Annotated in this window: 57 protein-coding genes (1 of these 57 running past the window's edge); 26 read left to right on the top strand and 31 right to left on the bottom strand. The window is 43.1% G+C overall.

Annotation, left to right across the window (positions count from 1 at the left end; all coding sequences use genetic code 11):
* A protein-coding gene (locus tag KAU88_00835; GenBank protein MCK4477062.1) for a carbohydrate ABC transporter permease crosses the window boundary here: on the top strand, positions 1-329 show its final stretch. Its footprint begins 529 nt before the window's first position; 329 of the gene's 858 nt are visible here — the last part of the coding sequence; its start codon lies off the left edge, out of view; the stop codon is at positions 327-329.
* A 112-nt stretch (positions 330-441) separates the two neighbouring features.
* Here the strand turns inward: KAU88_00835 and KAU88_00830 are convergent, their stop codons facing one another.
* The 5 genes from KAU88_00830 to KAU88_00810 form a co-directional block, all read right to left on the bottom strand.
* Positions 442-720 carry a membrane dipeptidase gene (locus KAU88_00830; protein MCK4477061.1) on the bottom strand — a complete coding sequence of 93 codons (279 nt, stop codon included), beginning with the start codon at positions 718-720 and terminating at the stop codon, positions 442-444.
* The gene (locus KAU88_00825) at positions 647-1417 is read right to left on the bottom strand and encodes a membrane dipeptidase (protein MCK4477060.1); all 771 of its coding nucleotides are present in this window, start codon (positions 1415-1417) and stop codon (positions 647-649) included. Before KAU88_00825 ends, KAU88_00830 begins: the two co-directional genes overlap by 74 nt.
* 39 nt (positions 1418-1456) lie before the next feature.
* Positions 1457-2596: a (Fe-S)-binding protein gene (locus tag KAU88_00820; GenBank protein ID MCK4477059.1), complete on the bottom strand. Its 1140-nt coding sequence runs from the start codon at positions 2594-2596 to the stop codon at positions 1457-1459.
* A gap of 10 nt (positions 2597-2606) precedes the next feature.
* Positions 2607-4010 carry an FAD-binding oxidoreductase gene (locus tag KAU88_00815; GenBank protein MCK4477058.1) on the bottom strand — a complete coding sequence of 468 codons (1404 nt, stop codon included), beginning with the start codon at positions 4008-4010 and terminating at the stop codon, positions 2607-2609.
* 214 nt (positions 4011-4224) lie between these two features.
* On the bottom strand, positions 4225-5616 hold the full coding sequence (locus KAU88_00810) for an amidohydrolase (GenBank protein ID MCK4477057.1): 1392 nt from the start codon (positions 5614-5616) through the stop codon (positions 4225-4227).
* A gap of 118 nt (positions 5617-5734) precedes the next feature.
* Here KAU88_00810 and mch point away from each other — a divergent pair, with 118 nt between their 5' ends.
* Positions 5735-6754 (top strand): methenyltetrahydromethanopterin cyclohydrolase, encoded by a 1020-nt coding sequence (gene mch / locus KAU88_00805; protein MCK4477056.1) that lies wholly within the window; start codon positions 5735-5737, stop codon positions 6752-6754.
* A 42-nt stretch (positions 6755-6796) separates the two neighbouring features.
* On the opposite strand, the gene KAU88_00800 is transcribed toward mch, so the two are convergent.
* The 11 genes from KAU88_00800 to KAU88_00750 all read right to left on the bottom strand — a co-directional run bounded on the left by KAU88_00800 (position 6797) and on the right by KAU88_00750 (position 19353).
* A complete protein-coding gene (locus KAU88_00800; protein ID MCK4477055.1) occupies positions 6797-7708 on the bottom strand; it encodes a formylmethanofuran--tetrahydromethanopterin N-formyltransferase in 912 nt (303 codons plus the stop codon).
* Positions 7709-7815: 107 nt separating this feature from the next.
* The gene (locus KAU88_00795; protein MCK4477054.1) at positions 7816-8400 is read right to left on the bottom strand and encodes a hypothetical protein; all 585 of its coding nucleotides are present in this window, start codon (positions 8398-8400) and stop codon (positions 7816-7818) included.
* A gap of 11 nt (positions 8401-8411) precedes the next feature.
* Entirely contained in the window at positions 8412-8984 is a 573-nt protein-coding gene (locus KAU88_00790) for a MazG-like family protein (GenBank protein MCK4477053.1), read from the bottom strand.
* Positions 8985-9021: 37 nt separating this feature from the next.
* Positions 9022-10338: an extracellular solute-binding protein gene (locus KAU88_00785; GenBank protein ID MCK4477052.1), complete on the bottom strand. Its 1317-nt coding sequence runs from the start codon at positions 10336-10338 to the stop codon at positions 9022-9024.
* A gap of 160 nt (positions 10339-10498) precedes the next feature.
* Positions 10499-11722, bottom strand: a complete 1224-nt coding sequence (locus tag KAU88_00780) for a 2-oxo acid dehydrogenase subunit E2 (protein MCK4477051.1) — start codon at positions 11720-11722, stop codon at positions 10499-10501.
* Between the two features lie 40 nt (positions 11723-11762).
* Entirely contained in the window at positions 11763-12740 is a 978-nt protein-coding gene (locus tag KAU88_00775; protein MCK4477050.1) for an alpha-ketoacid dehydrogenase subunit beta, read from the bottom strand.
* A gap of 20 nt (positions 12741-12760) precedes the next feature.
* Positions 12761-13723, bottom strand: coding sequence for a pyruvate dehydrogenase (acetyl-transferring) E1 component subunit alpha (gene pdhA / locus KAU88_00770; protein MCK4477049.1), 963 nt, complete (start codon positions 13721-13723; stop codon positions 12761-12763).
* A 254-nt stretch (positions 13724-13977) separates the two neighbouring features.
* Positions 13978-14916, bottom strand: a complete 939-nt coding sequence (gene arcC, locus KAU88_00765) for a carbamate kinase (protein ID MCK4477048.1) — start codon at positions 14914-14916, stop codon at positions 13978-13980.
* Between the two features lie 131 nt (positions 14917-15047).
* The gene (locus tag KAU88_00760; GenBank protein MCK4477047.1) at positions 15048-16073 is read right to left on the bottom strand and encodes an ornithine carbamoyltransferase; all 1026 of its coding nucleotides are present in this window, start codon (positions 16071-16073) and stop codon (positions 15048-15050) included.
* 143 nt (positions 16074-16216) lie between these two features.
* Positions 16217-17470 (bottom strand): threonine synthase, encoded by a 1254-nt coding sequence (locus KAU88_00755; GenBank protein MCK4477046.1) that lies wholly within the window; start codon positions 17468-17470, stop codon positions 16217-16219.
* A 416-nt stretch (positions 17471-17886) separates the two neighbouring features.
* A complete protein-coding gene (locus tag KAU88_00750; GenBank protein ID MCK4477045.1) occupies positions 17887-19353 on the bottom strand; it encodes a pyridoxal-phosphate dependent enzyme in 1467 nt (488 codons plus the stop codon).
* A 214-nt stretch (positions 19354-19567) separates the two neighbouring features.
* Here KAU88_00750 and KAU88_00745 point away from each other — a divergent pair, with 214 nt between their 5' ends.
* The 4 genes from KAU88_00745 (at position 19568) to KAU88_00730 (ending at position 22355) form a co-directional block, all read left to right on the top strand.
* On the top strand, positions 19568-20620 hold the full coding sequence (locus tag KAU88_00745; protein ID MCK4477044.1) for an N-acetylornithine carbamoyltransferase: 1053 nt from the start codon (positions 19568-19570) through the stop codon (positions 20618-20620).
* A gap of 660 nt (positions 20621-21280) precedes the next feature.
* Positions 21281-21574, top strand: a complete 294-nt coding sequence (locus KAU88_00740; GenBank protein ID MCK4477043.1) for a hypothetical protein — start codon at positions 21281-21283, stop codon at positions 21572-21574.
* Positions 21571-21825: a hypothetical protein gene (locus tag KAU88_00735; GenBank protein ID MCK4477042.1), complete on the top strand. Its 255-nt coding sequence runs from the start codon at positions 21571-21573 to the stop codon at positions 21823-21825. The genes KAU88_00740 and KAU88_00735 overlap by 4 nt, the downstream gene beginning before the upstream one ends.
* The gene (locus KAU88_00730) at positions 21813-22355 is read left to right on the top strand and encodes a hypothetical protein (protein MCK4477041.1); all 543 of its coding nucleotides are present in this window, start codon (positions 21813-21815) and stop codon (positions 22353-22355) included. Before KAU88_00735 ends, KAU88_00730 begins: the two co-directional genes overlap by 13 nt.
* Positions 22356-22385: 30 nt before the next feature.
* On the opposite strand, the gene KAU88_00725 is transcribed toward KAU88_00730, so the two are convergent.
* Positions 22386-23225: a hypothetical protein gene (locus tag KAU88_00725; GenBank protein MCK4477040.1), complete on the bottom strand. Its 840-nt coding sequence runs from the start codon at positions 23223-23225 to the stop codon at positions 22386-22388.
* Positions 23226-23395: 170 nt separating this feature from the next.
* On the opposite strand from KAU88_00725, the gene KAU88_00720 reads away from it, so the two are divergent.
* Together KAU88_00720 and KAU88_00715 are read left to right on the top strand one after the other, a co-directional pair.
* Positions 23396-24334 (top strand): ParB N-terminal domain-containing protein, encoded by a 939-nt coding sequence (locus KAU88_00720; protein ID MCK4477039.1) that lies wholly within the window; start codon positions 23396-23398, stop codon positions 24332-24334.
* An 8-nt stretch (positions 24335-24342) separates the two neighbouring features.
* Entirely contained in the window at positions 24343-24666 is a 324-nt protein-coding gene (locus KAU88_00715; protein ID MCK4477038.1) for a hypothetical protein, read from the top strand.
* 431 nt (positions 24667-25097) lie between these two features.
* On the opposite strand, the gene KAU88_00710 is transcribed toward KAU88_00715, so the two are convergent.
* Positions 25098-26384: a tyrosine-type recombinase/integrase gene (locus tag KAU88_00710; protein ID MCK4477037.1), complete on the bottom strand. Its 1287-nt coding sequence runs from the start codon at positions 26382-26384 to the stop codon at positions 25098-25100.
* Between the two features lie 65 nt (positions 26385-26449).
* Here KAU88_00710 and KAU88_00705 point away from each other — a divergent pair, with 65 nt between their 5' ends.
* The 3 genes from KAU88_00705 (at position 26450) to KAU88_00695 (ending at position 28823) form a co-directional block, all read left to right on the top strand.
* Complete coding sequence (locus KAU88_00705) at positions 26450-27073, top strand: DUF116 domain-containing protein (protein ID MCK4477036.1); 624 nt, start codon at positions 26450-26452, stop codon at positions 27071-27073.
* A 255-nt stretch (positions 27074-27328) separates the two neighbouring features.
* Entirely contained in the window at positions 27329-28210 is an 882-nt protein-coding gene (locus tag KAU88_00700) for a fumarate hydratase (protein ID MCK4477035.1), read from the top strand.
* A gap of 7 nt (positions 28211-28217) precedes the next feature.
* On the top strand, positions 28218-28823 hold the full coding sequence (locus tag KAU88_00695; GenBank protein ID MCK4477034.1) for a fumarate hydratase C-terminal domain-containing protein: 606 nt from the start codon (positions 28218-28220) through the stop codon (positions 28821-28823).
* A 240-nt stretch (positions 28824-29063) separates the two neighbouring features.
* Here the strand turns inward: KAU88_00695 and KAU88_00690 are convergent, their stop codons facing one another.
* The gene (locus tag KAU88_00690) at positions 29064-30173 is read right to left on the bottom strand and encodes a (Fe-S)-binding protein (GenBank protein ID MCK4477033.1); all 1110 of its coding nucleotides are present in this window, start codon (positions 30171-30173) and stop codon (positions 29064-29066) included.
* A 96-nt stretch (positions 30174-30269) separates the two neighbouring features.
* Between KAU88_00690 and KAU88_00685 the strand changes: the two genes are divergently transcribed.
* The 10 genes from KAU88_00685 (at position 30270) to KAU88_00640 (ending at position 41676) form a co-directional block, all read left to right on the top strand.
* The gene (locus KAU88_00685; protein ID MCK4477032.1) at positions 30270-32633 is read left to right on the top strand and encodes a 4Fe-4S binding protein; all 2364 of its coding nucleotides are present in this window, start codon (positions 30270-30272) and stop codon (positions 32631-32633) included.
* Positions 32634-32648: 15 nt separating this feature from the next.
* On the top strand, positions 32649-33437 hold the full coding sequence (locus tag KAU88_00680) for an electron transfer flavoprotein subunit beta/FixA family protein (GenBank protein MCK4477031.1): 789 nt from the start codon (positions 32649-32651) through the stop codon (positions 33435-33437).
* Positions 33438-34421 carry an electron transfer flavoprotein subunit alpha/FixB family protein gene (locus KAU88_00675; GenBank protein MCK4477030.1) on the top strand — a complete coding sequence of 328 codons (984 nt, stop codon included), beginning with the start codon at positions 33438-33440 and terminating at the stop codon, positions 34419-34421.
* A gap of 287 nt (positions 34422-34708) precedes the next feature.
* A complete protein-coding gene (locus tag KAU88_00670; protein MCK4477029.1) occupies positions 34709-36259 on the top strand; it encodes a type II/IV secretion system ATPase subunit in 1551 nt (516 codons plus the stop codon).
* Positions 36237-37949 carry a type II secretion system F family protein gene (locus KAU88_00665; GenBank protein MCK4477028.1) on the top strand — a complete coding sequence of 571 codons (1713 nt, stop codon included), beginning with the start codon at positions 36237-36239 and terminating at the stop codon, positions 37947-37949. The genes KAU88_00670 and KAU88_00665 overlap by 23 nt, the downstream gene beginning before the upstream one ends.
* An 8-nt stretch (positions 37950-37957) precedes the next feature.
* Positions 37958-38758 (top strand): hypothetical protein, encoded by an 801-nt coding sequence (locus KAU88_00660; GenBank protein MCK4477027.1) that lies wholly within the window; start codon positions 37958-37960, stop codon positions 38756-38758.
* Between the two features lie 12 nt (positions 38759-38770).
* Positions 38771-39232, top strand: coding sequence for a hypothetical protein (locus KAU88_00655; protein ID MCK4477026.1), 462 nt, complete (start codon positions 38771-38773; stop codon positions 39230-39232).
* Positions 39233-39315: 83 nt separating this feature from the next.
* Positions 39316-40485, top strand: coding sequence for a hypothetical protein (locus KAU88_00650; GenBank protein MCK4477025.1), 1170 nt, complete (start codon positions 39316-39318; stop codon positions 40483-40485).
* Entirely contained in the window at positions 40473-40937 is a 465-nt protein-coding gene (locus KAU88_00645) for a hypothetical protein (GenBank protein ID MCK4477024.1), read from the top strand. Before KAU88_00650 ends, KAU88_00645 begins: the two co-directional genes overlap by 13 nt.
* A 4-nt stretch (positions 40938-40941) precedes the next feature.
* The gene (locus KAU88_00640; protein ID MCK4477023.1) at positions 40942-41676 is read left to right on the top strand and encodes a hypothetical protein; all 735 of its coding nucleotides are present in this window, start codon (positions 40942-40944) and stop codon (positions 41674-41676) included.
* A gap of 70 nt (positions 41677-41746) precedes the next feature.
* Here the strand turns inward: KAU88_00640 and KAU88_00635 are convergent, their stop codons facing one another.
* The 3 genes from KAU88_00635 to KAU88_00625 all read right to left on the bottom strand — a co-directional run bounded on the left by KAU88_00635 (position 41747) and on the right by KAU88_00625 (position 43883).
* On the bottom strand, positions 41747-42547 hold the full coding sequence (locus KAU88_00635; protein ID MCK4477022.1) for a prepilin peptidase: 801 nt from the start codon (positions 42545-42547) through the stop codon (positions 41747-41749).
* Positions 42548-42652: 105 nt separating this feature from the next.
* Positions 42653-43114, bottom strand: coding sequence for a hypothetical protein (locus tag KAU88_00630; GenBank protein ID MCK4477021.1), 462 nt, complete (start codon positions 43112-43114; stop codon positions 42653-42655).
* Positions 43115-43316: 202 nt separating this feature from the next.
* Positions 43317-43883 carry a hypothetical protein gene (locus KAU88_00625; protein MCK4477020.1) on the bottom strand — a complete coding sequence of 189 codons (567 nt, stop codon included), beginning with the start codon at positions 43881-43883 and terminating at the stop codon, positions 43317-43319.
* A 308-nt stretch (positions 43884-44191) separates the two neighbouring features.
* Here KAU88_00625 and KAU88_00620 point away from each other — a divergent pair, with 308 nt between their 5' ends.
* Together KAU88_00620 and KAU88_00615 are read left to right on the top strand one after the other, a co-directional pair.
* Positions 44192-44662 carry a pyruvoyl-dependent arginine decarboxylase gene (locus KAU88_00620; GenBank protein ID MCK4477019.1) on the top strand — a complete coding sequence of 157 codons (471 nt, stop codon included), beginning with the start codon at positions 44192-44194 and terminating at the stop codon, positions 44660-44662.
* 81 nt (positions 44663-44743) lie between these two features.
* Positions 44744-44890 carry a hypothetical protein gene (locus KAU88_00615; GenBank protein MCK4477018.1) on the top strand — a complete coding sequence of 49 codons (147 nt, stop codon included), beginning with the start codon at positions 44744-44746 and terminating at the stop codon, positions 44888-44890.
* 121 nt (positions 44891-45011) lie between these two features.
* Here KAU88_00615 and KAU88_00610 read toward each other — a convergent pair whose 3' ends face one another.
* Together KAU88_00610 and KAU88_00605 are read right to left on the bottom strand one after the other, a co-directional pair.
* Complete coding sequence (locus tag KAU88_00610) at positions 45012-45254, bottom strand: hypothetical protein (GenBank protein ID MCK4477017.1); 243 nt, start codon at positions 45252-45254, stop codon at positions 45012-45014.
* 30 nt (positions 45255-45284) lie between these two features.
* On the bottom strand, positions 45285-45833 hold the full coding sequence (locus KAU88_00605; protein MCK4477016.1) for a 50S ribosomal protein L15e: 549 nt from the start codon (positions 45831-45833) through the stop codon (positions 45285-45287).
* Positions 45834-46009: 176 nt separating this feature from the next.
* Between KAU88_00605 and trxB the strand changes: the two genes are divergently transcribed.
* The 3 genes from trxB (at position 46010) to gltA (ending at position 49589) form a co-directional block, all read left to right on the top strand.
* Positions 46010-46942: a thioredoxin-disulfide reductase gene (gene trxB / locus KAU88_00600; GenBank protein MCK4477015.1), complete on the top strand. Its 933-nt coding sequence runs from the start codon at positions 46010-46012 to the stop codon at positions 46940-46942.
* Positions 46943-47344: 402 nt separating this feature from the next.
* The gene (locus tag KAU88_00595) at positions 47345-48178 is read left to right on the top strand and encodes a sulfide/dihydroorotate dehydrogenase-like FAD/NAD-binding protein (protein MCK4477014.1); all 834 of its coding nucleotides are present in this window, start codon (positions 47345-47347) and stop codon (positions 48176-48178) included.
* 1 nt (position 48179) lies between these two features.
* Entirely contained in the window at positions 48180-49589 is a 1410-nt protein-coding gene (gene gltA, locus KAU88_00590; GenBank protein ID MCK4477013.1) for an NADPH-dependent glutamate synthase, read from the top strand.
* A 752-nt stretch (positions 49590-50341) separates the two neighbouring features.
* Here the strand turns inward: gltA and KAU88_00585 are convergent.
* The 7 genes from KAU88_00585 to KAU88_00555 form a co-directional block, all read right to left on the bottom strand.
* On the bottom strand, positions 50342-51415 hold the full coding sequence (locus tag KAU88_00585) for a hypothetical protein (GenBank protein ID MCK4477012.1): 1074 nt from the start codon (positions 51413-51415) through the stop codon (positions 50342-50344).
* On the bottom strand, positions 51399-51638 hold the full coding sequence (locus KAU88_00580) for a hypothetical protein (GenBank protein MCK4477011.1): 240 nt from the start codon (positions 51636-51638) through the stop codon (positions 51399-51401). Before KAU88_00580 ends, KAU88_00585 begins: the two co-directional genes overlap by 17 nt.
* Positions 51639-51916: 278 nt before the next feature.
* Entirely contained in the window at positions 51917-52792 is an 876-nt protein-coding gene (locus tag KAU88_00575; GenBank protein MCK4477010.1) for a CoB--CoM heterodisulfide reductase subunit B, read from the bottom strand.
* The gene (locus tag KAU88_00570) at positions 52789-53304 is read right to left on the bottom strand and encodes a 4Fe-4S dicluster domain-containing protein (GenBank protein ID MCK4477009.1); all 516 of its coding nucleotides are present in this window, start codon (positions 53302-53304) and stop codon (positions 52789-52791) included. The genes KAU88_00575 and KAU88_00570 overlap by 4 nt, the downstream gene beginning before the upstream one ends.
* Before the next feature lies 1 nt (position 53305).
* A complete protein-coding gene (locus KAU88_00565) occupies positions 53306-55741 on the bottom strand; it encodes a hydrogenase iron-sulfur subunit (protein MCK4477008.1) in 2436 nt (811 codons plus the stop codon).
* A 12-nt stretch (positions 55742-55753) separates the two neighbouring features.
* Positions 55754-57208 carry a Ni/Fe hydrogenase subunit alpha gene (locus KAU88_00560; protein ID MCK4477007.1) on the bottom strand — a complete coding sequence of 485 codons (1455 nt, stop codon included), beginning with the start codon at positions 57206-57208 and terminating at the stop codon, positions 55754-55756.
* Positions 57205-57671 (bottom strand): oxidoreductase (locus KAU88_00555; GenBank protein ID MCK4477006.1); only part of this gene is annotated, 467 nt, incomplete at its 5' end. The genes KAU88_00560 and KAU88_00555, both read right to left, overlap by 4 nt.

Below are 57671 nucleotides of genomic sequence, written 5' to 3'. Positions count from 1 at the left end.
AAGATGCAGCGAAGATAGATGGACTGTCAACGTTTCAAACGTATTGGAGAATAGCATTACCTTTAGCCCTGCCAACTGTTTTGATAGCTATGAGTTTAGAAGCCATATTCATATGGAACGATTTTCTCTATCCCCTAGTCTTCCTCAGATCAACTGACATGATGACGTTGCCACTAGGCCTTTTCATATTTAGAGGCCAATATCTAATTCAATACGGTCCATTAGCCGCCGGAATAATCATCTCAACTATTCCACCGCTTATACTTTACATGTTTTTCTCTGAAAAGATCAAGAAAGGAATAGCTGCAGGAATTGGTGCGAAGACATAGTTTGCATAATATAGTGTAGCCAAAATCTTCGATTTACCAAACTAAGCTACGCAAATTTCAATACATCATCATCGGTGTACAGTAGACTATTTTTCGTCAACATTTAGCGTTCCTATTTTCCAAAGACCCTCTTAAACACCCTTAAGAAGTTTCCTCCTAGAATTTTCTGAATCTCTTTATCTGAGTAGCCTCTTGCAACCAAACCTCTTGTAATATTTGGAAATTCTGTTATAGTCTCAATTCCTTTGGGCCAGCTGTATACCCTTTTATCAATCATTATGAGCTTTCTTCTTGCAGGTGGATATTCCGCCCATCCCTCAGCAAAGTCTAATCCTATACCAATGTAGTCCACCCCAACTAATTCCACAACGTAATCGATGTAATTTAACAAGTCGTCGAGTGCAATTATCTGGTTCTTTGCTGACAAGTCTCGGGAAAGCTGTTATTCCGATAACGCCTCCCTTTTCAGCCAAAATCCTGATTTCTTCGTCTGTTTTATTCTGGTATGCATCTATGAGTGCTCGAGGGTTTGAGTGTGAGGCTATTACTGGATCCTCTGAAAATTCTATAGCCTCCAGAACACTCTGTTTTCCGACATGCGCGAGATCCACCACAATTCCTAACCGATTTAGCTCTTTTACTAGCGATATTCCGAAGAGACTTAGTCCTGAATCCGTACGTTCTGCACCGCCTTCTGCCGCTGCATTCCTGAAGTGATAACTTAGCTGGATGATTCTTACCCCCAAATGATGATAGAGCTTTAGTATCCTCAAGTCGTTTTCCAATGGTACTACATTTTGGAAACCTAGAAAAATAGCAACTTTTCCATCTCGCTTTGCTGTAACCACGTCTTCGGCTGTAGTTGCCAACAGCACTTTATCATTCTCTTCATTTATCAAGTCGTGCATATCTAAAATTCTCTTAACTGTTTCAGACATGCTATGCATCATGGCAATTGTGTAGTTTATCGCGGTTACTCCGCCAACGCGTAGTTTTTGAAAGTATTCATCTGACATGATGGACGCATTTAACGAATCGATAATTATTGACTTCTTATGGGTGTCTAACGCCTTTTTTTCTTCTTCCACATTTAACTTCCATTTTAACCACTTCCCTCACGAGTCTGCTTATTTTAATGTTTCCACGATCAGTTCCGCCACATCTCTAATATCCAACTTTACCTTAGACCGATATCTTGCTAACATGAAGTTTGAGCTACACGCTGGACACGACGAAGCAAGCACCTGCGCCCCTGTCTCTTCTGCCTCCTTTAGTCTATTCACCGCGATACTAGTCGAAATTTCTGGAAAGGCTTGGGGCAGACCTCCTCCAGCTCCACAACAATAGGCATACTCTCTGTTTCTAGTCATCTCAGTCATCATTAAACCTGGAATCTCTTCAAGGATCTTTCTTGGGGGTTCATACAAGCCTATGTGCCTACCAAGATGGCAAGGATCATGATAAGTAACTTTGCGGGTGATTTTTTTCTTTGGAACTAAGTCTTCATTGTCCATAAGTTCCTCGTAAATCTCGGTTGTGTGAACTGCCTCAAATGGTAGTCGCCCAACTAATTTGGGATATTCTTTTTTGAACATTCTATAACATCCCGGACACGAAAACACTACCCTCTGGGCTCCGATTTTTTCTATTTCTTGAATATTGTACTCAGCAAGCTTTTTTGCAGTTTCTACTTGTCCAATAGACAACAGCGGAAAACCGCAACATTTTTCGTTTTTGAGAATTGTAAAATCTAGATCTGAGTGTTTCATAATTTCATAATTGGCTTTGGCTATCCTTGTTCTGGCAAGCGCAGTTGTACACCCGACGAAATAAACTGCTTCAGCTTTTTTGTTGATTTCTCCAGAGAGCCAGTGTAGTCTCTTTTCGTGTGGTTGCCCAAATATATTATCGTATTTCCGGGTTTTCTCAAGCATCGAAGCGTGTTCTTTCATTGTTAATCCGTGTGCAACCACGTCTGCTTTCAACGCGTCGAAGATGTTGCTTAGTTCTAGAGAGAAGAAACAGTTTTGCTCACATGCACCGCAATCGGTGCACATGAAAACGTGTTTTGAGAGATCTTCGTTGAACTCTACTTTTCCCTCAAGGAGTGCTATAGCTAAAATTAGTTTTCCTTTGGCGCTGTAAGATTGAAATCCCTTGATTTCGTTTATCGGGCACATACGGTACTGTCCTAGCCAGCTTAGATCAAAGCAGAATCCACATCTGATACACTTATACAAATCATTCGTATACTTCTCAAGTAACATAACAACTCACCTACAGATCCAAAACATTTGGGTTTAAAATGCGATTCGGATCGATAGCCTTCTTCAATTTTCTTAAAAAATCGTGGTAACCAACCAGCCTCGACATGATACGCTCAGCTATTTCGCCGCTACCCACAGTACCCGGAGCGCCTCCATAGTCAAGCAACATCTCGTAAAGGTCTTTTTGAACTTGTAAGCCAAACTCGAAGGCCTCTTTATCTACATAAGAATAGAGCGTATCAATCCACAGATATCCCCCATTTTTTGAAAAATACACGTCAAAACCCTTGACAAGGGCATTGTGCTTCTTTATTTGCGTCTCATGCTCACTCCAGTAATTCCAAAAAGCTTCACTTATATCAACGAGTTTCGGCAATGGAAGGAATCCAAAGATTTCGGGGCAGAAGTAAGGAATTCCCTTACGAGCATAATATGTCTTTGGATCTTTCCATCTGAGCCATGAATACATAACATTATGCGTTTTCCAGTAGTTTCTGGTTCCCGTGTTGTCTATTTTTCTTCCTCCATATGTTTCACATATTGACTTGATGGTTTTGATCTTTATTTCGACTTCCTCCTTTCCTCCAGTTGTAATAATATGCATTAAAGCTACAGCCTTAACTGGAAGATCTCCTTGACAAACCACAAGAAATCGAGTACAGCGTCGTTGAAGCAACTTCAAAGCGATCTTAAATGCCTTTCTCAAATCGTCAAAGCTATAACAAAGGAATTCCTCAGCTTCAGGCATCCTTTGGATTTTTAATGTAGCTTTTGTTATGATACCTAAAGTACCGCAAGACCCTATGAAAAGTCCGGCGACGTCTGGACCGTTGCAGTATCTTTCAAAGGGTATGCCTTGTGGATTTGCAGCGGAACCTGTTTTGATTATCTCTCCACTCGGTAAAACGACTTCCAAGTTGAGAACGTTCTCTCCAGTTGTTCCCTCTCCGGTTAAGCCGTGAGGGACCATACTAGCAGCAAGTGATCCACCGACAGTGCAGGATACTAGGCTACCTGGACCTTGGATGGAGAGTTCCCACTTTTTCTTTTTCAACTCAGTATTCAAGGCATCCCATATGGCTCCTGCCTCAACCGTAACGGACATTGTTTCCTCATCAATATTTAATATATTATTCATTCCAGTCATGTCAATCAGTACGCAGTTTTCCTGAACTCCTGACGCAATGAATATAGTTCCTCTTCCCCACACGTACACAGGAGTTTCATACTCGTTTGCTATTTTCAGAATCTCCGCAACTTGCTCTGTATTTCTGGGTCTAACTACATATGAGGGAACTCCAGCTTCTTCGAAAGAGCTACTTTTTGAATATGTTAATCTGTCTAGAAAATTGTCCGAAAAATTCTCTGAACCAACAATCGTTGTCAGTTGTTCTTTCAACCTTTTTTTTGCCAATTTTGTGTCCTCTTTGAATGAGAAGATGACAAAGATGAGTAAAGGCTTTTCTAAAAACTTTGTGCATGCACAGTAAGTCACAAAGATGATGCTTAGTGCCTGAATTACCTTTATCCAAAAACTCTGATTAAAAATAGCTCGTATTTTCGTTACATAGCGCAAAAAGCGCGATCAGATTACCTTAACTACGCACTGTGATTATTTATGGAAACGTCTAACAATCACGCGACTTCATCCAGCTAGCATGAGGAAGATACTCCTTAGCTTTTTGCATCGCGTCATAAATTATTCTCCTCGCTTCATCAATGGTTTCTCCTTCATTCACAGTTATGATTCTTTTGTGATCCATGAGAACTTTACCATCTACAATAACCGTGTCCACATCCTCTCCACAAGCACAATATACAAGAGCTTTTTCGACGTTGTGTAAGGGTTGAAAACGTGGTTTATACAAATCTATAAAAATAATGTCAGCCTTTTTACCCACTTCAATAGAGCCTAACTCTTTCTCTTGACCTATCGACCTTGCTGCATCAATGGTAGACATTTCTAAAACCTTTCGTGCAGAAATCACAGTTGGATCTAGGGCAGAAACTTTATGCAGAAAAGCTGCAGTTCTCATGGCGTCAAACATATCCAAGTTATCATTACCACCGCAACCATCAGTAGCTAAGGAGACAGTTATGCCCTGCTGCAACATTTTGGGTACTGGAGCCACACCATTTCCACCTTTCATGTTGCTCTCTGGATTATGAGATACTTTAACTCCGTCATCTCTTAACAACGCGATTTCACGGTCATCCACCCATATGGTATGTACAGCAAGGACATTAGGCCCAAGAAGTCCGAGGTCGTGAAGAAACTCTACTGGGCGCTTGCCCTTTTCCTTTCGAATAAGCTCAACTTCATAGAGTGTTTCAGAAACATGTATGCTTAATCGCAACTTGTATTTCTCAGCCAACTCTAAAGATTTTTGAAGGTATTCATCAGTGGAGCAAAAGGGAGTGGAAGGGGCAATCATGCATTGAATTCTTCCATTCTCGGCTCCGTGCCACTTAGTGACAATTTCATCTATAAATCGGAGTTGCTGTTTCACGGGAAGCCTCACATCTTCTGGAACCCACGAGTCAACCATAACGAGGGCGTGAAATCCGCGAATGTCTATTTTCTTCATCGCTTCACAAATTCCTGGGTGCATTCCATCCATAGCTACAAAACATGTGGTTCCAGACCGCAGCATCTCAAGAAAAGCCATTAGAGACGCAAAATAGGCGATTCGGTCGTTTCCAGCTAAAGCCTCCTCATTCGCAGCGTGATATAAAGGATATAAAATTAACTTGCACCATTCTTCAATTGTCTTTTCATGTTCGCCTATGCCTTTCAGTAGGTTTTGAATGAGGTGGGTATGTGTGTTTATCAATCCTGGTAAAACAGCCATGTTACTGGCATCTATAACTGTGTCAGCGTTCCTATACTTCCTCTCCAACTGATCAGTTTTCCCCACATCTACTATTCTATCATCTTCTACAGCAACAGCACCATTTTCAATAATTCTTCTTTGATCATCCATAGTGATTAGTAAGCCATTTTTAATAAGTAAGCCCATCCAGTCACCTACCTCAATTTATCTTATACTTTTAAATACTTAATTTAAGGCTACCCCATGCACCGTGCAAAGCTAATTTAATATTCATCATAGTTATATAGAAAAAACAGGGTTTAAGTTGACGAAAATAAGCTTGAACAAATCTGCGCTTCCCATTGTAAAATACATGATCAAAGAAGCTGACGAAATAGGCATTTTCGTACACGAAACGAAAAACGGTGCAACTATAATAGATTGTGGAATGGAGGTCCCTGGCGGATTCGAAGCTGGAAAATGCGTAACAGAGGTTACTCTAGGCGGCATCGGACAAGCCAAAGTCACGTTCATGGACTTTGGCGAATTCGTCCTTCCTGCCATGCATGTAACAACAGATCACCCCGCTCTTGCTACTATGGGAAGCCAAATGGGAGGTTGGAGAATCCCAAAAGAGGTTGCCAAGAATCTTCTTGGATTAGGTATGGCTATCGGGTCCGGACCGGCTCGAGCTTTGGCGAAGACTCCTGCTGAAGTCTTTGATTCCTTAAAACATGAAGAAAAAGCGGACGTGGCTATTTTAGTAATTCAATGTGACAAGTTTCCAATGAGCAAATTTCCAACAGAAAGCATTGTGACGCATGTATCTAAAGAAACAGGAATAGATATGAAAAGAGTGTACATTCTTATTGTTCCCACAAACTGTCTCGCAGGAAACATTCAAATTGCAGGACGTTGCGTCGAAAACGGGGTTTACACGTTATTCTACATGGATTACGACATAACAAAACTGAAATCAGGGGCTGGTATAGCTCCTATAGCACCTGTTCACCCTAACAGCACTGTGGGAATGGGCATGGCTAATGACTTAATGATGTATGGCTTGAGAACTTTCTACACCATCGAAACCCAAGAAGAGGAGGATGTATGCAAATTAGCGAAGGAGATGGTTATAGAGAATCGCTCACCAGACTACGGAAAGTTATACGGTGAACTCTACGAACAGGCAGGCAAAAATTTTTACAAAGTCGATTTTGGGAATTATGCCCCCTCAGAAGTAACCCTTAACGATCTTCGAACAGGCACTTTATGCAGAGCAGGACGATTAAGAGCAGACATTATCAAAAAATCGCTGGTGCAGGGCTCAAGCTATAGTGTGTTATAATTCGAAGATGAAGCCCATAATGTACGTGTAGACAACAGTAAGTTATTCCATCTTGAGGATGTCAGAAAGATGTAATTTGTGGCTCCCCATTTTTCCTCCGAAATTATAAGCTGAAATCCTCTTAACGCCCTCGATTTTCGTAGCTGCGACAATACCTTCATGCGTAGCTCTTCTAATCTCACTAGCGTTTAAACCCATAAAGACAACCGTCACAATGGATTGAACGCCTATGGGCACCTTAGAGCCTGGAACTATGTTTTGAATGGTGGGGCAAAACAAGTCATGAGTACTTGCAATGATATCTGTATACCTATTAGACCCCTTTTTAATTGCGTTGTCCATGCCTAAACCGTAGGGACACACTCCTTCAATCAATTTCATAGCATCCCAAGCAGCATTGGCGGCTGATACCGCTATGGCTTGGTTTTCAGCCATAATAACGAACAATCCATCTAAACCAGTTGTGACTCCAACGGTTCGTTCCACGTTAAATTTTCCGCTTGTGACTGGAATACAAATAACTCGATGTTTCCCGATCATTAGTTCCTTTTCGTAGCCTTCTCCATGTTTTCTAATTGCCTCGCCTACAGGCAAAGTCTCCGTTATAGCTTCAAATGGCATAAAGTCGAAGAGAGAAGCAGTAGGAACCATAGAAAGCGTTAGAGCTCTTGCAATTAGCTGTTCCTTTAACCGTTCAACGCCATACTTGGAGCCAGAAGGAACCGAAAACTGCATAATCACACCAGGTCTACCGTCTGGATTTACCTCCGAAGGAGAGAATCTTTCTATTCCCGATTGAACAGGACATATCGCGATACTAAACGCGAAGCCGGTGGCTTGATAAGCAGCTCGTAACGCCAAGTCTCTTGAGATAGCCGTGACAAGCAGTCTAGCTATTTTTAATTCCCAAAGCTCTGCAAAAGTTTCCTCCACTTCAACACCATTTAAAATCATTTTCAGCACACTTCACACACAAAAAAATGAGAAGTCAAAGACTTTTTACTCTCTGCTTCATGCGGGGGACTTTTGAATCCACAATCTAAAAAGGTGTTATGACTGTTCTACTTTCCAGGCACACGCTTTTTCTTCCAAACTTCAAGTATATCCATTTTAGTTAGGTTTGACGCAATCAGACACATGCGCAAAATTTTCGCTAAGCTTCTTGATGCCTCAACAAAATCGCCCTTCAGACAGTTGTCGCATACTTCGCCATATTGCTGGCTAATACGAAATATTATTCGTACAAGATCGGTTTCTTTAGGGTATTTCTTCGCTAGCTTAGTTTGCATTTCTTCAACTGTAGGTCTCTTCTTCCATCCTTCAAGTTTTAGTAAGAGTTTTTCCAAGTTTTCTTCAAGTCTGTCGGAAGTCGCCATGCACCAATGGAATATATCGGTTATCTCATTTTCAATGCCTTCTTCGCCTATCGTATTTGTCCACCATCTTCCAGGATGACTCTTGTTCAGATACGCTTTGCAAAGTTCGCCTATTTCTTCTCCTAACCAAGCCAAATCATCTCTTAGGTCTCTGTGATCGTCGAAAACTCCAAAGCGTTCGTGGTCCCATTTCTGGGCATCCTCTATTGTTCTCACATCTTCCATGCAGAGTTCGTATTCCCTGCTTAGCATCATTTCCTCTCTATCCATCTAATCATCCTCTATCTCCCAGGTATAGGTCTGTTTTTCCATGCTTCAAAAAGGTCTATGCCAATAGCGTTTGCCATGGAAAAGCACCAGAGAGCTACTTTTTCAATCCCAGGGAGGAGCTCTACAGGCTTAATTTTCAACTCTAAGTATCTCCCGCAAAGATCGCCGAAGGCTCCGCCGATTCGTAGGAGTATCTGTCTTGTGCTGGTTTCCTTTGGGTACTTGTCTCTTACATAATCCTGAATCTCCTCCGGTGTCATCTTCTCCTTAAACCCTTCTATCCTCCCTATTACTTTACACAGATCTGCTTTAAGCCTATTCGAAAGAACTAAGCACCAGTTAAGTACATCTGCTAGTTCATCACCCATACTTTCAGCCCCTTCGGCTCCACCCCACCAACGATCGGGGTATACCTCCTTGTTTACGTATGCTTTATAGAATTCACCGATCTCCTTTCCCAAGCAAATTATGATGTCTCTAGTATCTAAGAATTTGTAGTAATTTTCTTCCCTCTCTTTAATCCAGCCTTGAGCCTCACTTAAAGTTCTGAGATTCTCGATACCTTTCTTAAGGTCCTTTAGCAAACTGTCACACTCATGAAAATCACATTGCAATCTGAAACTAACCAGTTACTGGACCCAGTAATTCTACCGCATTTGTTTCGATGGTTGTCGCTGCAGTTTCGGGTGTTGTTTGAAGTGCCCAAATTAGAGCAAATTGATCCATCATGGTACCTTTAAATTGTGGGGATACTTGATATGCATATGTTCCTTGTAACCGCGAAGCTCTCGCTACCATGTCTATGAACTTTTCGGTAGTTGGGTCAAAAATGTCTGGGGGCAACATTATTTTCTGTGCTATGGGGGTTCCAATCGATTGGATCATTTTTATTTGCCATTCCGGTCTAGAGCAGAATCTTAAGAAGGCTTTAGCCTCATCAATGTATGCACTATCAGCAGCTACCCCGATAAAGGTGCCTCCTCCAAAAACCAAATCCTTTACGCTTGCATTGGATTCCTCTGAAAAATATGGCCATGGAACAGCGTCCAAGTCAAGCCCTTCTATACCTAAACACATTCCAACAGCCCATGTGCCCTGTATCCACATTGCCGCTTGCCCTGTTGAAAACGCTTGGTATGCATCCATGTAACCAGCTGTTTCCCAGCCTAGTTGGAAGTAGTCTCCGTCAACCCATTCCTGAACCTTATCAAACGTATTGTTGTATTGATCAAAAAAACTTATTTTACGATCATACGCATCGAAAAACGCATCTGGCCCATTAAGCCTTTCTTGAATATAAACTGTAGGGAACTCAAGTGACCAATCTTCCTTGCCACTCATTGCAACAGGGATTGTTCCAGCGACCTTTAGTGCATTACATGCCGCTATAAATTCAGTCCATGTCCAACCTGTCTCTATAGAAGGGACGGCAACACTTGCTTGATCAAAAAGTAGGCTATTGATCAAAATACCGACAACTGTTAGTTCATATGGAAGGGCATACTCTTTACCGTTCACAGTGACTGATGATCTTATAGATTCTGGGATCTGAGCTAAGGCCCAATCTTCAGCTAAGAGATCGCTTATATCTTCTACAACGTTTTCATTAACATATCCCTTAAGTTCTCCTCCACCTTTGTTAGTGAATAGGTCAGGTGGAACCCCAGCTGCGAAAGACGATGTTAGTTTTGTCATATATTCTGAGCCTGTGTAAAACGTGATTTTGACTTCTATGCCTGTTTCATTGTAGAATGCGTCGCTTGCATTTTGCCAGAACCATAAAGCGCTTTCTTCCCCTGCAAAAGGGGCCCAGAATTCTAAGGTTGTAGGTGTTGCTGGGGTAGTTGGTTTTGGAGCGATATAGTACCCGACGGGTGCACCGATTACTACGCCGATAATTAACGCTAAACCAATCGCTAAAACGTTTTTTCTTTCCATAATTACCACTTTTTTGATAATCTAAAAGTATATTTGTGAGCTTAAAAATTTTGCGTATTTTGTAAGTGCGTTTTTCTACTGCCAAGTTGATATAGAGGTTTTTACAGGTCTGCAATCACTGAAAGCCTTTTTATCATGGTTTGCCGACTACTCGGAGTTCCTAGTTAAGTAGTGTTGAAGGATTTTCCAAAATTCGCTTCAATGTTTGTAGAAACTTAGCGCCTTGGGCTCCACCGAAAACTCGGTGATCAAACACTAAACTCAGGTTCATTACGGATCTCACCACGATATGCCCATCAGCCACCACTGGTTTCTCATCTATTTCTCCGACTCCCAATATCGCGCTCTCAGGTGGATTAATTATTGGCACAAACGTGTCTATTCCATACATGCCAAGATTTGTTATAGTAAAAGTGCCTCTAGTTACCTCATCTGAGGAAAGAAGACGATGCTTCGCCTTTTCCGTCAGTTCTGTCAGGCAGAGAGCGATCTCCGAGAGGGCTTTCTTATCAGCGTTCTGAACCACAGGAACTATTAACCCTTCTTCCAGCGCGACAGCTACACCTACGTTAATGTCTTCAAGTATTTTGATTTTGTCTCCCTCTAGAGTCGAGTTTATAATGGGATGATCTTTAAGTGCTATTGCCACAGCCTTAACCAGAATGCCTGTATAAGTTAGAGATGCCTTAGCTGTTTTTTCCATCTCTGCAAGGAGTTCTCGCCGTAGTTTTATAGTTTCCGTCATATCGACTCTCGTCATTAATATTGTGTGCACAGCAGTGCGATAACTCTGGGACAGGCGCTCGGATATCGTTTTCCTTATTCCGATTATATCAATAATCTTTTCCACTTTTACTGGCTCGATTGCAGGTGGCGCTATAGGTGCAGCGGTAGGAGCTTTGGTTTCGTCAAGAACGCTTAACACGTCTTTCTTGACTATTCTGCCGCCGGGTCCAGTACCTTTGATATTTGTTACATCAATTTTGCGTTCCTTAGCGATTTTTTTTGCGACTGGAGAAATCTTTATTCTTTCCTTGGGAACAGGCGCTACAGTTGGCTTTTCAATTTCCTTAGGTTTTTCTACTTCAGGCATTTTTGCGGGCATTTCAGCTTTTAGGGTTTCTTCAATTGGCGGAACCTCTTCTCCGGGTTTAGCTATAATTGCCACCAGTCCAGACACAGGAACAACTGTTCCTTCTAGAGCGACTATTTTGAATAATATGCCAGATTCTGCAGCCTCGATTTCGTTGACAATCTTTTCAGTCTCTACTTCTAGGAGGGCTTCCCCTTTTTCCACCCAGTCACCTTCTTTCTTTAGCCAATTCACTACGATTCCTTCTGTCATGGTCAGACCGAGTTTAGGCATTCTGATGTAAGTTACCATTTCTTCTCCATCTCCATCAAATGATAAAAATTCTTATTCACTAGCTGCTTATAATTTCTTTTACTGCTTTAACTATATCATTTTCATTGGGTATAACGTGTCTTTCTAAAGCTGGACTGAAGGGTGATGGTACGTTTAACCCAGCAACACGCTTGATTGGGGCATCTAGATAATCCATAGCCTCTTCAATTATAATTGCCGCAATTTCTGCGCCAATACCGCATCTTTTCCAAGCTTCATGAACAACAACTATTTTACCAGTCTTTTTTACTGAGTTAATAATTGCTTCCTTGTCAAGAGGGGCAAGCGTCCGTGGATCAACAACTTCCGAACTAATTCCTTCTTTGTCAAGTTTCTCGGCTGCAAGCAGAGCTTTATGCACCATCAATGCAGTGGCGAATATCGTGACGTCTTCACCACTTCTTCGGATGTCAGCTTTGCCAAATGGGATATAATACTCTTCTTCGGGAACTTGGCCTTTCATTTTGTAGAGAAGTTTATGCTCAAAAAATATTATTGGATTGTCATCTCTTATAGCTGTTTTAAGCAGTCCTTTAGCGTCATATGGAGTTGATGGCATCGCGATTCTTAAACCAGGGATGTGCATAAATATTGCTTCAGGACTCTGTGAATGTTGAGGTCCAGCGCTTATTCCAGCGCCAAATGCTGTCCTAATCACTATAGGTGATTTTACTTGCCCGCCAGACATGTATCGTATCTTTGATACATGGTTAAGTATTTGGTCCATGCATACGCCTAGAAAATCAGCAAACATTATCTCTGCTAATGGTCTCATTCCTACTGAGGCAGCGCCCAATGAAAGACCTATGATGGCGGTTTCGGATATAGGTGTGTCTAAGATTCTTTTCTCTCCAAATTCTTCCAACAATCCTTTTGTGACTCCAAAATCGCCACCGTGTAATGCTATATCTTCGCCAAGCACAAAAACATTCTTATCTTTCCGCATTTCCTCCTGTACAGCTTCACGAAGTGCTTCACTGTATCTTATTTCTCTCATGTTCAAATTGCCTCATTAACCTAGGCGAATAAATCCTTAGTCACTTCCTCGGGTTCTGGATATGGGCTTTCTTCCGCATACCTAACTGCCTCTTCAATAGCCAATCTAATTTCTTGTTCAATGTCCTCGACCTCTGCCTCTGTCAAAACACCTATCTCGATGAGTGTTTCTTTAAGATTGAGCGGGTTCTTTTTCTCCCACTCTTCCATCTCATTTTTTGTTTTATAGTGCTGTGAATCACCCTCGAATGATCCGCAAAACCTGTACGTTTTACACTCCATCAATGTCGGGCCTTCTCCTCTTCTTGCTCTTTCCACGGCTTCATGAGCCGCCTTGAAAACTGCAACTACATCCATCCCATCCACGATGACACCCGGTATACCATAGGAAGAAGCTCTGTCCGATATGTTATCTATCGGTATGGATTTTGAAGCACGAGTAGAAATTGCATACAAATTGTTTTCACAGACAAATATTACAGGAAGTTTCCATAATGCAGCGATGTTAATTCCTTCATGAAAAGCCCCTGTATTGGATGCTCCATCACCAAAGAAAGCAACTGACACTTGATCAGTTTCTCTTGATTTAGCCGCAAAGGCTGCACCGGTGGCAATAGGTATACTCGCACCCACTATCGCATTTGCGCCCAATATACCTGAACTATAATCTGCAATGTGCATAGAACCACCTTTCCCTTTGCAATAACCAGTTTTTTTGCCAAAAAGCTCTGCCATCATCCTTTTCAAGTCTGCACCTTTTGCGATGCAGTGTCCATGTCCACGGTGTGTGCTTAATACGTAATCGTCTTTCCTTAAATTTGTGCACACTCCAGCGGCAACTGCTTCCTGTCCAATGTAAAGGTGAACAAACCCAGGAAGCAAACCTTTAGCGAACAGTTCACTTACTTTTTCTTCGAAACGTCTGATTCTCAACATTACTTTGTACAGTTCAATCATTTTTTCCTTGCTTAAAGGCAACTGCATCTCTTCATCAACTTTTGCGGTTATCAATACCCTTCCAGAAGTATAACTGTTACGTATTCTCGTAGAGTATAGTTTGATCAACTTGACGCATTATTACTCATTTGATCGCTAGAAAAACCTGCACATTCACAGATGTAATGATTTGCACCTGAAAAGTGGCGGGCCCGTGGGGATGCACTCGGTGTGGCGAGTGGATACCAACCTCATAGTTAACGCGTGGGTGGACTTTTCAAAATGATGCATGCATAACTTGTCTAAGGTACAATCAACGTTCCAGTCTTTCCAAGCAATGCGCGTTCAATATTCTCGGAGTTCGTTATGAGAGCTTTTGTACCTCCACTCTCGAGGAAGTTGATGATGGCTTCGATTTTTGGGCCCATGCTTCCTTTTGGAAAGTGCCCCTCTTTATAATACTTCTTTGCTTCAGCTAAAGTCATTCTATCCAGCAGTTCTTGATTGGGCTTGCCAAAATTTAAAGCCACTTTCTCAACGTCTGTGGATATTACGAAAAGATCAACCTTCATATCAATAGCAAGGAGAGCTGAGGCATAGTCCTTGTCAATAACTGCCTCAACTCCCACCAATCGTCCGTCTTTTTCAATTACTGGAATTCCTCCGCCGCCCACAGCTGTTACTACAAAACCTCGGCTAACAAGAGCTTTTATAGCATTAATTTCAATGATACGCAAAGGTCTCGGTGAGGGCACTACACGTCTCCAGCCTCGTCCAGCATCTTCCGTCACATTCCATCCAAGTTCATCTCGGAACTTTCTTGCTTTTTCTTTATCAAGAAAGGACCCTATTGGCTTTGTGGGATTCTGAAAGGACGGATCGTTACTGTCCACCAACACCTGAGTTATCACTGTAACTGCCTGCTTTTCGATGTTTCGCTTCTCAAACTCGTTGTATAAACACTGTTGAATCATGTAACCGAGAGCTCCCTGAGTGTCAGCCCCACAGGAATCGAGTGGTACAGTATGCAAAACGTGACTTGCCAAATCCGAACGCAACAGAATGAAACCCACTTGGGGTCCGTTGCCGTGGGTTATGACCACGTTCCAACCATGTTCTATCATGCTAGAAATATATTTACAGTTCTCACGAGTGGTCTCAAACTGATCGGGAACGGTCTGATGGCCTTTATCTCTAATTAGGGAGTTGCCGCCAATGGCAACAACCGCTGTTTTTCGCATAGTTCTTACCTCTGTGAATTAGAAATGACTTAATGGAAAAGCATTGTAGTATAAAAACAAATAGCTTTCAACCTATGACAAGACTTCTGATCCATCAGATCTCTTTCGTTATGTACCGAAATGAATAGAGGTCAGAGCATCGCTTCCTTGGACATGGTCAGAGAAAGGACCGCCATCTTTGCATAGAAATTGTCCTCCGCCTGTTCGTATATCACCGAATTAGGTCCATCTATGACCTCGTCGGTCACTTCCTCACCTCTAAAGACTGGAAGAACATGTGTAGCAATTGCCGACTTGCCCATTAGATCATTAACATGACTCTGCTCCAACCTCCAATTCTTATACTTGTTGTGAATCATTATCTCGTTGTCCGTGCCGAAAGCAGTCGCGCCGACTTCACTTAGTTCGGAAGTAACCCAGCTTCTAGGGAAAACGACGTTTGCGGTATTGAGCGCTTGTTTGAAATTGTGACTTGTCTGAAAGCTGCCACCACTGTCTTTGGCGTTCTTCTTTGCCATTTCAACGATTTTCGGATCAATATCAAATCTTGGCGGGTAAGCAAGTACTACATCCATGCCAAATCTCGTTGCGATGAGCACCTCTTCCTGTATACTGCACCTTCCCCGCAGCTTGCTGGAGTAAGCCCACATTATGGCATACTTCTTCCCTCTGAGGCTTCCTATTTTGTTATTCACAGTCATAATGTCCCCCATGGCTTGAGTTGGATGATATGTACAGCAAGCCATATTGATTACTGGGACTTTTGCAATTTTGGCAAACTGTTCAACAATTCTTCGTCCCTTGCCATAAATGAAGTCGATGGCTTCGTTTAATACTCTTACTCCAATTCCATCTCCATATATTTCATATATTTGGATGACGTCTTTTAAGGCTTCTTCGGTCCTAAGCCTAGAGGTCATTGCATCAATGTATGGGGCATGTCCACCGAGAAGACTCATCCCAGCCTCAAACGCCCCTCTTGTCCTAGTCGAAGGAGCCCAAAACACCATGAAGAAATTCTTTCTCTCAAGAACTTTGGGCGGAAGTTTCCCTTTCCTTCTTATATCCTTAAGCTTTTCAGCAAGCTTCATTGTCGCTATTAATTCGTCAATGCTCCAATCTTGGGTTGTAATCAGATCCCTTCCATACAGGTCCATATGGCGATCACCATTTAATAGCTTGGCAGGATACTAAAATCCCTCACTGTTGATTTTAGTGATACAGTTCGGAAGGTTCAATCCGGATCCAGAGGCAAGGCATTCAGGTGATCAACTCGTTCCCAAACATAGGCGCACCAAGGCTAGACTTGAACTGAAGCTTCAAATAGCTCAAGATTAGGGCTTATTGTTGGGAACTGCTTGAATTGACCGGCCGCTGTGTCCGGGTCCTTCAATCCATTTCCAGTAATCAAGACAACGATGCTTTCGTCTCTCTTGACAACTCCTTCCCTGACGAGTTTGATAAGGCCCGCAAGAGAGGCTACGCCTGTCGGTTCAGCAAATATGCCTTCAGTTGAGGCCAGGAGCTTTTGTGCCTCAAGTATCTCCTTATCGGAAACCGCCTCAACACTTCCATCCGTTTCCCTAGTAGCAGTCAAAGCTGCATCTCCGTCCCAGGGAAAAACATCCGAAAGCCCTCCGGCAATCGTTGTAGGGCGACCCCAAGGCTCTATTTCGAAAGACGACTTGTTTTGCCTGAAAGCTCTTACCAGTGGGGCGCACCCTTCAGGTTGGACAGCGACTAACCTCGGTGAAGAGTGAGAGAAATCGAGACTACGGAAATCCTTGAAACCCTTCCAGACGCCAGCAAGGAGACAGCCTGAACCAGTGGGCACGATAACCCAGTCTGGGGCACTCCAATTCAATTGCTCGACAATTTCGTAGGCCATTGTTTTGGGGCCCTCAACCTGATATGGATTGAAAGGCCCGAAACTGGGACACGGGTACCATCCATATTTTTCAACAACCATCGAAAGCATTTGCACCGTTGGGTCCTTGCCCTCTTCTTCCGCTTTCACTCGCACGACGTTTGCTCCATATAGACGAATTTGAGCTAATTTGACCTCAGGAGCTGATTCAAGGACGAATGCATAACATGTGAGCCTTGCTTTTGCAGAGTGGGCAGCCAATGCTGCAGCCGCGTTTCCACTCGAAGCTGTTGCTGTCGTAGTGGCTCCGAATTCCACGGCTTTTGATACTCCAACGGTCATAGAACGATCTTTGAATGATCCAGTAGGGCTGCGAGTTTCATCCTTCAAGTATAGATTCCTCAATCCAATCTTCTCAGCAAGATTGATTGATCTAATAAGAGGTGTTCCGCCAGCTTCTAGGTCAACAATATTCTTCTTGTGACGAACAGGAAGAAACTCGTGATATTTCCAAACGCCAGGAGCTCTTCTTGACAGGATTTCCTTGCTGACCTTTTCAGTTAGGGCGGAGTAATCGTAGGAAAGGTCAAGACGACCCCTATCCTTATTTAAACACATGCAAACCTTTTCATCAACAGAATACTCTCGCCCACAGCGAGCACATCGCATTTTTGTAACGAAAGACATCACAACACCAACCTTTCAGCTGTTTCTCACAGGGTGTTCCTACTTGCCACGCGCGCACGGAAGCTTTTCACAACACCAATCTCTTCCACCGTAAGCGGCCACTGCTAATCATCGACTTTGTGCACCACGCTTCGGAAGTCGACTCAAGTCTGTACATCACGGTATTTCTGAAGATAACTTAAAAACATATCTACGAGTCCAAAATGGACGCTGGAACGCCAGGAATTGGACGTGATGATGACTCTTTATCAGTAGACTGATTGTACACTTGAGCGGCAACAGATGCCCAACCTTCCAGTTTCATTTCTAGCCCACAAGAGGGGTTCTTGCTTCAGCGAACACTCTGCTTGTGCATCGAGTGCACTTCAGCCTTTTAGCGAAAGGCTATAGGGATCAGTCACTTTCTCTTAACCATTTCATAGCAGACCGACTTTCTCATTGAACTGCACAATCAGTTCATCTATTCTAGGTGTCAGTTTCTGAATTTCACTCCAATACGACTCATAGTCATACCATTGGCGGTTTAGTTCATTGAAATTGAACATTTGCTGTTCGATCCATGTGAAGTACTTGAGGTGATGTATTCGCTTCCGGTCATAATGAGCAAGTTCCATCATCGAATCAGTCTTTATGGCCATTAAATTTCTGTGGAAATCCCTGATTGCATCTTTCTTACTGTATTCGCCGTTTCGTTCCTGCGCTTCTCGTAGCCGGGACTGATACAGCTCCATTGAGTCTGTGAACAGTGTCACTAGAGTATCTTTGTGCGTAAGTTCGTAGTATTTTGCGAACTTGATTGACATGAGCACATTGGCTATGCTGGAAATGCCAAGTAGGTTGAGCTTAGAAACAAGCTCATCGGGAACGCCGGCCTCGTTTGTTAGATACCTATGTCCTGCTGGATCATTGAACAACCGCATCAAATTGATCGCGTCATTGTCATCAATTCCAATAGCTACATCGGTGTTTCTTACATTGTGAATCCAGGGAACATGCTTGTCTCCGATGCCTTCGATTCTATGAACCCCATATCCATTGAGCAGTAGTGTCGGACACTGAAGAGCTTCGCCAGCAGCGATTTTTGAAGTTGGATATTTCTGCTTCAGGTAGTCACCGCATGCAATTGTGCCTGCTGATCCCGTCGTAAGGCAGATCCCTCGAAATTGGCCTCTTCCAAGCTCTTTTTTGAGAACCTCCTCTATCGCGTGTCCTGTGACGTCGTAGTGGAATAGGTAATTGCCGAACTCGCTAAACTGATTGAACACGAATATGTCTTTTCGAGATCTCTTAAGTTCCCACACCTTGTCATAGATCTCCTTCACATTGCTCTCGCTTCCGGATGTAGCAATTATTTCACCAGCCACAGTCCTTAGCCATTCGAAACGTTCCTGAGACATTTGCTCAGGAAGAATCGCAATGCTATCGCAACCGAGAAGTGCCGCATCGTAGGCACCTCCTCTGCAGTAATTTCCAGTACTGGGCCAGACTGCTTTGTGTCTTGTAGGATCAAACTGACCAGTGACAAGTGGAGGAACTAGGCAACCAAAAGTCGCACCTACTTTGTGTGATCCTGTCGGAAACCACTTCCCTATCAGGGCGATTATACGTGCTTCAACGCCGGTAAGTTCCGGCGGTAACTCTATATAGTTAGGCATGGATTTAAAAAGACCACCTTTGGGTATGGGCTCGTTCTTCCAAGTGATTCTGAACAAGTTCTGAGGAACGACATCCCAAAGCCCAATATCCTTAAGCTGTTCCTTGATTCGATTTGACACGGTTCTGGGATTCTTCAGCTGAGCAAATGTAGGAATCACTATGTTTCTGTCTCTACATCTTTGCACTGTTCTCCTGAGCTGATCTCCATTAACTGTGAGGTCTATCAATTATGTACCCTCATCCGTTCGAAGTTGCTTTTACACATCCTGACGTCTTTAAATAGTTATCTCTGATTAGTGTGCGTTTGGGAATGTTCAGGAAGCTCGCTTGTTAGTCGCTCGCTCATCATAGCTCAATCCTAAGGACATTTGAAGCGCGCATTCTGAAAAGATAAAACTTTTAAATCTACCTGCTGTTTCTCTGAATCCAAGGTGAATCAAAATGAAATCATATATTGGATCTTTCAAGGGAAGAGATTGGCTTGAGACCCAGTCATGGAGCCAAGAAGATCTAAAACTTCTCATTTCAGCCGCGAGGGAGTTGAAGCAGAATTACAAAGCACGAAAGTCCACCGCCGGAATTCTTCCAGATCGAACGCTTTTCATGATCTTTTTCAACCGATCTCTCCGAACTCGAAACAGTTTTGAAGCCGGTATGACACAACTAGGAGGTCACGCTCATTTCCTTTCTCCGCAAGACATCTATATTCCTACACTGCCTGAAGACGAAGAAGCTTACAAAACGGAACGGATTGCCGATGTTGCACGAGTCCTCGACGAAATGGGAGACGCGATTGCCATAAGGATTTACGGCGATGCTGCCAAGTGGCTTTATGGGCGTGGCCATCGCACTAACGAAGAGTTCGCAAAATGGGCTAATATTCCAGTCATCAACATGGAGGATGACGTTTATCACCCATGCCAAGAAATGGCTGACATCCAGACCATTGACGAGCATATTGGCAAATTTCAAGGAAAGAAATTTGTCATGTCTTGGGCTTTCAGCGAGGGTCTGAAGCCTCTCGCAGTGCCCCAAAGTTGCGTTCTTATAGCCACAAAAATGGGTATGGATGTAACATTCGTTCGACCCAAAGGTTTTGAATTAGATGACAAAATAATAGAGTGGAGCAAGGAAAACGCAGACCGATACGGTGGCAGCTTCGAAGAAGCTGACAACATGGAGGAAGCCTTTGAGGGCGCACATGTTGTTTATCCCAAAAGCTGGACTGCCAGAGCTGCTCTTCCTGGTCCATGGGGTGGCCCGAAGCAACCTGACAAACAACTAGCTCTGGAATTTGCAAAAAAGAATAAAGGCTGGATATGCGATCAGGAAAAAATGGACTTAACTCAAAAAGCCATCTACATGCACTGCCTTCCAGCGGACAGAGGGATGGAAGTAACGGACGAAGTAATCGATGGACCCCAAAGCGTTGCCTTCGACGAAGCAGGTAATAGACTGCACGCCCAGAAAGCGATAATGGCAGCAATTATGTAGTGCATGTGCGCGGTTCATGGATACTCTATATGAAAGAGACAAGATTATCGTCTTTCCCTTTTTTGTTATGAAAAACACGCGCTAATCTCTTGCTTAGGAGCGTATCCTGCTCCCTCTGGCTGATGCGTGCGCATTATGTACATTTCATGGCTTTGGTCAGGTTTGATATATCTTCCAGGCACGCTGCAAAAGTTTTTATTGTGACTTCTTCTGTTGGGATAGCCGTCTCCCTCTTGTTCATCCCCTATCTGTCTCTGCCCCTTTTGCTTTTGCTGGTGCTCTCGCTTGCCATTGCGGCGTCATTTCTAACCTTCAATCTCTTTTCCTTGCCGTCGCAGATACTCGCCCCAAAAAGAGCGGGACTGGGTTTTGGGGTCCTGCTCACATTCAACAACATAGAAGTTTTACTGGGACCCCTTTTAACGAGCTAAGCGAGAGACGTTTTCCCCGAGTTTCCGAGCTTCTTCGTGATGGCCATATTCTCTTTTCTGGCCTTGATCTCCGCGAGCCTTCTTAAAACGATATGAAACTAACACGCGCTCCAATAGACATTCCAAGAGCTTTTCTTTTAATTGGAATGTTTCATGCTAACAAGGCTAAAATATGGAAACTGGAAGGTAAATTGCTGGGGAGTAAGAACACTTTTCGGAGGTAACCATCGTGAAAGACGTAATCCACTACACCCGAAGATTTATTCAGCTCCCTGGCTTATCTGGAGAGGAGAAAGAAATAGCCTTCTTTATTAGGGATCTCTTGAACGAGTTTGGCTTAGGCAAGGTCTACATAGATGAAATCGGCGACGTTATCGGATTCGTTAAGGGAAGGTCGTTACACCCCCTAGTAGTGTTGGAGGACCATATAGACCACGTTTCGCCGGAAACCTCGAGCTATGGAAACATAGAAATCTACGACATAACACATGGTCTTTTAATCTGGACTAGGCATGTTAGTTGACCAAAGTTAATCTTGATTCGCCAATAAGTGATTATAAAAAGACGGGTAAAGATAGTCATATTCACGTTTTGTATGTGGATGATGATTCCAACTTCTTGGGTGTTACACAACGAATAGTAGAAATACAAGGACCATTCCAAGTGGACTCGGCATTATCTGTTAAAGAAGCACATGCGAAAATGAGGAAAAAAGAAGAGCCTAATTGCTCAAAAGATACCGAAAGGAGGAAAAAATTTCAATGCAAGGAATGAAGGATTCAGAGTATAAAGCATGCATAGGTTGTCTCGGATTAGTGGAAGGAGAGGAGATTGAATTACAATATGTCTGTAGTTTCGCACCACCAGTTCTGCTTCCAAGCGAGAGATTTAAGTTGGATCTTAAAGGTCTTCTTGTATTTACTAATGACAATATGATATTCATAGAAAAGGCAGGACTTTTCGTTTCGAGGTTTGGTCAAAGGGCAAAGGTTCCTCTCGAACAAATTACTGGTCTTCTACTTAGGAGGATTAGTGTGATTGGAATCTTAGCACTCAGAATTGTTGTAGACCTCGGAACGCAAGAGGGCGAATACACAGTAGGTAAGGTTAAGGGAAAACGAATTGAGGAAGTCAAGGAAGAAATCCAAAAACTTCTAACAGAAGCACGACAGGAGAAGAAACGATTGGCACAAGAGGCTCTCGCTAGGGGGACTATTCCAGCGATGATATTTTGTAAGTATTGTGATGCTAGAAATAAAGCAGACCAGACTAAATGTGCAAACTGTGGTGCAGTATTAACTTGAATTGCCCAAGAAGTCAGCATGCAAAGTATCTTATGACAATATCGCCCATTTGACTTCTTTAAGGGATTTGGAGAGGGACGCTGCTTTCTTTTCGAGTATGCTACAGATTTGCTTGAAGAGAGCTGTGAGTTGGCGGTCATTCCGGAATATCGCTATTGCCTTTTGCTGAATCATACCTTGATAATCAAATGAGTCGTAATCTTCCAGTTCCTTAGGGCGATATTCGAACACTGAGCCTTTCAAAATGTTATAGTAAACTTTGAAAGCGAAAAGCCTGTGCAGGCTCGACTGCCTTCTGCTTGGCCATTTGGAGCTATAATAGTCTGCCAATGTAACGTGAGCAACATCTAACATGCTGGAAAAAACCTCAACTGTTGCGTGAGCGCTTTTAAGATGACCCCACTTACCAAATATCAGTGGCAGTAACTCACGATTGTTCTCAGCAACTTGATCCGACCTAAAGCAGTAGAGTAAGTGGAAAGCAACATCTTGTTGAGATGTCAACTCTCGCAGATCAGGCTTTGCTTCCTCTGGCAGAAATCCTTCTCCCCCATCTGTATGGATTTCCTCAGGACGAAACAATTTTGGGATTCTGCTAAGCACGTGCAGCAGTCCAAGCAAGGTTAAACCGTAAACTTTTGTGGTGCCTCCCTTCTGAGAACGCCTTTCTTCAATAACCCTTATCCACTTCAACTCTTCAAGACTCTTGGTTGCGCGATGAATTGACGGATATAGGAATCCGTATTTCTTCTTGATTCCATACATTGTTGAAGATCCATCATAAGCAAGTGCAAGAAGGATCCTCCACGCAGATATCGAACGGCGCTTTAACTCTTCAGGGAAAACTTCAAATGACCACCTATTTGACATGGCTACCCACCCATTCCGATACTGTATCTTTTCTCTTAAGCCCGCGTATAGTATATGAAATTCAAGTTGGATACTATCCAGCTTAACTTATATAAATATTCGCCAATAACATCTGCAGGATATCTCACGCACAAGTGCGCGGGAGAGAAGTAAAAAAGAGATGTTGACAATTGTCAGAGCAAAGTAATAGAAAGTTTAAATGGGTTCGTGCAGACAAGATTCATCAGTCCTCCATTTTGCCTGGTAGAAGTCACAGTCTGAACGTTTTTAACTCTGTTGAAAGGGACGGGGTTCAGCAGCCAATTATTGTGCGTCCTCACCCCACTAAGATCGATGAGTACGAAATAGTTGACGGACATGCTAGATGGGCTTCAGTGAAAAAGGAACAGAAAGTCCTGTTAGACATCAGGATTAAACTGAGTGACTCAGACGTTTTCAGAATTGCGGAGTCAACCTTCAAGAGAACACCTAGATCAACATATAAGAGAGCCGAGTTCACAGCGAAGTTCGTGGAGGCCATTAAGCGTGGAGGAGCTATGGCGCCTCAAGCAGAGGTTGCAAAAAAGCTAGGAGTGACTGAGGGACAGATCTCACAGTATGTTGCCATCTACAAAATCTTCAAGTCTCTCGAAAGTGTTGCAGGTGAAGATCAAGACTTTAATGCATTAAAGAAGTTGAGCGTAAACAAGCTTTACGAATTAACCAAACTAAAAATCAAAGCCAGCCTTCTCAAGGCTGCTGAGGAGATCGAACAGTGTAAGGGTCAGCTGCTCCTAGCAGAGGTAAAGCGCATTGTGAGCGCTCAGAAAGATGAAGAATTTTTTATGACCCCTGAAGAAAAGGAAGCAGCAAATAAAACACCCACGCGAAGGGGGTTGAGCCAAACGGAGTATTGTCAAAAATCCGCGAAGACCATCGAGAGGTTAATGAAGAAGTTGAATGAGGATCTAGCACCATTGATCCGTGACATAAAAGAAAAACATCTCGTAAGTGCGGGAATATACCTCACAATGAGAGGAGTAATTGGCAACTTGAAGAAGGCAACTGGTGCGATAGAACATCTAGATGGGCATGCAACCATGGGAAAGCGCATGCACCAGGAAGACTGATACTTGATATGATGAGTGTTCAGCGGATCCTTGAGAAAGAGCTTGCGCGGTTGAAGAGACTTATTCCTTCCGTGGAAGTTTCCGTTGTAAGGTGGGAACCCAAGGAGCACTATAGGATTTCAGGTGAAGTCGTGGGCAATACTATCTACGTCTTTGACTTGTCAACAGATGAGGCTCTGGACACCCTTCGACACGAATTCCTAGACTGCCTTATCACAAGAAGAATCGTCAACCCTCTTGTTTCGCTGATAAACACTTTGATCAAAACAAGAGAAAACGAGATTTACAGAGAGAAAGAACAGCTGATAAATCTCTTATCAAAACACATCTGAAAACAAACGTGAACACGACGACCCACCAGCACTAATTCTGGGCGGTTCTTTTATGCGCTTGCAGCTGCACTCTGCCACGAAGCCACATTTCGCAGAGAAACCGAAGCGAAAAAAACAATTTTCTAAACCTCTGTAAACAGTTAACGCAGTTGCAACTTTCAGCATTAACCACCCAAAACCTCAGCAAGTTAATACAAAGATGCGCGGGTAATAATATAGGGTTGCTTCTACCACTGTGGGAAACACACCCTTTTCTCCATATAAACATCGTCATAATTGCACTTTCATAATCATCATAATAGCTTCTCCATGCTCTGAGAGCAGAAAACCTGAAAAAAACCCTCGATTTCTTCAAGTTCTAGCGTGTTAAACCTAGGTTTTTCAGTTCATAATCATTAGAAAATGCATGGTCCTGCGCGCGCGCACTGGCATTAGCTCTTCTTGTTGTTCTTAGGTTTTGATTTGTGATTTACCCTTTGTGCAGAAGCATAATTCGTTTCATACTCTTCCAGTAACTCCTCGTTTTGTTTCTCGATTTCCATTTTCTCATACTTGTTTATGACTGATTCTAAATGTTGCATCCTCTTAGCCGTTTCTTTTGCAAATTGCTCCATCGCCAGTTCAGTCAATCTGAATCTTTCTTGAAGATGGGATAATTCTTCTTTCATTTCGAGCTCTTTGGAGATCAATTCTTCGGGGTGCAATGGCAATCCACATTTACTGCAGAATTTCGATCCTGAGTTTTGGAACCCACATCTTGGACATTTTCTGAGCATTAATGGGCTGGCGTGTTCTTTTTCACTGATTTCTACACCAGCAGCTTTCAGCAAATCTTCATCCAAGTCTGCTCCAGATAGATGAACGTATGTTCCTGCCATGCGGCTTGAACCTGTCCATCCAGCAAACACTTTCAGTTTCGAGTCTGAAAGATACTTCGCAAGCTCTGTCAATCGACTGTGTCGAAAGGCGTGAGGGTTAACTGGCTTATCTATCTCAGCCTTCTTGAATAGTCTTAGTAGCATTTCTCGGAGATACATATAGGCGGTTTGTGTGATTTGTGTTTGGTTTCTCCTCCAAACGTAGGCTCTTTTTTCGTCTCTGTTGGGGTGTGTTTCTAGCCACTGCTGAAGGTGTGGCACGCTTTCTATCAGGCGTATGCGTCTTTCCCCAGTTTTGCCTTTCACATTTAACACTGCTCCACGCTTATCGAAAACAATGTCTCCAATGCGCCAATCCAAAAACTCTGTTGCTCTGCAACCACTCTCATATAAGCAAGAAATTACAGCTTTCTCTTTGAAGTTGCTGCAATGTTTAAGGACGGTTGCGATATCTTCCTTTGTTATGATTTCACTGGGCGTAATTGCTTGGTTCTTTTTCCTTCTAACATTTAACTGTGCAACTTGAGGGGGATAATGATGTTGTGGCAGTTTGTAGAGCCAACGGTAGAAAATTTTAAGGCTTAGAACGTACAGCCAATAACTGTCTTCGCTAAGAGACGCCCCACTTATCTTATGATGACGCCCCCCCACAATTTTGCGACTTCTCTTCCACCGTAGAAATTTGCTCATATCCTTCGCTGTCATCTTCTTGAATGGTTTGCTCTTCATAAAATCTGAAAGCTCGGCTAAAATCGCCTCATAACCATGAATTGTCTTGGGGCTACGGTTGTTGTCTTGCAGATAGAGCTTATATTCACGTATGATACTTATGTTATTCACGCCTCTTACACCACTAGATGTATGTAGTTGGAGTCAGTATATAAGTTTAAGGTTGGATAAGAAATATGCCCTACAAGTTTAGCTTTGACCTTTCGAGAATATCTAAGGGTTTCTTTAGAGAACTCGCAAGCATAGCCAATGAGAAAGGTCTGCACAAAAAACTTGGAGGTCACGCTAGGCATTTAGCTGAAAAATTTAGAATTCAAGAAATGACTGGCTTGGAGATTTCTGATGCATTAATGCTTGTTGAAGACCTTGTTGACGTATATGTTAGAAACCTTTCCGAAAAACAAAAATTTTATAAAACTGGAAAACGGGCTGTTCTTCTGCCTCACTGCGCTCGCAAGTATATGGACAATCGTTGTCAAGCGAGCTTCAATCCTGAAATTCCCTCTTATAGCTGTGGTCACTGCTCAGAAGACTGTATAGTAAATCAGGCTACAAAGCTGGCTGAGAAGAATGACTACGACGTATTTGTTATCCCTGGCAGTTCTTGTGTTCCTCAGATATTGAAAAGGAGTGGCTGTGAAGGAGTTATAGCTGTCGCTTGTGGTCACGAGTTGAAAATGGGTGGTGACTATATCCAACATCTAGGCTTAACTGGCCAAGCAATTCCTCTTACGAAAAATGGTTGCGCAAACACTAAGTTCAACATAGAGATTTTGAAGAAGATTATGGCTTATTCCTAGACTACGCTTATCCTAATCCTGAAAATGCTTTTCCTTTCAACATTAACTTGCAAAGGTAAAGACTAGTGTTTTCATTGCAGTATAAGTTATAGAGATTCTCACGTAATTACTTTGCACTTTCCATGTTCGGAGTCTATTTGACACCAAATAGAATTTTGATCGCTTACCATCAAACATGGCAAACCGGGATGCACACAAAAGCTATAAGATTGAAGTATTTACAACTAAGCTCTCAAACGCTTGGAGGAAAACCATTTGAGTTTAGAACAAACAGTAGAAAACGTAGCAGTTAACCTGTTACGCTTAGCAGTTACAGAATTACCAAAAGATGTTAAAGAAGCCCTCCAAAAAGCTTACCAAGAAGAAACAAGTGAAGCGGGGAAAACACAACTCAAAGCAATCCTTGACAACGTGGCGCTAGCCGAAAGAACCCGCACACCCATGTGCCAAGACACCGGCACAATAATCTTCTATATAAAAGCCGGAGCAGAAGTCAAAAATCTAGACAAAATTGAAAACGCTTTACGCAACGCCACCAAAAGAGCAACAAACGAAGTGCCCTTGAGACCAAATGCTGTAGACCCATTCAAACAGAAAAACACAGGCAACAACACAGGTAGAAACATCCCCTACATAAACTGGGAAATAGTACCCGGCAACACCCTTGAAATCACTGTGCTACCGAAAGGCGGTGGCTCAGAAAACGTCTGCGTTACAGGTATGCTAGTGCCTGGAGAAGGTATCAAAGGGCTAAAGAAATTTGTCATAGACTCCGTAATCAAAGCAGGCTCAAAACCGTGCCCCCCAAACATTTTAGGCGTGGCAATCGGAGGAGGAACAGATATCTCCATGAAAATGGCAAAAAAAGCGTTACTGCGCCCCCTTAACCACCCCAACTCAGACCCCGAAATAGCCAAACTTGAAAAAGAACTACTGGAAGCCGCAAACCAAACAGGTATAGGACCAATGGGACTAGGCGGCAAGTTCACCGTCCTAGGTGTAAACATAGACTACGCTGCAAGACACCCAGCATCCTATCCAGCGGCAGTAGCCTTCAACTGCTGGGCGGCAAGAAGGGCAACAGCGCGCATTCATCCAGATGGACGTGTTGAATACTTAACGCATGAAATGAGGTGAAAAAGAATTGGCAACATACAAATTAATCACCCCAATCTCCGAAGAATATGTGCGAAAATTGAAAGTCAACGATGTTGTATACATCACAGGAACTATAGTAACAGCCCGCGACCAAGCTCACAAAAGAGCCCTGCAATTCCATAAAGAAGGAAAACAACTCCCAATCAACTTAGAAGGTTTGGCAGTTTTTCACTGCGGTCCCATAGTCAAAAAGGAAGGAGACAAATGGAACATAGTGGCAGCTGGCCCCACAACTAGCACACGAATGGACATTTTCGAAGACGAATTCATCAAGAACTTCAAAACCCGCGTCATCATTGGTAAAGGAGGCATGGGTAAACGCACCACCGACGCCATGCGGAAATACGGAGCCATCTATGGAGCCTTCACGGGCGGAGCCGCAGTCCTCGCCGCAAAAGCAATAAAAAAAGTAAAAAATGTCGAATGGATCGACTTGGGCATGCCCGAAGCCCTATGGATATTAAAGACTGAAGAATTTGGTCCCCTAACAGTCGCGATAGACTCTCACGGAAACAATCTCTTCGAAGACATTAAAAAGAAAACAGAAGAAAATCGAACAGTTATCTACCAAAAACTCGGCATTCAGCCATAGCAAACTGCAATGTGCGCATGAATCCATAACTCAAAACGGTCATAATGCTTCCTTCAAAGGCTCTAGGATATCCTTCACCGTGCAGAAGAGGATGGTGCATTGCATGCAGAACCTTTTGAAGAACCTTCAGTGAAACCTGCGTGTGCGTGCCAAGAAAGAGCGTGAAGGAATGTTGAAAAGACTTCAATCATTAGGATACATTCAATGCGAAGATTCTGAACTCTAAGCGCGCGCGAACGGTTATATGGCTTGCGAAAGTAGCTCTGCTATATCTAGGACTTGAATTTTTCCTTCCAGGCCTGTTGTTTTAACGGCATCCTCAAAGGTTAGGAGACAGAAAGGACACGCAACAACTAATATCTCCGCTCCCGAGTCGGCTGCGTCCTTGACGCGGATTTCGGCGAGACGTTCTCCCGGAATGTCTATCCACATTCTTCCTCCGCCGCCTTCGCAGCACAAGCTTCGCTCCCTAGAACGATCGAACTCTACAAGTTTTACGCCTGGAATGTTTTCGATAGCTCTTCTGGGCTCGTCGTATACGCCATTCTGTTTTCCTAGGAAGCAGGGATCGTGATAGATGACTGTTTTGTTTATCTCTCGTGAAAATGTGAGATTACCTTTGTCGATTAAGTCTGCAAGTAACTGTGTGTGATGCAGAACCTCGAAGCTTGTTTCTCCATATCTGTTTTTGAAGGCGTTGTATGAGTGGGGACAGCTTGTGACAAGGTGCTTTACATCATACTTCTTGAATAACTTAACGTTTTCTTCTATTAGAAGTTCGAATAGGCCCTTTTCTCCCATACCATAGACTTCGCTTCCACAGCAGTTTTCTTCGTCTCCTAATGTTCCAAAGTTGACTCCTGCTTTTTCGAAGCACTTCACCAAGTTTCTCGCCACCTTTTGAACTCGAGGATCATAAGCCGGTGTGCAGCCTACAAAATAAAGGAACTCTGCACCTTGCGAGACGTGTTTAATGTCTAGTTCTTGTGCCCACTCCGACCTTTTGCTTCTTATTCTTGCCCACGGATTACCATTCTTAAAAGTGCTCTCTAACGCGTCACGGAGTGTTGTGGCGATTTGCCCTTGTTCTACCGCAAGGCTTCGGATGTCAATTAGAAATTCGTAAGGATTTATTTCCTTTGGACAGCGAATTCCACATGTAGCGCAGGTCGTACAGCTCCATAACTCGTTTTGAGAGTGTATAGTTAGCTTGCCACCTATAGAAATTTCCCGCATGTACTTTCTAACATTTAAATTAGCCTTTCTGGACACTGGGCAACTTCCGGTGCATATTCCGCAGTGAATACATTCAAGCAGCTTATGTTTTTGAACGAGCTCCTGCACATTCATTTTCCTTGTCTCGCTTTGATAAGATGAAGCATAAGGTTTTTTAAGCGTTTTCCTTTGTATGAATAAAAACAAGTCAAGGAAACGAAGGGTGACAAGATGGAGAAGGCGCCAACGAGAATAGGGATTTTTGTTTGCGAGTGCGGCGGAAACATAGGGGACGTTGTGGATGTGAAAGTTGTTTTAGAAGCAGTTAAGGATTGGAAAGGAGTTGTTGCTGCAAAATACCAAAAATATCTTTGTTCAAAGCCATCCCAGGAAGTGATAGTTGAAGCTATAAAAAAGAAAGACTTAGACCGCGTTGTAATCGCTAGTTGCACTCCAAGAATGCACCTTGCAACCTTTCAAAGCGTACTCGAGCGAGCTGGATTGAACCCCTATATGCTTGAATTCGTAAACATCCGAGAACAAGCCTCGTGGGTTCATGGTCCCCAATCCTCTGAAGCAGCCACAAAGAAAGCTATAAGCCTAATAAGGGGCAGCTATGAGCGAAGCTTGGAACTTGAGCCCTTAGAGAGCATAAGTGAAAAATGTTCAAGAGAAATTTTGGTCGTTGGTGGGGGGATAGCTGGCATTACTGCGGCTCTAGAGCTTGGCTATTTGGGTTTTAAGGTTCATGTTGTAGAAAGAAAGTCAAGCATAGGCGGGAACATGGCTAAATTAACTAAAGTTTTTCCAACGTTAGACTGTGCCCAGTGTATACTCACGCCGAGAATGGCTGAGGTTGGGCGAAACCGAAACGTGAATCTGCTTACATATGCTGAAGTTAAGGATATAAGTGGACGTCCAGGCAACTATGAAGTGGGGGTTTTCATGAAGCCCCGCGGCGTGGATATCGAGACTTGTAGGAGTTGCGGTGTGTGCGCTAAAGTTTGTCCAGTTACAGTGTCCGACAAGTTCAACGAAGGCATATCCCAGAGGAAAGCAGCATACATAGAGTTCCCTCAAGCAGTGCCCTCAGCTTACGTAATAGATTTTGACGCATGTACAAAATGCTTAAAATGTGAGCAGCTTTGTCCAGCCAAAGCCATAAATTTGGAAGACAAGGGAAAAACAATCGAGCTGAAAGTGGGCGCCATAATTATGGCTACTGGTTACGAGCTCTATGACGCGAACATGCTTAGGAATTACGGATATGACATTTACAAAGATGTCATCAGTATGATGGATTTGGAAAGGTTAACTTCTGCCTCTGGACCAACAGGAGGTTATGTAAAAAGGGCGAACGGCGACGACGTTAGAAGGATAGCGATTGTGCTTTGTGCAGGCTCCAGAGACAAGAATCATATTCCATATTGCAGCCGGATATGTTGCATGTATGCATTAAAGCAAGCTTTCGTTCTTAGGAAAATGCTTGGAATCGATGTTCATGTTTATTATATTGACATTAGAGCTACTGGCAAAGGTTATGAAGAACTTTATTGGCGAGATGAGGAAGCTGGAGTTTTATTCACTAAAGGTAGAGTGGCTGAAATCTGGAAGAACAAAAATGGCAAACTTGTTGTTTTAGCGGAAGATACTTTGATGGGCGAGGTTACAGAAAGAGAGTACGACATGGTTGCTCTGGCCACGCCCATGGTTCCACCAGTGGGACTTGGAGAGCTCGCTGGCAAAATGAAACTTTCCTTAGGAGAAAATGGCTTCATACAAGAAAAACACCCGAAGCTCGATCCTGTAGACTCGCTTAAAACTGGAATATTTGCGTGTGGATGCGCCCTAAGCCCGAAAGATGTTCGCGACACAGTTTCCGACGCATTAGCAGCATCTGCCAAGGCTTCTCTTTTCCTGAAAGGAGAACGCATCACGACAAGCCCAGAAAAGGCCTTTGTAATTACAGCCTTATGCAACGGCTGCGGCCTTTGCGTTCAAGTTTGCCCAGTCAACGCCATAATTATGGAAGCCAAAAAAGCCAAAATTAACCCGTTCATGTGTACTGGCTGCGGTGCATGCATTCCCGTTTGCCCAAAGGAAGCCATAGACTTTAAGAATTCAACAAATAGGCAGATCGTAGCTAATCTGCGAGGAGTTCTCATGGACAAGGAACCTGACGAGGTTAGGATTGTTGCTTTTGTAGACAAAAATGTTGGATATACTGGCATGGACTTTCTAGGCCTTGATCGTGTCAATTATCCCGAAAACATTCGAATATTAGCGGTTCCTTCCACCGCCATCTTAGGTTTGAAACATCTGCTTTATGCGTTTGCCCTCGGAGCGGATGGAATATTGGTGATTGAGGGACAAGAAGACATCGATGAGCATTTTACCAAGAAGAGGATGATTGAAATGAACCGTTCCCTTGCAGAATTTGAAATAAAAGGCATGAGAGTCCGCTACAGCTATGTCCCCCTACCCGTATACAAAAAGGCTGCAGACTTGTTCACAAGGTTTTCAGAAAGAATTAAGAAATTCGGGCCCTTCTCCATGGAGAAACGTAATAAGCTCAAAGAGAAGCTAGGCATCTAGGAGAGAAAAAGCGTTATGGATATAATCGTTTGTGTGAAACACGTTCCGGAAACGGCGGAAGCAGAGATAAAAATTGACTCTGCAGGAAAAACCATAGAAAAAAGTGGTCTAGTTTTTGACATTAATGAATGGGATGATTACGCTCTAGAGGAAGCAGTGCAAGTAAAAGAAAAAATCGGAGGCACCGTTACCGCCATAACAGTGGGCTCTGAGGATGCTGACAGCACTTTAAGGAAGTGTTTAGCCCGTGGCGCAGACAAGGCTGTAAGGCTTACCGACCCGAAGTTCGAAGGCTCTGACGGCTACGCCATCGCCAAAATTCTCCATAAGATCATTAAAGATTTGCCTTTCAACATGATATTTACGGGAGCACAAGCAGGTGACGATGGTTATGCAATAGTGGGGCCAACACTTGCAGAACTTCTCGGAATCCCCCACGCCACCATGGTTAAGAAAATCGAATTGAACGGCGACATCGCCAAGGTCAACCGTGAATTGGAAGGTGGCTTAGAAGAAATTATCGAAATAAAGCTACCAGCTGTGCTTACAATCCAAACAGGAATTAATGAACCTCGCTATGTCTCCATTATGGGAATAAGAAAAGCAATGCAGAAGGAGATAAAAGTCTTCAGCTTGGCTGAAGTTGGTCTAAGCGAAAATGAGGTTGGGGAAGCTGGTTCATGGACAAAGATAGAAAATATGTACGTGCCACCTGTAGAGAAACAAGCAGAATTCCTAAAAGGGAGCCCAGAAGAAGTTGCTGCGAGAATTGCCGAAATCCTAAAAGCAAGGGGGTTAGTATAGATGAAAGAAATTTTTGTTCTAAGCGAACATAGACAAGGACAGATCAGAGACATAACCTTTGAAATGTTAGCCAAAGGTAAGGAATTGGCTGAGAAAACAAACACAGAACTATCAGTAGTGCTATTCGGGAAAGACGTCAAAGAACAAGCAAAAACTCTTTCAGAATACGCAAAAAAGGTTCTGTTGGTTGAAGATGCAAAGTTGGAGAATTTTAACTCAGAAACCTATCAGAAGATACTGTCCAATTTAATAAGAGAACGCAAGCCATTATTAACCTTAATTGGGCACACCTCTTTTGGTATGGATTTGGCGCCATGCCTCGCTGTTTCGTTGGATGTACCCTTAGCAACGGACTGCATAGGCCTAAAATTTAAAAATGAGACATTAACTGTGACGCGTCAGATGTATGGTGGCAAGGTAAATGTCAATGCAGTGCTTCGTAAAGCAGAAAATTACATCGTGACTGTTCGACAAGCAGCTTTCCCAGTTGGAAAGAAGACTTCTGCAAATGGAGAAATTATTGAAGTTCCTTCTCCTATTTCTGAGGAAATAGCGGAAAAACGCTTTATCAAATATGTTTTGCCTCCTCCCGGCGGCGTAGATATAACAGTTGCGGATGTGCTCATAGGAATTGGGCGCGGGATAAAAGACGAAAGTGATATTCCTCCAATAGAAGAACTGGCAAAAACCCTTGGAGCTGTGTTAGCCTGTTCACGTCCCATCGTAGATAAAGGATGGCTTCCTAACGACCGTCAAGTTGGCAGTTCTGGAAAGACTGTTAAACCGAAACTTTACATAGCCCTCGGAATAAGCGGCGCCTTCCAACATGTCCTCGGGATGAAAAACTCGGATCTAATCATCGCAGTAAACAAGGATCCACACGCACCTATCTTCGGTGTAGCTGACTATGGTGTCGTGGAAGACCTCTTCAAAGTAGTTTCGCCCCTAAAAAGCAAAGTAAATGAACTGAAAGGAAAAAGGTAACGCAATCAAACTTTTTGCCCTTTCCGTCGATGCCCACTTCGAATTTCTTCATGATCTCCATTTTCCTATGCCACAAAGAATCCTCTTTCTCAAATCAAGGTGATACCTTAAAGGCTAAGTTGTTCAATTTCAGAGTTTGACTATGCTTTAGCAAGACGCAATATTTAATACACACTCGTGCGCTTTAATTGTATAGGAGAGCAACGTTGCAACACTTGAAAAAAGCGTCAGCGAAACTAAAAGATTCTCTAAAAAAAATTAAGTTGCCACAATTCCGTAAGCCACCTATGCAAATGGTTGTTCAAAAAGCACCGCCAAAACCTGTCCCCAGAGGTTTCAAGATTATTGAGAGATATCCGTTGTATGAGCCTTTTGCACATGTGGCTATAGTGCAGAACCCAAAAACTGGTGAATACAAATATATACTTGACGAGTTACAGCTGGATCCGTTGGAGCAGAATATCTACAATCGTGTTTTGGATGTTTTGCTGGCTGAGATAGATTCTCCAAAAGAGGAAATTGACGATCCTAGAAAGTTTTTTGCCACAGAAGCCAGACAAATAGTCGACAAATACCGTATCAGCCTAGGTTGGTTGCCCGATGTTTCTTGGTACAAAATCCTTTATCATGCTGAGCGAGACCTTGTCGGCTTCGGAAGAATTGACCCGCTTATGCGTGATCCTAACATCGAAGACATATCATGTGACGGTATCCAAAGATCAGTTTACATATGGCACCGAAAATACGAAAGTCTCGAAACCAACCTCCTTTTCCGAGAAGATCCCGAATTGGACAACTTGGTAGTTAAGCTAGTCCACATGGCTGGAAAACATGTAAGCACTGCATTCCCTATAGTTGACGCTTCACTCCCCGGAAAACACAGACTTGCTGTATGTTATCGACGCGAAATCACACCTTTTGGCACAGCTTTCACTATACGGAAATTCAGAGAAGACCCATATTCTATCATTGACTTAATTAACCTTGGAACCTTCTCTGAAGAGATAGCTGCATATTTCTGGTTATGTCTAGAAAATAGAGCATCAATCATGATTTTGGGCGGAACAGCATCCGGGAAAACAACAGCATTGAATGCTCTTGCCTGCCTCATTAAACCTGGTAGCAAACTAATCACAATTGAGGAAACCGCTGAGCTGAATCTTTCTCATGAGAACTGGATTTCGTTGATTTCAAGAAGGAGTTATGGGCTTGGTAAAGACCAGACAGGTGAAGTGACACTTTTTGATCTTGTAAAAACTTCGATGAGACATAGGCCAGACGTTCTCATAGTAGGGGAGATTCGAGGCGCAGAAGCCTATGTCCTATTTCAGGCAATGGCAACAGGTCACGGTGGCATGAGCACAATGCACGCTGAAGACGTTGATTCTGCGGTTAAGCGTCTCACCCAGAAACCTATGAATATTGCACCTGCATACATTCCGCTCTTGAACATTGTGTTGTCTATTCAAAGGGTTCACTTAGAAGTAGGGGGGGAAACGAAAGCATTTAGACGTGTGATGGAAATAAATGAAGTTGCTAACTACGAGGATTATCGAAGGATTTTCAAATGGCAACCTACGAAAGACGATTACCTATCTTCATTTGACGATAGCGTTATGTTGCCTTACATGTCTGAACGCACCGACATGGACAGAAAAGATTTGGAAAATGAGATTGAGCAACGTAGAAAAGTGTTGCATTGGATGAGAGAACAAAACATTCGCAGCTACAAAGATGTTGCAGCAATTATTGCAGAATATTATGCTAGACCCGAAGAGTTTTACAAAAAAGTTTCAATAGGAGAAATAGAAGCACTTGCCATTGCTAAGCACTCTTGAAGGGCTTTCGTTCCGCTTTTTCGGAAGGATAGCGCCGGTCTTCCTAAAGAACGTCTTCGAGTTTGAAGGCTATCTTAAAAGAGCAAATATGAGGATATATGCTGAGACATATGTATCTCTAATGTTTTTTGTGGCCTCTCTGACACTTCCAGTAAGTATAGTTGCTATTGTGCTTCTCTACTTCTTCCAATTCATGCCTCTAATCTTCCTAGTGCCTACTCCTCTATTTGTAATGATTGCCTTCATGCTCACCCCTATGTCCAAGGCCAGTGAACGATCTCAACGGTTGGAAAGAGAAATGCCATTTGCCGCAACTTACGTGGCTGTCATGGCATCAGGGGGAATTCCTCCATATACAAGCTTCAAACGACTAGCAGAAGCAGACTTGATGCCTGCGATGAGCCAAGAAGCAAAAAACTTGATCAGAGATGTAGAGATTTTTGGCGTAGATCCTTTAACTGCTATGCAAAACTCTGCAAAAGCAAATCCATTAGACATTTATCGGGAGTTTGTTGGAGGATATGCTTCTACAGTTATCATAGGTGGAGACATTACTAGTTTCCTTGAAACAAAGTCTAGAGAGCTCTTTATGACAAGAGCTGCAAGAGTACGAGCGGCTGCAGAGCGGCTTGGCATGCTTTTAGAGTCATTCATTATCATTATGGTCCTCATGTCTCTGTGCTTTTATATCTTGTTCAGCGTGGAGGCAATCTATAGTACAGGAATGTCTTCGTACTCAGGAATAATTCTGTACACGTATGTTTTCACGCCGCTACTTTCGTTTGTGTTCATCTATCTTGCACATGGTATGCAGCCGAAATCTCCGATTACGGATTGGAGACCCTACAAGATCTATGGGATCTGTGGGGTGATTGCTGCAGGAGTTTTTATGCTTCTCACTAACTTCTTGGATATTATGCCTGTTCCGTTTCTTGCGCCATTAACAAACATTGTCGATCTTCCAACGGCGGTTTCAATAGCTTTGGTGATTACAACTGGACCACCTGCCATTGTCCATGAGAGGCTTTCTGCAGAAAAAATGAGCACCGAGAAGGGAGTTACTCTTTTTCTTCAAGACCTTACAGAAACTAGGAAGACTGGTCTTGCCCCGGAAAAATGTATTGAAACTCTTTCTAATCGGGAATATGGAAGTTTCAGCAAGCATTTAAGGAAAATAACAGCTGAGCTTTCTTGGGGTATCCCGATAAGGAAAGTTTTCATGGATTTTGTCAATCGAACAAAGAGTTGGGCGACGCAGATTGTTATGTTTCTTTTGGTGGAGACTATTGATGTTGGCGGTGGCACTATCGCGATGATTGAGTCGCTTGCGAGATTTACCACTACGACGCAGCAGGTGGAAAAAGAGAAGAGGATGTCAGTTAAACCTTACATAATGATGCCTTACTTTGCGTCTCTCATGTTGGTGGCTACAACTGTTATGATGCTCACTTTTACAACACAAACAGTTGGCCTTGCAGGTCCTGAGGCGACGACTACGGTAGATATAGATGCATTAATGCTTATTTTTTCCACTTCTGTCATAATTCATAGCTATTTAATTGGGCTTGTGGGAGGGAAGATAAGCGAGGAATCCGTTGCCGCAGGCTTCAAACACGCAACATTACTGACAATAATCGCTATAGTAACATCTAAGGTAGCTCCATCTTTGATTAGCTTCACTGGAGGTTAACTGTTGATATGATTTTCAATAGGCGCGGGGTCTCGTATGCTATATCTGCAGTTATAATGACTGCAACTATTATAGTGTTGGTGCTTGTAACTAGTACCTACACCTATCAAGTTCTAGAGCAACAAAGGGGTGCAGCTGAGTTTGAGGTTGCGAAGAAGTCAATCTTAGCATTTGATGACGCACTAGAAAACATTGCTTGGAAGCTTCAGGGGGCCCGTTCAGCCAGATTCACAGTTAATTATGGGCAATTAGAGCTAATTCCAAACTTACCCTTGCACATCAATGTAACGGACTATGTTAACGCAAGCTATTCCACCCAAACTGGATATGTGAGATATAGCACAAAAACGATGTATGTTAACTTTGGAGCGAACTATTCCTCATACCTCTTAGGGAGCGACGAAATAATTTCTAACGGCACAGGAAGCTATGGAAGGGCGTTAATAGAACAAAACTCAGGCTGGGTTACATTGAACCTAGCTTATGGAGTGCGAGCTATGAAAACCTCTACAATTAACGTTACTGAGGGTGATCAGCAGGTACTTGTCAATTACGTGGACATATGGATTATTAATATTGAGATGGCAAAATGGTCAACATACATTGGTGATTTTGATCTTATCGCAAGATGTCTTAATATAACAACGATCCCTTATGGTGGTCCCCACGGCAACGGCTATGAAGTTTTAAACAATAAATGCAATATCAGCGTTCGATTGGGAGATAATGCTCTTGACACAACTCTTCAATTGGATGGTAGTAAGGTTGTTTTTAACTTTGTTATTGCTACGGTGCGGGTGAGCGTGTAGGAGGAGATGTGAATGGTAGCGCCTTTGATGAGTCATGTCATTTGTACTAGCGCCTTGATCGTTCTGATTTTTGTGATGCCGTTTTACTATTTCTACATAATAGACAACGTAAATGTTGAGATGATGAAGCGTGAACTAAAGGAAGTTGCCGACTACGTATCTAACTCGTTGGGAAACCTCTATTTTCTGGCAAACTCTACTAACTGCGACGTCGTGTTACAGAAGGATCTCGATTTGCCCTCAAGCATTCGGGACTCAACATATTTTGTTGAAATCGTATACCAAAACGGTTCGGCCCAATTCGTAAGGGCTCGTTTGAAAGACAATTCATGGAATTATGCGGATTCGTGGCTTCTTCCGGGTTTGAAGGCGTATCAAGAAGACTGTTTGGTGGAAAGCAGTGAGAGGTTGGTGGTTGCGGGGTGTGTTAGTAATAGCACAGGTGTATGGGTGTGGCTTGGAGTTGAGAGATAAGTGTATCGTAAGACAAAAGACTTAAGAGACGCTCACTATACTTTATACATAGAAAAAGTTTCTAGTTTAAGGAGGGATTGAATTTGGTAGGAGAACTGTATGATTACGTAGTTTCCATTGTAGTGGTAGGTATAATTTTCGTATCTGGCGTGTTGGCTGTTCCAGCCATAAGCTATGTCAATCTACTTTATGTAGACGAGCAGCAACTCAGAAACACAGCCTTGAACGTGTTAAACGCGATACTTCTAGGAAGCGGCTCTCCATCGGATTGGGGGTCTGCATTTCCATTTTATCAGAATAATGTTAATGCCTTTGGGCTAGCTTATTCAGAGGAATCTTCACTGTACGTATTGGACATGGATAAAGTGCAGAGATTAGACAAAGACAGCCCGGGGTACATAGAATACCTACGTGCACGGGACTTGCTTGAACTCAAGGACTATGGCTTTAGCCTCAGCATTTTCCGACCCTTTGTGGTTGATTGGGATCTTCAAATCAACAATGCATCAAATTACGTCTTTTTCGCAGTTAACGTGACCCGTAGCGTAGACCGGAGACCTATTCCGAATGCCCAAGTAAGCGTTACAATTCTTTGTACAGCAAGGCATCCCGATAAAGTAGAGGAGCCTTTAGTCAATGTCACTTCGCCAGAAACTTTGTTCACGGACGCTTTGGGGAGATGCGAAGGAAACCAAACTATGCAAATTCCGTCTGGTTACATTCTGCAAACAGCTATCGCAATTATGAAGATAACAGTCGCAGGCATATCAACAATGGTAGTGGCGCAACAAGATCAATGGGCACAAAACGTGATGAAGATTAACACTTTTGGAGACACCGTTATTCTGTCATTTCGAGGTGAACTTACCAATACGAGTGCGGTGCGAAGGATTCTCAACTTCATGGCATACAACTATGATGATACACTGACGGAGATATATGGAGGCGGCGATGGGAATGATGATAAGATTACTGAAGGCTATGGCTATGTCTATTGGAACAATACTTTTCCTGGGCTCAAAGCTATGGAACCTGCCTTACTGCTTTTTCTAGTAAGCGTTCCACTGGGAGCAGGAGGAGGAGGCCGCAGACCTGTAATAGTCGTCGGTCCGTTTTCACTTTGGGAGTCTTCCAAGATTTTCAGTTTTGGTCCTGATTCAGAACAAAGTAGTAACGTTGCGTTAAAGCTTCGTCGTTATGTTGTTTTCTCTGGTATGGAGTTCATTGCAGAGTTAACGTTATGGAAAGAATAGCGATGAGAGCAATGAGGAATACAAAGGGGCAGATGCGGGTCATTGAAACCTTGCTTGCTTCATTCATTTTCATATCCGCCTTAACTTTCGTCAACACATTCGCCGTGCTCCCTTCAAGTCCGAAATATGAGACTAGCGATCTTGAAAAAATGGGTCACAACGTTCTTCATAATTTAGATGAACAAAGGCTTCTGGGTCGCTTCGTTTACAATCAAACTGAGTGGGAAGACCTTGGGCTTGCGTTGACGATATTTTTGCCCCCAGACGTGTACTTCAATTTAACCATTTATAATGTAGATTACCACGTAATCAACCGAGATGTGCCTATATGTTATGGTGCCGAAGAGGCTTTCAAAGCTTCAAATTCGACGGTTTCAGTAACTTACATGATCCCTGGATACCAATCACAATATGACCCAAGAATTCTGGTATTGCAGCTTGTGAGAGGATAAAGCAATGAGAATAGTGAAAGACAAGAAGGGACAGTTCATAATCATTGCAGTTATGATGATAGCAATTATGATGGTGTCCATAGCTGTGACAATGTACGGCGTCGCGACATACTACAAATACGAGATGTGGGAAGAATACATAACCATGATTGATCATATAAAGCTCAACACAATTCGACTGGTCGAGATAAGTCTAGCCAACTACACGACGGCGGCGACCGAAAACAACAGCATATTAAGGGACAGTTTAGCGCGATGGCAAATCGACTTAAGAAAGGCATACCCAGGTCATGGAATAGCCCTAACATATGAGTTGGCCAATAGTTCCTATCAGGCTTATAATGCACACATCAATTATACCCTCGGGCTGTCCCGTTGCTGGAATGAAACAGCTTCTTTCTCAGCTGCAAACGCTACCTTCACTCTCAACATGGCTTCCGTAGGATTAACAGGATACAAATTCAGGACAGCTCCATTCCTAAACTTAACAATAATCACTGTTGATAACGCCGCAAAAGAAATCACCGTAGCTGTGAAAGGAGAAGACGGAACGCCCATAACCAACTTGAAAGAAGACAACTTTCAAGTAGACGGGCTCAATATAACGGCTGTTACTTCACGCTACGACCCGAAAGAGTTATTTTTATACACAATAAAATGTGACGGACCCATGCTTGGATCAGTTACAGTAACAGTATGGGATGTACAAGGCATACAAGTAGTCGCTAAATCAGAATAAATGACTATGACGTAACTCAACGCTATGAAAGCGTCCCCACCACTCTATTGCTCCTTTTCATAGCGGAATCTCACACCAATGCGAAATGCAAAACTATCCAGACAATGTCGCCGACTGTAAGTGCTAGAATTAAGCCTATTGTAATGAAGATTAACATTGGCAAGCCAGGTGTAGCCCAAACCATGTTTTGTATTTTTCCTTCATCTCGGGCTTTGATGATTCTTTCAACAATCTCTTCTCGGTTCTCATCTTTTGGAAATAACAGCAATCGTTTCGTTATCTCTCCTTGTTGTGTTTTCTGAATATCTTCAAGGGGATAAAAGAACGATTTCTCCAAGTCTGCAATTGAAACCTTATATCCACATAATAGTGCTAGTGCTTTGCGTCCGAACGATTCATCTTCGTATCCCTGAAAGAGTTTCTGTCCAGTTTTTTGTCTCCAAATGAGGTTGCGAAGAAGCGCATAGAATACGCTGAAGGCGGCTATGATTACGCCGTTGCTGAATACAGTGATGGGAAAAATTGGAGAGACAAAACCTGATACTGGTTCAACCAAGCCTGGGATCCGCGGAATCGCCAAGGCTATACATATGAGTGCTTTTGCATCTGCTCCGCCGAATGCTCCTACGTAAAAGAGGGCTATTGAGAAGACGGAGGTAATCGCGACGGATATGCCGTAGTTAATTATTAGCTGAAGTGTGTCGCTAGGTGAGAAAAACAGGAACTGAGCAACACTCAGCAAGAGGGCAATAGGTGCAAAAGCTATCCATACGTTGTTGCTTATTTCACGTGTTTTCCAGTCGCTCCAAGAGGCATAAGCTAAGAAAATTAAAGCAATGATGATGCGCGTCCAAGATAGTATCTCTTCCATGCGGTGTTCCACATTGTTCAGTTTTCGAATAAACTCAATTAGAAAGAAAGAAGTAATAAAAGTTGGCGATTCCCGAATTGCAGTTTTCTGAGGAGACTAGGCATTCTAAGTGGATGGTGTTTTCCAAGTGAATTCTTTGGGTGTTCCAGCTTCGGGTGCGATTTTAAAGTAGTATGTTTTGCCGCTTGTCCATGAAGACGCTAAGTTGTTTGGCCAGTCAAGAACTATTGTGATCTTTTGGTCAACTGCAAGGAGTTTTCCTGCCGTGCCGAGGTCTGTATTGACTGTGACTTCTATGAGGTTTGAAACTGTGCTGCCTATGTAAAGGCGGACGATTTTTGCATCGCTTGTTCCTGTGTTTTTGACATCTATGCTGGTTGTTTTGGCCGTGGCGTTCCAATGTACGTTTTCAACGTCTAGAATGGTTCCACCTGCTTCTATTTGTGCACCCATGAATGTCATTACCCAAGCATATGTGACGACTATTGCTGAAACTGCGATTACAATTAGTAGGAGTGTGGCTAGGATTGGAGAAACACCTTTTCTTGATTTCAGCGTTTTTGGCAAATTCGTTTGCACCTCTCTTCTAATCATTCTGTGAATGCTTATTTAACACATATGAACTTAGAATAAACATCACAACTACTTACCAGCAGTCCCTAGAAAACAAGGCAGAGTTCAAAACACATTTTGGCTCCTTCATTAGTTCTAACGCAATTATTCAGCATCAGTTTTATGAAAGCAACTCCTTGAATAGCGAAATGGGATGTTAAGTAGTGACTTCATAAACAAAAGGCGGGTTTGCCGTACGAATTTCAAGAGTAGCCCCTAGGAGAGTTTCAAGATATCCCCTTTGCACCTCAGGGTTGTATATGTAAGGAGTTTTGATGATTATGTATTTGTCTCTTTGATAGAAATCGCCGAGACCTTGAATGCGAAGGCGTTTGAAAACTTCTGACCATTTTTCTTTATCTGTTGTATCAAGATTTAGGGTGGTTTCCATGCTGATTTTTGCTGCTTCGCCTGCTTTTCTGCCCACTTCGCGGTGTTTGTCTGGAGGGATGTATTGTAGTAGAGTATTTACGAATTCTATATTGATGAAGGCAATGCGGCTGATACCGGCATAGTATTCGCCTGGGTATTTCCAGTCGTAGATCATCATGCTTCTGTAGACATCTAGCATTTTGGAGATGAGTTGTTTTATGCCTGCTTCCTTTCCGTCTTTGATGAGTTTGTCTATGTATCTACGTTCTTCTTCTTCGAGGATTATAGTGGTTCGTCGCACATGTTCCTTCTTGTCTTTTCGTGGTGGCGGTGTATCTTTAGCTGATTGCATATTTGATATATCTCATTGCATACCTTATATGTTTTGTTGCTTGATAAGCAGTTAAGCAATTTAGTGTTGCAATGTACGTTTCCCAAGTCTCTCTGTATTTTTCCCAATTAATTTAATAAGCCTTTTAAACCATTGAAAATAGTATTCGCCAACGTGAAGGTTCATAATATGGTCAATCTGGACACTGTTACTCCGTCGTTTGAGCGAGTCGAATCTTTCCAGATTTTCACTGTTCAACCATTCTTATCTATTAATGATATAACTGTGTTCTTAATCGCATTCAACATCAGTGAGGCAAAAAGCAAAAAATGATTCCCAAAGAATTCTTCGTAACAAGCGCCAAAGCAACCAGCCCTGTCTCTGAACTGAACGCGTTCGACCTTGCCCTAAGAAATGCGGGAATTTCCCAATGTAACTTAGTATCAGTCAGCTCTATACTGCCACCAGAGTGCAAAGAGCGAAAATGGCGTAAGCTTCCTGCCGGCGCAATTACCCACGCCGTTATCGCCCGTATGGATGGAGACGAAGGAACCACAATAGGAGCGGGAATTGCATGGGTTTGGGAAAAAGATAGAGAATATGGTATTGTGGCGGAGGCATATGGATATATGGATCGTAGAGCTTTGACGGAGACTTTGGTGTGGAATATCAAGGAGATGGCTGAGATTAGAGGAATAGAAATTGGAACTACCAAGTCTCGAATTGAAGTTTTACGTGTGCCTATGGCCAATTATGGCTGTGTCATAGCAACACTCATTTACTGCTCACTAGATTGCTAACAACTTCATACACGCGCATATGTTCTTCAAAAAGACTAATATTGTTGAGGCTGTGCTCTCGTGGAGAGAACGGAGAAAAAATTGCACAAAGAAATCGCCATTGAAGTTAGGTCTCGCATGAAGAAATATGGAGATCTTACTGCTGCAGATGGTATATCCTTCACTATTCATAAAGGCGAGGTTTTTGCATTTGTCGGTTCAATGGTGCTGGAAAAGCCACAACTGTAGAGATGCTGACGCTGCAGGGAATGCAGTTACATTTCCAATGATGTTTTCTTTCCTGTAGTTTCTTCCCATTGGAGTTTATGCCTGATTTCTTGCAGCAGATAGCTAAGGTTCTTCCGTTGACCTATTTAAATAGCGGATTGAAAGATTCAATGGTGTATGGCGATGTGTCGAGTGCTCTGTTCAATACGGCGGTAATGTTGGGTGTGGGTATGTTCCTCATTGTAGTTGGGGCGCTGACAACAAATTGGAGAGAAGAGTAAAATGTTATGCCGGACATGTTCTCCAAAACCTGTGAGATTTGAGGTTTTGCAATCAGTTGTCCAGAGGGCTGATGGCTGCAAATCGGTCGTTCATCTTTTCTCAAATTTAGCGAACAATCGCGAGAGGTTGCGCTTTACCTGGCTTTTTCAGCTCCCTTCCCCTTATGGCGAAGTCCTCTCACCTTTTTTCCTGCACTGGTTAATCCTCGAAAAACTCGTCCTTTGTGCACTTTTTTGCAAATCCAATTGACATCTTTGTCTGCTTTGATAACTGGATGCGCCGGGTCAACCATAAGAATTTCATACCACTTGTGGCGTCCGTCTTCTCCAACCCAGTAAGAATTAAGAACTTCCAAGTTCGGAAACTTTCTCGCCGTCCGCTCTTCAGCTATTAGTTTGAAGCTTTTTGCAGGTTTGTATTTAGCAGAGCCCATGCGTTTCGGTTTTCTACCTGACTTGGGTCTCGGTCTGTTTAAGCCACCTCGTCTTATCCTAACTCTAGATACAACGAAGCCTTGCTTAGCTTTGTATCCCAATTTCCTTGCTCTATCTAGCCTTGTCGGTTTTTCAACTCTAACAATCGAGGGCTGCTTCCGCCACTCAATAAGTCTGTGCCACATTAGTTCTTTCACATAAGAAGCTTCTGGTTTTTCCCAAGCTTCTGAAATATACTTGTAGGTCATTCTATGTTTTCTCCAGTTTATGGTTCAACCTTTAAGGTTACATTCCAGCGGATTCGAGCGTCCGCCAACAATTTGTAGCTAACAACAAGAGGAATCCTAATAAAGCTTTTTCTGCTTCGCATGTTCCAGCAATGAATTTATTAGCCACGGATCAAGTAGCCTAAAACCGAAGAAAAATGGAAGACTGGGACCTAATTATTATAGGAGCTGGTCCCGCTGGGTTAACAGCAGGAATGTATGCTGGAAGAAGCAAACTAGAGACGCTCATACTTGAAGAGAAAATGCCAGGCGGTGAAGCAGCAGTCACACCACTGGTTGAGAATTATCCAGGCTTCGAAACGATTAGCGGACTCGAACTGATTGAAAAAATGACTGTACACTGCAAGAAATTCGGAGCACAGATAAACGAACTGGAAAAGGCAGTGTCGCTTGATATTACAGGCGAAAAGAAGCTTGTGAAAACAAATGCAAAAACTTATTCCGCGTCTGCGGTGATCATCGCCACGGGAACTCACAATCGACAACTCGACGTGCCTGGCGAGGAGAAGTTTCAAGGAAGAGGCGTCAGTTACTGCGCGTTGTGTGATGGCGCTTTTTTCAAAGACAAAAAAGTAGTCGTTGTTGGAGGTGGCAACTCTGCTGCAACATCAGCTCTTTATCTTTCGAACATTGCAGCCAAAGTTAAACTTGTGCATCGTAGGAATCGGTTAAGAGCTGAATTGACTGTTGTGGAGAATTTGAAAAGGCAAAATGTGGAGTTTCTTTGGAATTCAGTGGTCAAAGAAGTCAAAGGCAACAATGTGGTTGAAAATGTGATTTTGCAGAACAACAAAACTGGAGAGGAAAGTGAGGTGGAGGTTGACGGCGTCTTTGTTCAAATCGGCGAAGTCCCTAATACCCAACTCGTCAGAGAGGCAGGGATTGAAGTTGACAAGGGAGGCTATATCATTGTTGATGTCCACCAGAGAACTAATGTCTCAGGTGTTTTTGCTGCAGGAGACGTGACCAACGGGTCAGTAAAGCAGATTGGAACGGCTGTTGGTCAAGCTATAGTTGCTGCAACAGAAGCTTTTGGTTACATTAAACGACCTTATTATTATAAAAGTTAACAATTTGAAAACAAACGCTTTCTGCAGGGAGAAGAACCCTCCTTCCTGAACCGAGTCAACATCTTAACGCAGAGGGCGTTTGCGCATGTGCGCCGGCGACTCAAGGTTCCGCGAGTTTCTTTTCCCACAGAAAGCAAGGCCAGAAAAACATGACTAATCATTTTTACAAGCTAAGTTGTACAAAAAACTTGCGGTTACTGTTGCTTTCTGCCGTTCAGTTGTCCTTTGGCACCATTCATTGTATTCTCTTAGGCCTATTTTCATAACTCTTCGTGAGCCGATTTAAAGTACAAATCGTCGGCATCACGCATTCAAGCTTTTATTGTAATGGATTTATTAGTTTGTTTTACGTTGTAAGCTATTTCTATATATATAGGCAAAAAAAGTATCGGATGTGACAACATGTACAAAATCGTTGCCATGCAAACATTGGCTCCTCAGACGAAATTAGCCAGTGTCCATGCGCCCGAAATTGCCAAAAAGGCTCAGGTAGGGCAGTTTGTTATATTAAGAGTGGATGAAAAAGGAGAAAGAATTCCGTTGACCCTTGCCGATTGGGACCCTGAAAATGGTACCATAACGCTGATTTTCCAAGAAGTTGGAGTATCAACCAAAAAATTTGGTTCTTTAGATGTCAACGACGAACTAAAGGATGTAGTTGGCCCATTAGGACAGCCAAGCGACATAAAGGACTATGGAACAGTGGTAATCGTCGGCGGTGGTGTTGGCATAGCACCTTGTCTGCCTATAGTCAAAGCATTCAGAAAGACGGGAAACAAAGTGATTTCGATTATTGGCGCACGGAACGAGAAGTTACTTATTCTAGAAAAGGAAATGCGGCACATATGTGACGAAGTTTACATTACAACTGATGATGGTTCTAAGGGATACAAAGGATTTGGCTGCGACATGCTTAAAATACTGATTGAAAAAGGATACTCCATAGACATCGTATATGCTATAGGTCCAACTGTGATGATGAGAGCAGTCGCCGAGGTTACACGACCATACAAAATAAAGACAATAGTTAGTTTGAATCCGATAATGCTGGATGGAATGGGAATGTGTGGTGCCTGTCGAGTTTCAGTTGGAGGCAAAATCAAATTTGCATGTTTTGATGGACCTGAGTTTGATGGACACCTTGTGGATTTTAACGAATTAATAAAGCGTCAAAGAGCGTTTCTTGCCGAAGAAAAACTTGCTCTGGATCATTGGCAAAAATGCAGAGGCAACTAAAATGGAAAAAAAACCTAAACCAGAAATTTGTAAAGAAAGCGTTCCAATGCCCAAACAACAGATAGAAGAAAGAATACAAAACTTTAACGAAGTGGCACTCGGCTACACCGAAGAACAAGCAGTTGCTGAAGCAAAAAGATGTCTACAATGTCCACAACCAAAATGCATTGAATGTTGCCCAGTGGAAATAGATATTTCAAGCTTCGTGAAACTGATTAGTGAACGCAAGTTTGACGAAGCCATAAAAAAAGTTAAAGAGAAGAATAGTCTCCCAGCCATTTGTGGACGCGTCTGCCCTCAAGAAGGACAATGCCAAGAAACCTGTGTGATGGGTAAGGCTGGTGATCCAGTTAACATCGGAAGACTGGAGAGGTTTGTAGCAGATTATGAAATGAAGAAAGGTGTAATAACCCCCACGAGGCAGCCGCTTACTGGGAAAAAAGTGGCGGTTATTGGCGCTGGACCCGCGGGGCTTACTGTTGCCGCGGACTTAGCTAAACTTGGACACGAAGTTGTCATTTTTGAGGCTCTTCACAAACCAGGCGGCGTGCTTGTTTATGGAATACCCGAGTTTAGGCTACCTAAAAAAATCGTGGCATCCGAAGCAAGCTATATTGGAAAGCTCGGTGTCACCATTAGACTTAATGCCCTGATTGGTAGGCTGTTTACGATTCCTGAACTTTTTGGAAAAGGATTTGACGCAGTTTTTATAGGAACAGGTGCGGGGCTTTCTCGATTCCTGAGGCTTCCTGGTGAAAACCTTGGTGGGATATATTCAGCAAACGAGTTTTTGATTCGTGTGAACCTTATGAAGGCGTATGCTTTTCCGGAATATGACACACCTATAAGGCTTGGCAAAAGAGTGGCTGTTATTGGCGCTGGCAATACAGCTATGGACTCTGCCCGTTCCGCTTTGAGACTTGGTGCTGAGGAGGTTTACGTAGTGTATCGCAGGTCAAGAAAAGAGATGCCTGCCCGTGCCGAAGAGATAGAAAACGCTGAAGAAGAAGGCATAACCTTCAATTTTTTAACAAATCCAACAAGATTCTTCGGCGATGAAAAAGGCTGGGTAAAACAGATGGAGTGCATTAAAATGAAACTCGGAGAACCCGATGCATCCGGACGCAGACGCCCTGTTCCAATCGGAGGTTCGGAATTTCTTATGGATGTAGACACGGTAATTATCGCAGTTGGAAGAACTCCAAATCCAATTATTCAACGAACAACTGAGGGATTGGAAACTACAAAGTGGGATACAATATTGGTTGATGAGGCGACTGGAAAGACCAGTCTTGAAGGTGTTTATGCTGGTGGCGACATTGTAACGGGTCAGGCTACAGTGATTAGTGCTATGGGTGCTGGAAAGAAAGCTTCCCGAGCTATCCATGAATATTTGGTGAACAGAAAGTAATTCCTTGGGTTTCAATGGCAAAGAAGATAGTAATCAGACTTGTATTCCGCAAACAGCGACTTCGAAACACAGACAACCATTAAGACCCAGTTTATTCTAGGCTTCCATCAACATCCCATTTGGGAATGTTTTGTCATGATACCAATTCTATCTCTCTTCCATTTGATGTCCTACGAAACTCTTCAAGTCCCCGAATGAAATTTTAAACCCATTTCCAATCTAATTTTCTCCTCTTGTAATTTTTCTTCAAAGGATAGATTGGAAGCCATCTACAATCAATCATTAACATTACCTTTCTACTCCTATATCCCGTGCCAATAAAAAAAAAGTCTGTGACACCATCTATTCCAAATCATGTGTACACAATTTTTAAGCTGTTTGTTTTCGCAGAAGAGTTGCGAGTGGAAGTGGGAGATAAGGAAATGAAGAGTTTTAGATGTAAGAATCTACATCTAGGACTCCCACTCGCAATTATGAATAGAGCAACGTTCTGCATATATCTCTTGTTCTCAAACGAGGCCCATTTCAGCTATGACAAATCACAGTATGCTAGAAAATCTGCATATGTAATGCAAACTGCGAAAAAGACGTGGACAATGGAGAAAACGTGTTGGCGCACCCTTTTTCTATTCACGAACCACTATCAGATACGCGTGTTTCAATTTGTGACATTCCACCAACATTTGTATATTGCAACAAAATAATCGAGTGTAGTAGCAAGTCTATGTATGTGTAACGGTGGCACCCAATTACTAAGCAATTGATTTTACAGCCTTTGAGACAAGCTTTAAACACCTTATTGCAGAGGCATATGTTGGGTAACCTCGTAACCCACATTCTGTACCAGCCAGCACCACTCTTTCCCTACCAAACCGTTCAGTAATTCTTATAAGCCGTTTCTTCATGATGCCAACATCTTCTAGAAAGGTTTCTGGATTCACCGTCCCCTTTGAAATGTTCTTCCAAACGTCTGCGACAGCGTCATCAAATGCATTTGAGCCCAACTTTTCCCTTATTAATCGATCAAAATCAGTTAAGGCTATGCTGGCCTTTAACAATTTATCCTCCTTTTCCAACCGTTGCTTAGTAGTTTTTATTTCATAAAGAGGGTCATCCATATGTGACTCTATGATTCTGAGTGACTTGACTGCCCAAAACAAGTCGTCCGAGGTGCAGTGAAGATGGATACAAGTCTCTACGCCTTTATTCCTAGCCTTACTCGTTAAGGATTCCCACGCTGCAAGAAGGCTCTCTCTACCTTCAGTGCCTCTGTCTATTGAAGGGTCGTCAACTAAGCCGAAAAGCGGCTCATCTACAGAGACTAGGACAACTTTACCTTGCTTCATTGCAAAAATGTTCTTCTCTACGGTTTCTGAAAGCACTTCACCTAGATGTCTGTAGGTTTGGCTATTTCTATAGGGAAAAAATGAGGCTAACGTATAAGGTCCGGTGATGCAGATTCTAAGCTGAAAGGGGTTATCCGTTTGCGCGTGAATTTTTCTAGCGTTTTTCTCTATAGTTGCCACTTCTGGTAGCCTACCATACCCCGATTTTAAAGTTAGACGTCTGGTCTCAATGTAGCCGCTTTCTACCTTTTCTAAACCTTCAAAGGTTGAAAGAAACATTTTATTCATGTCACGAAATTGCGGAAAAGCTGGAATTGCAATGCCTGCTTTTAGCTTATCTAAAAAAGCGTTAACAACCATCTGTTCAAAAAACTTGGCAGAGTCGTCGCTTAGACTAGCTGCAAAATGCCTTGCCCCTTCTAACAATTTGTCTGACCTATAGGTGCAAGGAAGACTTCCAACGTCACAAGACTGAATCAACCTGGCCACTTCCTTCATGCTTGAAATGTTTATAACCTCGCGCCTCTATTTTAGCCATCTTGCTCCTATACTTTAGGAGCAGGGCTTTCTCTGCAGTAGTTCTGCCGATTTTCAAGAGGGCATCTCCTTTTTGCATAACTGCATCTTCTACTAATCTCAAATGTTTCGACTTAATGGTGACAATTAGCTCGTATTCTTCACAGCCATAAAGGCTTAGTTCCAAAGGGTCAAAATTGTATAGCTTTACAAATTCGTAGGTTACTGAGGTGATGCGTAAGCGTTAATCATGAGGCCTACGTTGCTGACGCGGCTGATTTCGTAAAGGCTCCACGCAAATCCATCGCTGGAATCTAGAGGCTGTGGTTGCACCTGTTTCTGCCAAAGCTAAGTTTTCTTTGAGCCGTGCGTGAGGCGTCAAAACAGCGACCACAAGTTTCTTTCTGATTTTGGTGGGGCAGCGCGTTTTCCTGTCAATATTTTGAGACCCAATGCGTGCGGTTTCTAGAATATTTTGCTGAGTATCTTGTCTGTCTTTATTTTGTGGATTTCAAGTGCTAATTCTTTCGGATCTATGCCCAATGCGAAGGCTAAGAGTTCGGAATAATGAAGTATTGGTATATCGTAGCTTTTATTGAATTTCGCTCTCACTTGTATCTGTCCTATGTCCAGTGCAACGAAGCAGAATGGGCAGAGGGTTGCAATGCAGTCGGCGCCAGCTTTGGACGTGTTTTCAAGTTTCTCTCTGGCAAGATTGAGCGCCAAATCATCAGAATATCCCCTCAAAAGCCCGCCACAACACTTCAATTTGTTTCGATACTCGACACTTTCAGCGCCTAATGCTTCAATTAAATTTTCAAGAATGCGGGGACGTTCTGGATCGTCGAGTTTCAGAAGCTCGCTTGGCCTAAGCGCGTGACAACCATAGAAAGCTGCTATCTTTAAGTTGTTTAAAGGCTTGGAGACATTTTGTTTAAGTCGCTCCAGTCCTACATCGTTCATCAAGACTTGGAGGAAATGTTTAACCTCTTTGTTACCTTGGAACTCCTTTCCAGCTTGGGATAGAATCTTGTTTATCTTCGCCTTTAGTTCTTCGTTATCCTTTAACATGCTGTTTGTCATCGCAAGAGATTCAAAGCAACCGCTGCACAACGTGACTAGATTCAGATCAGCTTCTTCGGCTAGGCAAATGTTGTATGCGGCTATGGCTAGACTGGTTTCAAAATTTATGGATTGCACTGGCGGAGGTGCACAGCACGTCATGTTGTCTAAGTCAACTAGCTCGATTCCAAGTTTTCCTAAAGTCTTTCTTGCAGACAACTCATAGTTGGGCTGACGAGCAGGTATGGTGCAACCAAGGAATAAAGCGTAGCTAGTCATTGTGATTCCTCTTTGAGTCGCAGCTTGTCAAAACCTGTCGCAGAAAGAATTTTTCTCAGTGCTTCCACACCTGTTGGTTTAAGGGGGGGCAAGCCGCGGGTTGGTCTTTTGTTTTCGACGAATTGGGAAATCTTTACTATGCGTCCGTTGTTTAATAGAGCGGATGCAAACTCCGAATAGATATTTGGGAAGTAGCCTTTTTTGAAGGCGATGTTTCTCAGTGCGTAAATTACGTCGGCTATCTCAACTTTTTGAGGACACCGTTCTTGACAGTTGTAGCATGAACAGCAAAGCCATATAGAGTCACTTGAAAGAACCTCCTTTTCTGCTCCTAAGAGTGATAGTTTGATGACTTCTCTCGGGTTGAAACGTGGGGTGATTTTAGCCACTGGGCAACTGCTGGCGCATGTTCCACACTGGTAGCATAGGGTTATTGTTTTGCCACCTAAACGACTCGTAATTATATTGGAGAATGCCATGTTAGTGGTTTTTTGCTCTTGCGCTTGTTCCATTCTAAGTCACCTTTTCCACTTTGGAACCTGTCATTAGTTGCAATGGACCTAGCTTCTCTAACTTGTCAGTCATCATTCGCGCAGCCTCAGCAAACTTGTTTCCTTCAATAAACACCATATTGAACATCTCCAATCTCTCTGGTTCAATACCATACTCCTTTAGCAAAACTTTGGCAAGTTTCACCTTCTTCTCAGCTTTTTTGATGCCAACCTCGTAGTGGCAGCCGTCACTTTTGCATCCTATAACCATCACTCCATGAGCCCCTGCCTTGAAAGCCTCCAAGAATTGATAGATTTGCAGGATTCCCGTACAGGGCACTTTCATTACCCTCACGTTGGCTGGGTATTGCATCTTGGCCATTCCTGAAGAATCTACGACGGTGTGTCCACACTCTGAACAGCATATGGCCAGAACCAAAGGCTTTGGCGTTCCATTTATAGACAGGAGGGCTTTCATTTGAGCCAACATCTGGTTTGTTGTCGAATGCCTAAGTTCAATAGCGTTAAGGGGACAAGTCCCTACGCAAATACCACATCCCTCACATAAGAGATCAGATACTTGAGCGACAAAGTGGTTTTCAGTCGTTGGGACCAAACTTATCGCTCCGTAAGGGCACGTGACCGGGCAGAATTCACAGTCACCACAATATTCCTCGTTGACCACGGCAGTTCTCTGATATTTAACTATCTTGCCGGTAGTCAAGAGCTTCATAACCTTTAGTGCTGCTGAGTGAGCATGCAAAGAAGTAGTTGGCGCGTCTTTTGGGAATGTTGCCCCACCGCACAAATATATCCCTTTCAGCTTGGTCTCGGTTGGTCTTAGCTTGGCATTATACTCCTTGAAAAAACCGTCTTCTTCTAATTCGATGCCCAGCATCTCAGCAAGTTCTTTAGTACCTTTAGCGGGCACCATGGCTGGAGCTAAAACCACTAAATCGGCTTCTAATTCGAGAAATCTCTGTAGAAGAGCGTCTTCAACATCGACAACTAATTTATTGGTTTCCGGGTCTCTGTAGATTTCGGTTGGTCTGCCCTTGACAAATTTGATTCCCATCTCTCTAGCTCGTTCGTAGTAATGTTCATGTTCTCTTCCGGTGGTTCTTATGTCTATGTAACATATAGTGACGTCTATATCGGGATAGGTTGATTTAATTAATGTGGCGTGTTTTAGGGAAATCATACAGCAGATGCTTGAGCAGTAAGAGTTGTAGCGCCTGTCTCGCGAACCGACGCATTGAATCATAACGATTTTCTTGGCAGGCTTGTGGTCTGAAGGTCGAATGATTTGACCCCCAGTAGGACCGAAACCGTCAAGGATCCTGGCAAACTCAAGATTGGTTATTACGTCTGAGTAGTCATCGTAGTGATACTCCTTTATGACGCTGGAATCAAACTCTTCAAAGCCAGTGGCGACTACTATGCTGCCCACGTTTAGAGTTATATGCTCAGTTTTCTGGTCCAACGCAATAGCATTAGTAGGGCAGACTTCAACGCACTTGGCACAGTCGTGGAACTTGCATACGCTGTCGTCGATGACGTAGACAGGTGGATGAACGTTTGGAATGTTCATGTAAATGGCTTTGCGGGTTTTCAGCTTTGCATTATATTCATCTGGTATTTCTACGGGGCAAACTGTAGTGCACAAATCGCAACGGATGCATTCCTCGTTGATGTATCGCGGTTTCTTTTCTATCGTAACTTTATATTTCCCAGGAACTCCTTCAATAGCTACGACTTTTGAATTGGTTAATATGCTTAAGTTGGGAATCTCGCTGAAACCAGAGCGGTACACGCACTTCCGCGAGGTATGAGTGATGGTTTTCAAGTCTGAGGCTGGAGACTGTATGCAGATGGCGCAGTCATCAGTTGGGAAGAATCGACCTGCACGAGCAGCCAAGCCTCCGAGAAATGGTGTCTTTTCAACCAAGTTCACCTCGAATCCCAAATCTGCCAAGTCCACAGATGTCTGTATCCCAGCGATACCTCCACCTATGACCAGTACAGATTTGAGGACAGGAAACTCAAGTTTTTCTAAGGGCTCGAGAAGCTTTGCACGTTCGATGGCAGCTAGGAGCATGGCTTTAGCTTTTTCTGTGGCTTCAGACGGTGTTTCTTGGTGAGGCATTGCACAGTGATCCTTGAGGTCGATGAATTCCATCAAATATGGGTTGAAACCAACATTCTCTGCTGCTTGAGCGATCTTCACTTCACTTAGCTTTGGAAGAGTCCCCCCTACGACGACTCTGTTTATTTTTTCATCTTTTATGGCGTTTATTATATTTTGTAGTCCTTGGCCACGCCAAAACTCGTTGCCTCTCGCCACGTAAACCACGCCTGAAATGTTTTTAACATAATTTGTCAAGTCGTTGTAGTCTAAGATTTTAGAGAGTTGCTTTCCACTGTCAGCTAGGAACACTCCAACTTTAACTCTGTCCATTTTGTACCCTTCTCATCTTTTAATCATTTTCAATAGCCTTTTCTCGGCATCGTAAATCTTAACTTCCAAAGGCCTCTCACCAATAGCAAGGTGGGTAGCGCATGCAAAGCACGGATCATAAGCTCTAAACGCCATCTCCACCCTGTTCAAAACCCCGTCACTGATTTCGCCGTTACGTATAAGTCCTTTAGCCGCGTTTTTAATGGACATGCAGATTCCTGGCGCATTGTGAGTTGTTGCCACTACTAAGTTAACTTTCTTGGCCAAGGCTTTTTCATCTAATATATAATGATGGATTAAGGTGCCTCTCGCCGCCTCGACAATTCCTACTCCCTCACCGGGCGCACCAACTGGGTTTCTAATATCCTTGCTTGTGATTTCCTCGTCTTTGACCAATTCTAAAGCTCGTTCAGTGGCATACATGAGTTCTATCAGTCTGGCCCAATGGAAAGTCAAGGTGGCATGAACGGGTTTTCCACCGAGTGTTTTGTACATTCTCTCATACTCTTTTTGAGCTATGGGCGTTGCCATACCGTCCGCAGCATTCAGTCTTCCGAGAGGTCCAACTCTGTAGATGCCGCTGTCCGGTCCCGCTACCAAGCCTTTCCAGCCAATCTTCTTGAGGTATGGAAACTTAACGTAGGTCCACGGTTCCACGTGTTCTTCGATAATGTCTAAATATTCGTTTGGTGCGAATTTGACAAATTCTTTTCCTTCAGGGTCAACCACACGGACATCGCCGTCGTAGAAATTCACTTTGTTGTTTTTGTCAACAGTTCCCATGTAGTAGGTCTCCAATGCGTACGGTTCGCTTTTAATCAAGTTTACGTAGTCACTGTTCTTAAGAACTACGTCGTCGAAAATTTTCAGAGAGAACTTTGCGAACTCCATGCAACTTCTAACCATTTCTTCAATTTCTTGTCTTTCCTCTTCGGATAAAGGCTTTGAAACGCCTCCTGGCAAAGCGCTCACTGGATGGGTTGGTCTACCTCCGAGGATGCCAGTTATTTTTTGTCCATAAGCTCGGTGTTTAATCACTTCTTTTGCGATATCCAAGCCGACCTTTTCTATCACTCCGAGAATGTTTCTTTTCTCAGGTGGGGCGTCTGGTCCTACGATGAAGTCTGGTCCGCCTAGGAAGTAGAAATGCAATATGTGGTCGTAGATGATGTAGCCACAATACATGAGCTCTCTCAATTTCTTAGCTGTTTCTGTAGGTTCCACGTTGAACGCAGCGTCAATTGCTTTTGCGGCTGCCAGGTGGTGGGCTACTGGGCAGACACCGCATATCCTCGTTGTTATTATTGCCATGTCTTCAGCTCTTCTTCCTTCGCAGAACCGTTCAAATCCTCTCAGTTCGGGGATTTGCAAGTAAGCATTTTCCACGTTTCCCTCGTCGTTGAGGAATATTGTGATTTTTCCGTGGCCTTCCAGCCGTGTTATAGGGTCGATGGATATTTGTTTCATTTCTTCATCACTTTCCTACGTAGAATGGAATGAGGTAAAGAATACTTGTAGAAGGTTCCTATTGGGTCCACAATTTGATCAACCACTTCTGAACTAGTGGCAATAGAGGCAAGCGCATTGATAGCGGCGGCACCTTGGTCGTTCACATTGAAGCCTGGACCGTTGCATCCCGTGCATGGCATATTTACCTTTGGGCATTGTGCGCCGCAGCCTGCTCGTGTAGCTGGTCCCATGCATATTACTCCTTGATCCCAGAAGCACGTTTTGAAATCGTCGTCGATTTCGTAAATTCTCTTTATTTTCGAAAGTTTTTTATCTTTTTTCTCTCTGGGGCATTCGTCGCAGATGGATTTGTTTGGCATTAGAACGCTTCCTTTTGGAGGCAGCTCGTTTTTGAATATTGCTTCAATGGCTTGGATTATAAGTGGGATAGGTGGTGGGCACCCTGGAACATAGTAGTCCA

This window comes from Candidatus Bathyarchaeota archaeon, from assembly GCA_023131225.1.
GTDB lineage: Archaea > Thermoproteota > Bathyarchaeia > Bathyarchaeales > SOJC01 > JAGLZW01.
This window is presented reverse-complemented; position numbering and strand designations above follow the sequence as displayed.

Excerpts from the sequence above, each read along its gene's own strand:
- KAU88_00745 (MCK4477044.1), top strand. The coding sequence starts at position 19,568 with ATGAAATCATATATTGGATCTTTCAAGGGAAGAGATTGGCTTGAGACC.
- KAU88_00640 (MCK4477023.1), top strand. The coding sequence starts at position 40,942 with ATGAGAATAGTGAAAGACAAGAAGGGACAGTTCATAATCATTGCAGTT.
- KAU88_00560 (MCK4477007.1), bottom strand. The coding sequence starts at position 57,208 with ATGAAACAAATATCCATCGACCCTATAACACGGCTGGAAGGCCACGGA.
- KAU88_00795 (MCK4477054.1), bottom strand. The coding sequence starts at position 8,400 with ATGGATAGAGAGGAAATGATGCTAAGCAGGGAATACGAACTCTGCATG.
- KAU88_00755 (MCK4477046.1), bottom strand. The coding sequence starts at position 17,470 with ATGTCTTTCGTTACAAAAATGCGATGTGCTCGCTGTGGGCGAGAGTAT.
- pdhA (MCK4477049.1), bottom strand. The coding sequence starts at position 13,723 with ATGCAGTTGCCTTTAAGCAAGGAAAAAATGATTGAACTGTACAAAGTA.
- KAU88_00760 (MCK4477047.1), bottom strand. The coding sequence starts at position 16,073 with ATGGACCTGTATGGAAGGGATCTGATTACAACCCAAGATTGGAGCATT.
- arcC (MCK4477048.1), bottom strand. The coding sequence starts at position 14,916 with ATGCGAAAAACAGCGGTTGTTGCCATTGGCGGCAACTCCCTAATTAGA.
- KAU88_00705 (MCK4477036.1), top strand. The coding sequence starts at position 26,450 with ATGCCCTACAAGTTTAGCTTTGACCTTTCGAGAATATCTAAGGGTTTC.
- KAU88_00655 (MCK4477026.1), top strand. The coding sequence starts at position 38,771 with ATGGTAGCGCCTTTGATGAGTCATGTCATTTGTACTAGCGCCTTGATC.
- KAU88_00565 (MCK4477008.1), bottom strand. The coding sequence starts at position 55,741 with ATGGACAGAGTTAAAGTTGGAGTGTTCCTAGCTGACAGTGGAAAGCAA.
- KAU88_00670 (MCK4477029.1), top strand. The coding sequence starts at position 34,709 with ATGCAAATGGTTGTTCAAAAAGCACCGCCAAAACCTGTCCCCAGAGGT.
- gltA (MCK4477013.1), top strand. The coding sequence starts at position 48,180 with ATGGAAAAAAAACCTAAACCAGAAATTTGTAAAGAAAGCGTTCCAATG.
- KAU88_00645 (MCK4477024.1), top strand. The coding sequence starts at position 40,473 with ATGGAAAGAATAGCGATGAGAGCAATGAGGAATACAAAGGGGCAGATG.
- KAU88_00800 (MCK4477055.1), bottom strand. The coding sequence starts at position 7,708 with ATGATTTTAAATGGTGTTGAAGTGGAGGAAACTTTTGCAGAGCTTTGG.
- KAU88_00715 (MCK4477038.1), top strand. The coding sequence starts at position 24,343 with ATGATGAGTGTTCAGCGGATCCTTGAGAAAGAGCTTGCGCGGTTGAAG.
- KAU88_00595 (MCK4477014.1), top strand. The coding sequence starts at position 47,345 with ATGTACAAAATCGTTGCCATGCAAACATTGGCTCCTCAGACGAAATTA.
- KAU88_00570 (MCK4477009.1), bottom strand. The coding sequence starts at position 53,304 with ATGGAACAAGCGCAAGAGCAAAAAACCACTAACATGGCATTCTCCAAT.
- KAU88_00575 (MCK4477010.1), bottom strand. The coding sequence starts at position 52,792 with ATGACTAGCTACGCTTTATTCCTTGGTTGCACCATACCTGCTCGTCAG.
- KAU88_00685 (MCK4477032.1), top strand. The coding sequence starts at position 30,270 with ATGGAGAAGGCGCCAACGAGAATAGGGATTTTTGTTTGCGAGTGCGGC.
- KAU88_00675 (MCK4477030.1), top strand. The coding sequence starts at position 33,438 with ATGAAAGAAATTTTTGTTCTAAGCGAACATAGACAAGGACAGATCAGA.
- KAU88_00785 (MCK4477052.1), bottom strand. The coding sequence starts at position 10,338 with ATGGAAAGAAAAAACGTTTTAGCGATTGGTTTAGCGTTAATTATCGGC.
- trxB (MCK4477015.1), top strand. The coding sequence starts at position 46,010 with ATGGAAGACTGGGACCTAATTATTATAGGAGCTGGTCCCGCTGGGTTA.
- KAU88_00725 (MCK4477040.1), bottom strand. The coding sequence starts at position 23,225 with ATGTCAAATAGGTGGTCATTTGAAGTTTTCCCTGAAGAGTTAAAGCGC.
- KAU88_00730 (MCK4477041.1), top strand. The coding sequence starts at position 21,813 with ATGCAAGGAATGAAGGATTCAGAGTATAAAGCATGCATAGGTTGTCTC.
- KAU88_00780 (MCK4477051.1), bottom strand. The coding sequence starts at position 11,722 with ATGGTAACTTACATCAGAATGCCTAAACTCGGTCTGACCATGACAGAA.
- KAU88_00810 (MCK4477057.1), bottom strand. The coding sequence starts at position 5,616 with ATGGGCTTACTTATTAAAAATGGCTTACTAATCACTATGGATGATCAA.
- KAU88_00660 (MCK4477027.1), top strand. The coding sequence starts at position 37,958 with ATGATTTTCAATAGGCGCGGGGTCTCGTATGCTATATCTGCAGTTATA.
- KAU88_00635 (MCK4477022.1), bottom strand. The coding sequence starts at position 42,547 with ATGGAAGAGATACTATCTTGGACGCGCATCATCATTGCTTTAATTTTC.
- KAU88_00775 (MCK4477050.1), bottom strand. The coding sequence starts at position 12,740 with ATGAGAGAAATAAGATACAGTGAAGCACTTCGTGAAGCTGTACAGGAG.
- KAU88_00625 (MCK4477020.1), bottom strand. The coding sequence starts at position 43,883 with ATGCAATCAGCTAAAGATACACCGCCACCACGAAAAGACAAGAAGGAA.
- KAU88_00680 (MCK4477031.1), top strand. The coding sequence starts at position 32,649 with ATGGATATAATCGTTTGTGTGAAACACGTTCCGGAAACGGCGGAAGCA.
- KAU88_00605 (MCK4477016.1), bottom strand. The coding sequence starts at position 45,833 with ATGACCTACAAGTATATTTCAGAAGCTTGGGAAAAACCAGAAGCTTCT.
- KAU88_00620 (MCK4477019.1), top strand. The coding sequence starts at position 44,192 with ATGATTCCCAAAGAATTCTTCGTAACAAGCGCCAAAGCAACCAGCCCT.
- KAU88_00690 (MCK4477033.1), bottom strand. The coding sequence starts at position 30,173 with ATGAATGTGCAGGAGCTCGTTCAAAAACATAAGCTGCTTGAATGTATT.
- KAU88_00820 (MCK4477059.1), bottom strand. The coding sequence starts at position 2,596 with ATGTTACTTGAGAAGTATACGAATGATTTGTATAAGTGTATCAGATGT.